Raw genomic sequence first — 53,503 nt, 5'->3', positions numbered from 1 at the left:
ACCGGAAGCCGACCGAACGGCACAGGGCCAGGCCTTCGAGACCTTCCGCCACAGCTACAATGAGGAACGTCCCCATGAGGCACTGGGCATGGACACGCCCGCCCAGCACTACCGGTCCTCACAGCGCGCCATGCCCAGGACACCACCCGAGCCCGTCTATCCGGCCGAGNGCTTGGCGCTGCGGCGGACGCATAGGGGGAGAGAAGTGTCACCTATGTATCCGGTTCAAAGTGTTACCCATCTATCGGCTGGACAAGGGTGAGGGGCAGCGCAACATCAAACATAAATACCCCAACGCCGGTGCCGCCCCTCATCCGGCTGCCGCCACCTTCTCCCCGTATAGTGACGGGGAGAAGGGAGACACTCTGGCAACACTCACCTTCTTCGGTTAGCTTCGCCAAAATTCCTTGGCGGAAGGATGAACCTTTTTGAACCGATCGGCGACAGAGCAGACAGGAGCCAGGCGGCTCGACCGGCCATGACGGCAGCGACCGAGACTGATCGCGCGCTTGTCGACCGGGTCGCGAAGGGCGACCGTGCCGCTGTTCGGCTGCTGTTCATGCGTCACCACGCGCGGGTCTACCGCTTCGTGGTGCGCCAGACGGGATCGGAAATGATGGCCGACGATATCGCAAACGAGGTCTTTCTTGAGCTGTGGCGCCAGGCGCCCGGTTTCGAAGGGCGCTCGGAAGTCTCGACATGGCTGCTCGGCATCGCCCGCTTCAAGGCGCTGTCGATGCTGCGCAAGAAAAAAGAAGACTGGATCGATGACGACGATGCGGCGCAGGTTCCCGATGGCGCCGACACGCCGGAAGTCGCCACCATGAAGGAAGACAAGGGCGCCGCCTTGCGGCGCTTCGTCGATGCCTTGCCGGAGGAACACCGCTCGGTGGTCGACCTTGCCTATTACCATGGACAGTCGGTGACGGAGATCGGCGAGGTGCTCGGCATCCCGGTCGCCACCGTCAAGACCCGAATGTTCTACGCCCGCAAGAAACTCGGCGAAGCCCTCAAGGCCGCCGGTTACGACAGGGGGTGGCCATGAGCAATCCTGAAGATATGAGCGCCGCTGGAAAAATGTCACGCCGTGACGAAATGGAAACGCTGCTGCCGTTCTACCTGAACGGCTCGCTGGAAGGCTCGGACCTCGAAGCCGTCGAGGAATGGCTGGCGAGCGATCCGGCGGCGATGGCGGCGCTTGGCGAGGCTGAGGCGGAATTCTCCGGCGCCACCGCCGCCAACGAGGCGATCCGGCCACCGGCCGATGCGCTCAGCCGCTTTGCCAGGGCGCTCGACGCCGAAGCCGGACCGGTCCGCGCTCCCGCGGGCCGTTCCTGGCTGGCGCAGGCACTCGGCCGGTTCACGGCGATGCCGGCCACGGTCGGCTGGGCGGCAGCGGCGGTGCTGCTGGCGTTGGTCGTGGTGCAGTCCTACGTGCAGACCGGCGGCAAGAGCCATGATTTCGAGGTTGCCGGCGCCGAGGATGAGCTGACGAAACTGCCGTTCGCGCTGGTCAAGTTCAAGCCGGATGCGAAGATGTCCGACATCGCCGCCTTCCTCGACCAGAACGCGCTGAAGATCGCCGGCGGGCCGACCGCCTCGGGCGTCTTCCGCATTGCTATCCCGGTCAAGACCGGAGCAGACTACACCAAGCTCGTCGGTCTTATTGCCGCCCAGCCGTTCGCGGAGACTGTGATCGAGGGAAGGAAACCGGTTGATGGCAGCTAGGGCGGTCATTCGATTTGCGGCGATCCTGGTGGCGGCGACGACAATCGTCGCCGTGCCGGCGTCGGCGCAGACCAATGATCCCAATGCCGGCCGGGCCGACTGCACCGACGCGGCCGGAGCGGCGGCTGCCGACTGCCCGAAAGACGGCAATGAGGCCAACGTCGGCGGCGAACCAGGCGCAGTTACCCTTCCGGCCCTGATCGTCGACCTGTTTCCCAACCCACCGGCTCCCGTAGCGCCCGTGCCGACGCCACGGCCGTCAGCGCCGCCTGCCGACACGCAGGCCGGGCCACCCGCCGGCGGGGCGATCGTTTCGCCGACCGATCTTGTCGCGACCGCGCCGCGCCGTGCCATCGCCGGCGAGTTCGTGCCCGACGAGGTGCTGGTGACCGTCGACGGCGATGCCGGCGCCGTCCAGCAGATCGCCGCCTCCTTCGGCCTTGAAGTGCGTTCGCAGCGCCAGTCGCGGCTGCTCGGCACCACACTGGTGCGCTTCGGCATTCCCGACGGCCGCACAGTCGGCGCCGTGCTGGCGCAGCTGGCCGCCGATGGCCGCACCCTGCGGCGCGAGCCAAACCATATCTATTCGCTGCAGCAGGCGGCCGGCATCGTCAACTATGCCTTCGAGCGCATTCAGCTCGACAACAAGCAAGCCAGTGGCGAAAACGTGCGCATCGCCGTCATCGACACCGGCATAGACGACACCAATCCGGCGCTTTCCGGCGTCATTGCTGATCAGTTCGACGCCATGCCCAACGTGCCGGTCGAAAAGCGTGACCACGGTACCTCGGTCGACGGGCTGATCGCCGGCGTCGGCCCGCTCGAAGGCATGGCGCCCGGCGCCAGGATCTATCACGCCCGCGCCTTCGAGGACGGCAAGTCGACCATGGATGTCATCCTGTCGGCGCTCGACTGGGCGGCGGACCAGAATGTCAGCATCATCAATATGAGTTTCGTCGGCCCCAAGAACGACCTGCTCGCCACCGCCTGCCGCAACGCCCGTGGGCTCGGCATCATCCTGGTCGCGGCGGCCGGCAACAACGGGCCGAAAGCGCCCTATGGTTACCCCGCCGCCTATGAGGGCGTGATCGCGGTCACCGCCACCGACGCCAAGGACGGGCTGATGCAGCAGGCCAATCGCGGCGCCTATGTCTTCATCTCGGCGCCCGGCGTCGAGATGGTGGCGCCGAGCGGCGCCGGCTCCGACGTCGTCACCGGCACCTCGTTTGCCGCCGCGATCGTGTCCGGCGCTATCGCCAATTTGATCCACGCTTCACCCGAGCGCTCCGCCGACGACATCGAAAAGGCGCTGGCCGCCACCGCCAGGGACCTTGGCCCGAAGGGGCGGGACAATGATTTCGGTTATGGGCTGCTGGATACGAAGGCGGCGGCGAACAAGTAAACCGGGCGAAATTCGCGCCACCAATTCAGAGCGCCGGGCCCAGCCGGACAGGGCTGCCATCATGGAAGCGCGACAGCCGGAAGCGGCTGAGGTCGTGCCCGGTCTGGTTTCCCTGGATCAGGTCGGCAACGACACGGCCTATGCCAGGCCCGATACCGAAGCCGTGACCGCTCATTCCCGTCGCGACGAAAAGACCACCGACGGCCGCCACATGATCCACGATGGGGACGACGTCCGGCATGGCGTCGATCATGCCGCCCCAGCCTGCCTTCAGGCGAACCCTCTCGAACTGCGGAAAGAGGTGCTTGAACTTGCGTTTTATCGAACGCAGACGGGCCGGTTCAGGGGCCGGGTCGAGCACCCGCATTCTCTCGAAAGGGCTGTGCGAATCCGGCGCCCAATCGCGCGGCGTCGACCAGGCATCGGGGTAACCTGACGGCGCGAACGGAAAGTAGCGTGTCCCCAGCGGATTGTCCCTCAGCGCAGGAAGATATTTGGTGGCGTGCCGGAAGGCGTCAGGTCCCAGGTAATGCAGATGGCTGCCGCCCGCGGCGAGCGTATACCCGCCATCCTGCCGGCGCCTGAAAGCGATGTGTTCGTCAGTCGCCGCACCTGCATAGATTTCAGCCAAGGGGTCCGTTGCGGCTGCGGTTACCCTGACGCTGAGCTGGGGGATGGAGACGCCGTGTCTTCTCAGGAACAAGGATGACCAGGCACCTCCCGCGACCAGCACGCTGGAGGCCTCGATATACCCCGTCTCGGTCCACACGCCCTTGACCTTGCCGCCTGAGATTTCGAGGGTTCGCGCTGCGCAATTCTCGACGATTTTGACGCCTTTTCGCACGGCGAGCCGGGCAAGTGCGGGCACCGCCAGCCAAGGCTCCGCGCGCATGTCGGAGGGCGTCGTCATCGCGCCCTTGAATTTGCGCGACATGCCTTTGATGAGTGTCGCGGTTTCGTCTGCATCCAGGAGACGGGTGTCGAGCGCATGGATCGCGGCGATCTTCATGAAGGCTTCGAAGCCGGCCATGTCCTTGTCGGTCTTCGCCAGGTAGGTCACACCTGTCTGGGTCAGGCCGATGTCCTCGCCGCATTCCTCAGCCAGTTGCCGCCACAGGCGAATAGCCTCGATGACGATGGGCAGTTCATCCGCGTCTCGTCCCTGCTTTCGGATCCAGCCCCAGTTTCGGGACGACTGTTCGGCCGCAATGCGTCCCTTTTCCAGCAGCGTCACCGGGATGTTCCGCTGTGCCAGGAAAAGCGCTGTCGTTACGCCGATGATGCCGCCACCGACAATGACCACCTCCGACGCTTTCGGCGGCGGGCCAGGATGCCGGATTGGATCCGTTTCGGAGAACGGGAATGTGGGCAAGTGGCGCACCCTGAGGACTGGTTGATGGCTCTGGCTTACTGGTTGCCACCCACTAGAAGCCAAATCAAGGACAGGTCCAGGCAGACCGTTGTCCCAACAAAGTCAATCTATCTGCGGGCAACATCCACAAGGGTGAACTTGCCCAGCGGAGCGATGGATTAATCCCTAGACCGGGGCGCCTGCGACCGAACCCCTGACCACAAGGTCGACTGGCCAGACCTCGCCTCGCGCCCCTTCTTCCAAGCCGGAAATGCGCGCTGCCAAGCGTTCGGCGATGCGGGCGCCGGCCAGGCGGATCGACGAGCGCGTCGTCGACAGCGGCACGGAAAAATTCTCCGGCTTCAGCCATGGGAAAACGTCGTCATGGGCAATCAGCGACAGGTCGCCGGGAATGGTCAGGCCAAGGTCGCGCACGGCGCGCACGACGCCGAGCGACATGATCAGGCTGGAGCAGGCGATCGCCGTCGGCGGTTCGCTTTGTTCGAGCAGGCGCCTGGCGGCGCGATAGCCGTTCTCCTCGGTCATCGTCACCGAGCAGACATGGCGCTCGCCGAGCGTCAGGCCGCTCGCGGCCAGCGCCCTGCGCATGCCGCGCTCGCGGTGGATGGCGAAGGTCTCGCGGTCGTCGCCATTGATCAGCGCCAGCCGCCGGTGGCCGAGCTGAACCAGCAGCCGGGCCGCATCGTGGAAGCCGCCCTCATTGTCAATGTCGGTGAAGGGGTAGTCGAAATCGGAACCCTCGCTGCGGCCATGGACGATGAAGGGAATGCCAAGCGTGTTGACCAGCGCCACCCGCCGGTCGGCCGGGCGCGGCGAGGAGATGTAGACGGCGTCGACCTGTCGGTTGGCGACGATGCGGCGATAGGTGGTTTCCTGGTCGTCGGCATCGGCCGGCGACAGCACCAGGTCGAGCTCGTGCGAGCGGGCATAGTCGCCGAGGCCGGAGAGGAATTCGACGAAATGCGGGTCGATGTCGACGGAGGCGCCCGTCGGCAGGACATAACCGATCATGCCCGTCTTGCCGGTCGCCAGCCGGCGCGCGCTCGGGTTGGGCCGGTAGCCGTGGCGCTTGGCGGCATCCACCACACGCCGGCGGGTTTCCTCGTTGACCTCGGGATAGCCGTTGAGCGCACGGCTTACCGTTGTCTGCGACAGGGCCAGCATATGAGAGAGCTGCTTCAGGTTCACTGGGAGGCCTCCAAGCCTCAAAGCGCTTTTAATTTTGAAGCCACGCGGCGCCACAACGGGCGCGGCCAAGCTGGTCGACCATACGCACTGGTCCGGCCAGTTTGAAGCTTAATACGCTGCTGCACCGCCGTAAAACTATGCTGCAGTGCACTTTACCAAGTCTTCCAGCTCGAAATTAAATCGATTAGCTCACCGCCCTCTTGACTTGCAGCCGATTCAATGGCGAGATCAAAAAGACCAAAGCGCTTTGGAAGACTCTTCGAAAGGTTGCGGTTCCTTTCTGAACGAGTCACAGTCCTGCAGCGTCGGCGGGCGGAATGGAGGTTCCGTCCGGGTGTATGTGTCCACACTGGGAGGAATACCGATGAAGAAGATGCTTCTGCTTGGCGCAGCGTTTGCCACGCTCGCCTTGTCCCTGCCGGCGCAAGCCGAACTGAAGTTCAAGCCCGGGGAAGATAAGCGCTTCAACTGGGCCAATTACGAAGAGCTGAAGAAGGTCGATCTCAAGGGCGAGACGCTGACCATCTTCGGGCCCTGGCGCGGCGAGGACGAAGGCCTCATCCGCACTGTTCTCGAATATTTTCAGGAAGCCACCGGCGCCGAGATCAAATACTCCTCGTCGGAAAATTACGAACAGCAGATCGTCATCGATACCCAGGCCGGCAGCCCGCCCAATATCGCCGTACTGCCGCAGCCGGGCCTGATCCAGGATCTGGCGTCCAAGGGCCTTTTGACGCCGCTGGGCGACGACACCGCCAAATGGATCAAGGACAATTACGGCGCCGGCCAGTCATGGGTCGATCTCGGCACCTTCAAGGACAAGGACGGCAAGCCGGGCTTCTTCGCCTTCCCCTACAAGGCCGACGTGAAATCGCTGGTCTGGTATTCGCCCGACAATTTCGAGGAAGCCGGCTACAAGGTTCCCAAGACCCAGGAAGAGCTCGCCGACCTCGAGAAGAAGATCATCGCCGACGGCGGCACGCCGTGGTGCATCGGCCTCGGCTCAGGCGGCGCTACCGGCTGGCCGGCGACCGACTGGGTCGAAGACATCATGCTGCGCACCCAGACGCCCGACGTGTATGACAAGTGGGTAAAGAACGAGATCCCGTTCAACGATCCGGCGGTGGTCAACGCCATCGACATTTTCGGCAAGATCGCGACCGACGACAAGATGGTCGACGGTGGGGCCAAGGCGGTTGCCGCGACCGACTTCCGCGACAGCCCGAAGGGCCTCTTCTCGGTGCCGCCGAAATGCTACCTGCACCATCAGGCATCGTTCATCCCGACCTTCTTCCCGGAAGGCACAAAGGTTGGACAGGACGCCGACTTCTTCTACTTCCCGCCCTATGCATCCAAGCCCGAGCTGGGCACGCCTGTGCTCGGCGCCGGCACGCTGGCCATGATCACCAAGGATTCGAAGGGTGCACGCGCGTTCATCGAATTCCTGAAAATGCCGCTGGCACATGAAATCTGGATGGCCCAGGGCGGCTTCGTCACGCCGCTCAAGTCGGTCAACAAGGATGCCTATGCCAGCGACGCGCTGAAGAAGCAGGGCGATATCCTCGCCAATGCCTCGACCTTCCGCTTCGACGGTTCGGACCTGATGCCGGGCAAGATCGGCGCCGGCGCCTTCTGGACCGGCATGATCGATCTGGTCGGCGGCAAGTCGGCGCAGGATGTCGCCACCGACATCCAGAAGAGCTGGGACGCTATCAAGTAGTCAGCTGGCAAGCAGTCAGCTGGCAAGTAACCACTGCCAAGTAATCAGCCGCTTTGGCGGCAAATTCAGGACTTCCTCCACAGACTGGGTCCGGGCCGCTATGGCCCGGATCCGACCGGCGCCTTACGCCGGACCGATTTGCGTTCGTTCGTTTCAGAATAACTTAAATCGGCGCAGAGCCACATCGCCAGGGCTGTTCAAGGCCCGGCCGATCATGCGCAGGGAAGAGGGACCCATGGCTGCTCAGATCTTATCGGCCATTTTTGTCATCATCATCGGCGTCGGCGGCTGCGTCGCCTATTTCTGGGGCGCCAACAAGCTGGTCGACCTGATATTCCCGTCGCGCGGCGTGGCCGGGGCTGCGGCCATCGACAATCTGCGCCGGCAAGGACTGGTCCGTCCGTGGCTGTTCGTCGGCCCGGCGATGATCATCCTCACCGTCTACCTGATCTATCCGGTGGTGGCGACGCTCTGGCTGTCCTTCCTCGACCGCGGCGGCCAGCATTTTGTCGGCTTCGCCAACTATGAATGGGCGTTCGGCGACCGCGAGTTCCGCAACTCGATCCTGAACAACATCATCTGGCTGGCGGTGGTGCCCGCCGCCTGCACCTTTCTAGGGTTGATAATCGCCGTGCTCACGGACAAGATCTGGTGGGGCACAATCGCCAAGAGCCTGATCTTCCTGCCGCTGGCGATCTCCTTCGTCGGCGCCAGCGTGATCTGGAAATTCATCTACGAATATCGCGGCGAGGGCCAGACGCAGATCGGCCTGCTCAACGCCATCATCCAGTATTTCGGCGGCCAGCCGCAGGTCTGGATATCGCTGCCGTTCTGGAACAATTTCTTCCTGATGATCATCCTGATCTGGATCCAGACCGGCTTTGCCATGGTCATCCTGTCTTCGGCGTTGCGCGGCATCCCCGAAGAGACGCTTGAAGCCGCGGTCATCGACGGCGCCAATCCGTTCCAGATCTTCTGGAAGATCATGGTGCCGCAGATCTGGGGCACCATCGCCGTGGTCTGGACGACGATCACCATCCTGGTGCTGAAAGTGTTCGACATCGTGCTGACCATGACCAACGGCCAATGGAACAGCCAAGTGCTGGCCAATCTGATGTTCGACTGGATGTTCCGCGGCGGCGGCGATTTCGGCCGCGGCGCCACCATCGCCATCATCATCATGATCGCGGTCATCCCGATCATGGTCTGGAACATCCGCCAGGCGAACAAAGAGACGGGAGGACATTGAGATGGCCGTCGCGACCGGAAAGTCCTTTGCCAGCCGCTTCGGCGTCCACATCGCCGTGCTTGTCTTCGTCGCCGTCTGGACCGTGCCGACGCTCGGCATCCTGGTCTCGTCGCTGCGCGACAAGGACCAGATCATCGCCTCGGGCTGGTGGAACTCGTTCTCCAGCTCCAGCCAGACTGAAGCCGGCCGCCTGCCGCCGGCCTCGGCGCAGGTCGAGAAGGACGGCAAGTTCCTGCTTGCCGGCAATATCTTCGGCGACGGTGCTGCGCGCAACATCAGCGCCTTCGGCGTCAAGTCGGCGGCACCGACGCAATATCCGGCCGGCACCACTGCCGATCTCGGCGACGGCGTGACCTTGCAGCTCAATGCCGACGGAACGTTCGTCATGAGTTCGCCCAAGGCTTTCGAAGGCGACCGTGGCCAGCGCGTCTATTACGCCTCGTCGGCGCCGCCGAAATTCACCACCGACAATTACAAGACCGTGCTGTTTTCGGAGGGCATCGGCCGCTCGTTCATAAACTCGCTGACCGTCACCATCCCGGCGACGGTCATCCCGATCCTGATCGCCGCCTTCGCCGCCTATGCATTGGCGTGGATGCGTTTTCCCGGCCGCGCCTTGCTGATCGCCACAATCATCGGCCTGCTGGTCGTGCCGCTGCAGATGTCCTTGATCCCGCTTTTGAAGATCTACAACGGCGTCGGCATCTTCTTCGGTGTGCCGTCGAAAACCTATCTCGGCATCTGGCTGGCGCATACCGGCTTCGGCCTGCCCTTCGCCATCTATCTCCTGCGCAGCTATATTGCCGGCCTGCCGCGCGAGATCATGGAATCGGCGCGCATAGATGGCGCCAGCGATTTCGAAATCTTCGTCAAGATCGTGCTGCCGCTGTCCTTCCCGGTGCTGGCGTCCTTTGCAATCTTCCAGTTCCTGTGGGTGTGGAACGATTTGTTGGTGGCAATGGTTTTCCTCGGTACCGAAGGGGACCAGATCGTGCTGACCGCGAAGCTCAACGCGCTGCTCGGCTCGCGCGGCGGCGACTGGGAAATCCTGACGACATCGGCCTTCGTCACCATTATCGTGCCGCTGATCGTGTTCTTCTCGCTGCAGCGCTATTTCGTCCGCGGGCTGCTGGCCGGCTCGGTCAAAGGAGGTTGAGACTTATGCAAGCCGCTTTGAAGGCGACCTCGAAGCCCGATCTCGCCGTCGATCGCGACTGGTGGCGGGGCGCGGTGATCTACCAGATCTATCCGCGCTCCTATCAGGACTCCAATGGCGACGGCATCGGCGACCTCAAGGGCATCATCCGCAGGCTGCCCTACATCGCCTCGCTCGGCGTCGACGCCATCTGGATTTCGCCCTTCTTCAAGTCGCCGATGAAGGATTTCGGCTACGACGTCTTGGACTATTGCGACGTCGACCCGATGTTCGGGACGCTCGCCGATTTCGACGCGCTGGTTGCGGAAGCCCATCACCTCGGCCTCAAGGTGATGATCGACGAGGTGCTGTCGCACACCGCCGACAACCATCCATGGTTCAAGGAGAGCCGCGCCAGCCGTAGCAATCCCAAGGCCGACTGGTATGTCTGGGCCGACGCCAGGCCGGACGGCACGCCGCCCAACAACTGGCTGTCGATCTTCGGCGGCTCGGCCTGGCAGTGGGACACCAGCCGCCAGCAATATTATCTGCATAATTTCCTGTCCGAGCAGCCGGACCTCAACTTCCACAATCTGGAAGTCCAGGACGCGCTGCTCGACGTCACCCGCTTCTGGCTGGAGCGCGGCGTCGACGGCTTCCGCCTCGACACCATCAATTTCTACTTCCACAGCCAGGGGCTGGAGAACAATCCGCCGCTGCCGCCCGAAGAGCGCAACGACCAGACAGCACCTGCGGTCAATCCCTACAACTACCAGGACCATATCTACGATAAGAGCCGGCCGGAAAACCTTGCCTTCCTCGAACGGTTCCGGGCGCTGCTCGACGAATATCCGGCGGCCGCCGCGGTCGGCGAAGTCGGCGATTCGCAGCGTGGGCTGGAAGTGGTCGCCGCCTACACCGCCGGCGGCAAACGCGTCCACATGTGCTATTCCTTCGATTTCCTGGCGCCGGAAAAGATCAGCGCCGCCAAGGTGCGCCAGGTGCTGGAAGCCTTCGGCAAGGTCGCCAGCGACGGCTGGTCGTGCTGGGCCTTTTCCAACCACGACGTGATGCGTCCGGCCTCGCGCTGGGCCGCCGACGAGGCCGACCCGGCCGCCTATCTGAAGGTTATCTCGGCGCTGCTGATGTCGCTGCGCGGTTCGGTCTGCCTCTATCAGGGAGAGGAGCTTGGGCTGGGCGAAGCCGAGTTGCAGTTCGAGGATCTGCAGGACCCCTACGGCATTCGCTTCTGGCCCGAATTCAAGGGCCGCGACGGCTGCCGCACGCCGATGGTGTGGGATGCAACCGCCAGCAATGCCGGCTTTTCGACGGCCAAGCCCTGGCTGCCGGTGCCGGGCAAGCACTTGTCGCAAGCGGTCAATGTTCAGCAGGGCGACGCGGCCTCGCTGCTCGAGCACTACCGGCGCTTTCTCGGTTTCCGCCGCCAGCATCCGGCCCTGGCCAAAGGCGACATCGAGTTCATCGAAAGCGAGGGCGACACCGTCGCCTTCACTCGCCGTGAGGGCAATGAGCAGATCGTCTGCGTCTTCAATCTGGCCAGCAAGCCGGCCGAGGTCGATCTCGGTGGTCAGGCGCTGCTGCCATTGGCCGGGCACGGTTTTTCGGGACAATCCGGCACAGGTTCCATCCGCCTCGGCGGCTACGGCGCCTGGTTCGGGCGCATCGACTGAGTTTTTGACGAAACTGGATTTTTTGAGGAAATCCAGGTTCTCTAGGGAAATCACTGGGAGGAAATTATGGCCGATGTCACGCTGAGACAGGTGAAGAAATCATACGGCAATCTGCACATTCTCCACGGCATCGACCTCGACATAAAGTCGGGCGAGTTCATCGTCTTCGTCGGCCCGTCGGGTTGCGGCAAGTCGACCTTGCTGCGGTCCATCGCCGGGCTTGAGGAGATCACCTCCGGCGAGCTGAAGATCGCCGGCGAGGTGGTGAACGACGTGCCGCCTTCCAAGCGCGGCATTGCCATGGTGTTCCAGTCCTATGCGCTCTATCCGCACATGACCGTCTACGACAACATGGCCTTCTCGATGAAGATCGGCAAGGAAAGCAAGGCCGAGATCGATAAGCGGGTGCGGCAGGCCGCCGAAATCCTGCAGCTGACCAAATATCTCGACCGCCTGCCCAAGGCGATGTCGGGCGGCCAGCGCCAGCGTGTCGCCATCGGTCGCGCCATCGTGCGCAATCCGAAAGTGTTCCTGTTCGACGAGCCGCTGTCGAATCTCGACGCGGCGCTGCGCGTCGCGACCCGCATCGAGATCGCCAAGCTCAAGGAATCGATGCCTGCCACGACCATGATCTACGTCACCCACGATCAGGTCGAAGCGATGACGCTCGCCGACCGCATCGTCGTGCTGAAGGATGGCCATATCGAGCAGGTCGGCACGCCGATGGACCTCTACAAGAAGCCCGGCAATCTGTTCGTTGCCCAGTTCATCGGCTCGCCGGCCATGAACATCCTGCCGGCGACAATCGACAGGACGGGCAACCCGACAATCGTCAGCCATGTCGGCGGCCGCAAGGCAACGGTGCCGATCGCAACGCCGGCGTCAGCAAAGGGTGCGGCAGTCAGCTTCGGCGTGCGGCCGGAGGATCTGTCGGCCGCCACCGGCGCGGAATATCTTTTCGAGGGCGTGGTGGACTATGTCGAGCAGCTCGGCGAGGTGCAGCTTGTCTATGTCGATATCGGCCGCGCTGACCTGCCGTTGGTGACCAAGCTGCCCGGCAATGTCGAGGTCAAGCGCGGGGCAAAGCTGCGACTGACCGCGGATGCCGGGGACCTGCACATCTTCGACGCCGATGGGCACTCCTTCTCGCTCAAGCCGGTGGAAGTGAAGGCGGCTTGAGATAGCTGCGTCGTACAGGCATGAAAAAAGAGCGGCGGGCCAGGCCCGCCGCTCTTTTTTTAAGCTTCGGCTGTTAGTTGTTGCCGAACCGATCCCTGTCGCTGCTCTGAGGAACGAACTTCTGTTGGTCGTTCGACGAGTTCAGCAGCTTGTAGACCGCCGAGTTGGTGCCGGTCGACGAAGTGCGGGTGGTGTCGACGGCAGCGGCCGGCTGGTTGGCGCCATTGGAGCCATAATTGTCGCTGCCGGCAAAGGCAGCGCTCGAAATAGCCAGAACGGCTGCGGTGGCAAGAACGATCTTCTTCATTTTAGTCTCCTGAATTTTTCTGATGCCGCCAGCTGCAGCGGATAAGCCCGCCACGTGCTGGAAACCGGCTTTTAGCGGCCGAAAAGGTTACGGTCGGCACCGTGGGCAGGCGCCTGCTCGGCTGGAGCCGACTTCTCAACCGAAGCCGTATGGCCACTATCGGTCGACGTAATCGCAGGCTGGTTGGCGCCGTTCGAACCGTAGTTGTCGCTGCCGGCGAAAGCGCTGCCGGAGATGGCCAAAACGGCGGCGGCAGCAAGGATGATCTTTTTCATTTCAATACTCCTGAATTTTTTGGGATCCCGAGAGCGACGGGTTAGCCGCCCTTCTTTGGTCGGGATCAGCGATTGCCGTAGAGGTCGCGGTCGGCGCCCTGAACGACAGGCTGCTTGTCAGCGTGCGCCGGCTTCTGAATGGAAGCCGTATACGAGCTGTCGACCGAGACGGCTGGCTGGTTCGCACCATTGGAACCGTAATTGTCGCTACCGGCGAAGGCGCTGCCGGTGATCGCCAAAACGGCTGCGGCAGTGAGGATGATCTTTTTCATTTTTAGTACTCCAGTTTGTCTGTCCGTCTAGCGGCGTGTCTTGGGAGGAATTCGCGTCGTTCGGACAGCCCCTATGTGGGAAAGCCATAGGCTGGTTGCCAATCACGAAGTTGTTCCGTGTGGACCACGGTCCTGCACCTTGAAATTGTGCCAGGAAGTTCCTCTATGGTCATTTATCGCATTGTTTTCAGTCGCTTATGTCGAACCGAGTGGTTCGCTCCGGTGTCGGTTTCCGGGCCGTCGTTCACACCGTCCTGCACGCATTGTCAACAGAAACGAACCGTTCGGTTCGATTAGAGATTGCTAATAGTAACTTTTCGATACCGTTGAGCCCTTTTTGCCCCCGATCGGAACTGGATCCGCAGCGATTCGAAACGGCGATGATAGCGCCGCAAGACAGGATCTCAGCCCTTCGGTGGTCGGCGGGGGGCGTATGCCGCGCGTGTCGCGCCGCATGGATATGATGTCGCTTTCATGCCGACGTCGCGATCGCTGCCGTGATTAGATGATCGCATCTCAGGTGCCGCTTCGTGACGACGCAGCGGAGAATTGGGAAGCCGGTCAGAATCCGGCGCTGCCCCCGCAACGGTGGTGGAGTTCAAGTCGCAACGGGAGACCACTGGGCAAGAGCCTGGGAAGGTGTCGCGATGGTCCGCAAGGACAACTCCAGAGCCCGGAAACCAGCCCGAGATGCCTAGACTCGACTGATCGCGGTGGGCGGTCAAGAGGTGGATAGTGCATGTCCGGAGCCGCGCCGGCCTGCGTCCGATCCTTCCTCCATCACCACCAAGTTCAGTCCTTAAACCACGAGGACAGAACTATGGATACGCGCAACGACATGCTGAGGCTCCTGAACGGCCGCAAGCAAGGCTTTTCGCTGGAACAGCCCTTCTACACCGACCCGGACTATTTCAAGCTCGACATGGAGCTTATCTGGTATCGCGACTGGCTGTTCATCGGCCATGATTGCGAACTGCCGAAGCCCGGCAGCTATATCACCGTGCAGATCGGCGATTATCCGGTGGTGCTGGTCCGCGACCAGAAGGGCAACATCAACGCCTTTCACAATTCCTGCCGCCATCGCGGCAGCCGTGTCTGCAACACTGAGAAGGGCATGGCGGCAAAGCTTGTCTGCCCCTATCACCAGTGGACCTACGAGCTTGACGGCCGGCTGCTGTTTGCCCGCCAGATGGCCGACGGTTTCGACAAGAGCCAGTTCGGCCTGAAGCCCGTCGCCTGCGAGAGCGTCGGCGGCTACATCTTCATCTGCCTGGCAAAAGAACCTGACGACTTTGCGCCGATGCGCGCCATGATAGAGCCCTACCTCAAGCCGCACCGGCTGAATGAAGCCAAGGTCGCCTTCGAGAGCACCATCATCGAGAAGGGCAACTGGAAGCTGGTCTGGGAAAACAACCGCGAATGCTATCACTGCGCCGGCAATCATCCAGAGCTGTGCAAGACATTCCCCGAAGCGCCGACGGTGACCGGCGTGCAGGGCGCCGACAGCGATCCGGAGATGCTGGCGCACTGGGCGAAATGCGAGGCGGCGGGCCTGCCGAGCAAGTTCCGCATCGATCCGGCCGGGCAATACCGCGCCACCCGCGCGCCGCTGCTGCGCGATGCCGTCAGCTACACGATGTCGGGAAAGCGCGCGGTGACGAAGAACCTGTCCGACACTGTTGCCGCCGACCGCATCGGCACCTTGATGCACTACCACTATCCGACGACCTGGAACCACATACTGATCGACCATGCGGTCACCTTCCGGGTGCTGCCGATCAGCGCCACGCAAACCGCGGTGACGACCAAGTGGCTGGTGCACAAGGATGCGGTCGAGGGGGTCGACTACAACCTTGAAGAGCTCACCCACGTCTGGACCGAGACCAACGACCAGGACCGCCGCATCGTCGAGGAAAACGCCTTCGGCATCCTGTCGCCGGCCTATGAGCCCGGCCCCTATTCGGAGCTGCACGAGGGCGGCGTGATCCAGTTCGTCGAATGGTACGCGGCCTTCATCGGCCCGCGCCTTGCCGAAGGCGGCCGGCCGGCGCTGCGCAGCGTCGCGTGAGCTGGAGCGGGCGAAGAGGGACCAGAGGATGAATGCGATGACGGATCTTGGGCTCTATCGCCATCTCGACCAGATGGCGCCGTGGAACGACAGGCTGCAGGTGCTGGAAGTGATCGGCGTCAGCGACGAGGCGCCCGACGTCAAGACCTTCACCTTCCGCTCCGACAATCAGACCTGGTTCCGCTACAAGCCGGGCCAGTTCCTGACGCTGGAACTGCCGACACCGGACGGGCCGCTGATGCGCACCTATACGCTGTCGTCGTCACCATCGCGGCCGTTTTCGATCGCGGTGACGGTCAAGGCGCAGGCCGGCAGCATCGGCACGCGCTGGATGTTCGACCATCTGGTGCCCGGCTCGCACGTCAAGGCCTACGGACCGGCGGGCGACTTCTCGTTGCACAGCCACCCGGCGGCCAAATACCTGTTCATTTCGGCTGGCTCCGGCGTGACACCGATGATGTCGATGCTGCGCTGGCTGAACGACTGCGCGCCATGGACCGATGTCGGTTTCGTCAACTGCGCGCGGCGTGCCGAAGAGATCATCTTCCGCAAGGAACTCGAACTGCTCGGCGGCCATATGCCCGGCCTGTCGCTCGGCTTCATGATCGAGGAACGTTCCAGCCGCGAGGGCTGGTACGGTCATATGGGGCGCATCGACGCGATCCGGCTGCCCCTGCTGGCTCCGGATTTCCGCGAGCGCGAAATCTTCTGCTGCGGCCCCGATCCGTTCATGCGCGCCGTGCGCGGCATGCTGGATGCCGCCGGCTTCGACATGACGAAATACCATCAGGAGAGCTTTGCCGCGCCTGTGGTGGAGGAAATTCCGGCGCCGTTTGCCTCCCCGGTCGAGGACGGCATCGCTGCACCTGTCGAAGCCGTGACGCCGATCCGCTTCTCGCTTTCGGAGGTCGATGCCGGCTGCGTCGCCGGCCAGACCGTGCTGCAGACCGCGCGCAGCTCGGGCGTGCGGATTCCCGCCGCCTGCGAGTTCGGCCTGTGCGGCACCTGCAAGGTGAAGAAGGTCTCCGGCGAAGTCGAGATGAGCCACAATGGCGGCATCCTCGACCACGAGATCGATGACGGTTTCATCCTTGCCTGCTGCTCGAAACCGTTGTCGGCGCTCGAAATCGAGGCTTGAGCCGGTCGACTTCGCCGCAACGGTCGCCGACGCAGGCGTTGTGTTCGCGGGTCTTTGTCTTGCCAAGCATAGGCCGAGTGATTTAGACGCACTTAGGAAGGGCTGGGCAGACCGTGAAACCGGCGCATCCCTTCATGGGCGCATGGAACGGGGGACAGAGCGATGCAACAGCGGGTCTACGCGGTCGCAAGCAAGGACATCGTTTTCGAATCATTCGATGGCGAAGCCGTCGTTCTCGATCTTTCGAACGGTAAGTATTTTGGCTTTTCCGATTCCGGCAGCCGGGTCTGGCAGGCTTTGTCGTCCGGCGTCGCCACTGAAGCGCTGGTCGGAGCTGCCGCGGGCGCCGCAAAAATAAGCCTGGCCGACCTCGAAAGCTTCGTTGCCCGACTGCTCGATTTCGGGTTGCTTGCGCCAGCCGAAACACCGGCACAACCGCTTTCGGGCGAGCTGTCGGCTGCGCTTGCTGCCAGCAATGAGCCGCTCAAGGTCGATGTCCATGACGACCTTGCCGATCTCATCATTGTCGACCCGATCCATGAGGTCGAGGAACCTCTCGGCTGGCCGGCGGTGAAACAGGCATAATCGTTTCCCTAAAGCGCGTCGCGTTTGAACGGACTCAGGCGACGCGCTTAGATCTTTGATTTTATGCATGTCGTCGTCTCAAAACCGGGGCCACCCCGAGCGACATGCATCAGGCGACCCGGCGCAATTCTGGACGCTGAACAACCAACACATGCCTTTGATCACGCTGCAAACCCTGCCGGATTATGCCCGCCATGTGCTGGCGGCCGCGGAAAGCGCCGCCGCATTCTATCCCGTTACCGCCAGCGTGCGGTTGCCGGGGCTGGACCTGAGTGTCCATCTCGACCATGGCACGCTGGCAGATACCATCGGCCATGCCTTCATACCGGCTCCGGGCAATCCGTCTGCATCTGACGGCTGCCGCATTTTCGTCGCCCACCGGGGCATCGATGGCGTCCCCGCCCCGGCCACCTGGGGCCGAGGCGATTACAACCATCATGCCTTTGCCAACCGGCTGGAAGAGGCCGGATTGCGCGGCAGCTACTATCATGACCTCGACTTCTGGCAGTTCCATGATCCGCAACGCCATGTCGGGGCGCAGCTGATGATGTCGGCCGACGCCTTTCCGCCATGGGAACAAGGGGCGCCGCTGCGCGCCTTCCTGCATTGGGAATATGCGGCGCGCGGCATGCGGCTCACCCATGCCGGCACGCTGGGCATCGATGGCAAGGGCGTCCTGCTGGCGGGCTCCGGCGGTGCCGGCAAATCGGGAACGGTCGTCGCCGGCCTGCTCGATGGGCTCGATAGCGTCGGCGACGACTATGTGCTGATCGACCGGACCGAGGGGGTGACGGCCTATCCGCTGTTTGCCACGCTCAAGCAGGATCCGGAGGGCTTCAGGCGGCTGAAGCTGGAGGGTCGGCTAAAGTCGTACCAACCGCTGAACTGGCAAGGCAAGCATGCCTTTCACATCGACGAGATCGCGCCTCGACCAACTCCTGCAAGTCTGGACATTATTGCTTTGATAGTGCCCCATATCAGGGGAGGTGCGAGAAGCTCGGTCATGCCCATATCGCGCAAGGATGCCATGATCGCCCTGGCGCCGTCAGGAATCGTGCAGATGCCGGGCGAGCGGGAAGCGGGCTTTCGCTTTTTCAGCGAGCTTACCCGCGATCTGCCATGCTACCGGCTGTCGCTGGGGACCGAGCCGCGCGAGATCGCCGGCACGATTGCGGATTTCGTCCTTCGGGGCGCTGCATGAAGTTGAGCATCATCGTGCCGGTCTACAATCGGGAGATCTATGTCGTTTCGACGTTGCGGTCCCTGCTCAGGCAACGCGACGATGCCGATCTCGATATCATCGTTGTCGACGACGGCTCGACGGACAGCTCCGTTGAAGCAGTCCGCGCCATCATGCGGGAAGCGTCGTGCATCCGCCTGTTCCAGCAGGCAAACCAGGGCGTGGCCAACGCGCGCAACACAGGGCTGAGGCAGTTGTTGCCGCAAACCGAACTGGTGTCGTTCCTGGATTCGGACGACGTCTCGCCGGCTGGACGATTCAAGGCTGACCTACCCCTGTTCGCGGCCGACCCTGCGCTCGAGCTGACCTACTCGCTGATGACGCGCGTCGATCTCATGGACGACGAAACCCTCCAGCCGGCACCGGGCGGCGCAGGTCCCACCGTGCGCGGCGTCAGCCTTAGCGCCGGGATATTCCGCAGGGCACTCATCGACCGTACCGGTGCTTTCGACGAGGAGTTCCGGCAGGGCGAAGACGCCGACTATCTGCTGCGCATTTTCGAAACCAGCCCGAAGCACTTTTTTCCCGACACCGTCGCGGTATACTACCGGCGCCACCCCGGCAATTTGACCAAGCAAAGGGATGTGGCGGTGCGCGAATATCTACGTGTAATTCAGAAATCCTTGCGGCGGCGCAAGGCCGATCCGTCGCGGCGCCCGGTCGAGGGGCTTTTCGAGATCAAGCGCCCGGCAGAGTGGTGAAAGAATGAACAGATCACAGCCTGGAATGCGTGCGTGAAGCTGAGCGTGATCATGCCGGTCTACAACCGCGAACGCCATGTCGGCTCGGCGCTGCGCTCGCTGCTGAGGCAGCGCGATGCCGCCGATCTCGACATCATCGTTATCGATGACGGTTCGACCGACAGTTCGGTGGCGGTCGTGCGCTCGCTGATCGCGGAGGCGCCGTGCATTCGCCTTTTCCAGCAGCAGAATGCCGGGGTGACGCGGGCACGCAACGCGGGCTTGCGGCAATTGCTGCCGCAGACCGGGCTGGTATCGTTTCTCGATTCCGACGACATTTCCCCGCCGGGCCGCTTCAAGGCGGATCTGGCCTGTTTCGACGCAGACCGCACCCTCGAGCTCACCTATTCGCGCATGACGCTGGTCGACGACATAGATGACGATACACTGGAGCCGACAGCCGACAGCCACTCGGTGACGGTTCGCGGCATTCACCTGTCTCCCGCCATCTTCGTCCGGCGGTTGGTCGAACGCATCGGCAGCTTCGACGAGGATTTCCACCAGGCCGAGGACACCGACTATCTGCTGCGCACTTTCGAAAGCGGGCCGAAATTCACGATGCCCGACACTGTTGCGCTCTATTACCGGCGCCATCCCGGCAACATGACCAGGCAGGCCGATGTTCCTTTTCGCGAATTCATGCGCGCCGTCTACAAGTCGATGAAACGGCGCGAGGCCGACCGCTCCTTGCACCCTGTCGACGGCATCTTCGATTTCAAGGAACTTGCGAATTGGCGTTTCCTGTGATGGCCAGCTACGGCGTCGTCATTCCGGCCTTCAACGCGACCGCCACCATCGCCGAGACGCTGCGATCGGTCGCGGCCCAGACGGTCCAGCCCGACGCCATAATCGTCGTCGATGACGGCTCGACCGACGATACGGTCGCGGTGGTCAATGCGCTGGGCATGCCGGTGCAGGTGTTGCGCCAGGACAATGCCGGACCAGGCAGCGCCACCACCAGGGGCATCGCCGCGCTGGCGACGCCCTTCGTCGCCACGCTCGATGCGGACGATCTGTGGCTGCCGACCAAGATCGAAAGGCAGCTGGAGCATTTCGAGCGGTTTCCCGCGACGGCAGGAGTCTTTGCCCACTGGCGGACGTTTCGCGATGACAAGCCCGATGTGCAACAGGACGTGGCCGTGGCGGGCTGGTCGCGCACGACGATGATGATCCGCCGGGAGGTAGCCGAGGCCGTCGGTCCGATCATCGACCCGCAAGGCGGTCGCGGCGACATGGTCGACTGGATCGCCCGTGTCCGCGAGGCGGGCTTTGCGCTTGCCATGCTCAACGATGTCCTAACCTTGCGCCGCATCCGGCCCGACAGCATGTCCTATGGACGCGACCCCGTGCGCGACCGCGGTTATGTCGAAGTCGTAAGGCTGGCCATGCAAAGGCGAGCAGCGAAAAAGGCGAGCGCCGACTGATGGCCAATGCCATGCGCCGTATCGGCCGTCGGTTTCCGGACTATGGTTGGTCATGGCCCACTGGCGGCCTCGACCAGTTGCTGAAGGCCGCATTGCTCCCCGATGAAGAGGCGGCCGGGGCCTATGCGGCGCGCTGGCTCGACGAGAACGATATCGACCATGCTGCTTTCCGCGAGCATCGGCTGCTGGCCGCGATCTCCGACAGGTTCGGCCGCAAGCTCGCTGGGCATCCGGCCTATCCACGTCTTGTCGGCCTGCAAAAGATGCTGTGGACCAAATCGCGACTGGCTGCGCGCGAGGCCGAGCCGGCGCTACAGGCCATGATCGACGCCGGCTGCGCGGTGATGCTTATCAAAGGCGCCAGCCGCATCGCCGTCAACGCGTCGGCGCAGCGCGGCCGGGTGGCGCATGACATCGACATACTGGTGCGCTCGCAGGCCATGATTGCCGCCTTCGATGTGCTTAGCGAACGCGACTGGCAGATCGCCACCGGCGTCAGTCCGCAATATCTGCGCACCAGGCTGGCGTCCTTGCGTTCGATGAATTTTTTCAAGGGCAGTTTCGGCGACATCGACCTGCACCAGCTCGCTTATGACGGGTCGCAGCAAAGCGCGGAAGATGATCTGGCGATCTGGCAGCGGGCGCTGTCAGCCGATTTCAATGGCGTCCGCGTGCTTGTGCCCTCTCCGGCCGACCGCATGGCGCTCGCCATCGCACATGGCGGCCTCGATGCCCACACCCACAGCGACTGGCTGGTCGACTGTGCGGTCGCCATCGAGAGTGGCGCAGTCGACTGGGGCGTGTTCGCCGACATCGTCGCCAAGCGGGGCCTCGCCGTCGCCGCGGCGGTGGCGCTCTCCTATCTCTGCCTGGAGATCGGCATTGCGGTGCCGGAGGCCGAACTTGCAAAGACGATTGAGTTGGCCGACCGCGCCGGCCTGTCGCGCTGGTCCTCGGTGCTGCAGGCCAAGCCGCGCACCGATTTCGGCGGCCTCGTTTGGCTGTCGCGCGGCTTTGCCAAGCAGTTGCGCCTCAAACGCAAAAAGGGCCGCCTGCAGCAGCCGAAGCCCGCCGTCTGGCGCGGCAGGCCGACATTGCGCAAGGCAAGAGCGACGTCGGCGCCGTTTGCACTTTCCCAGCCCCTGCCGCGTCCGGACAGGACTGGAGCGATGGTGCTGGACGTCACCGTCAGGATCGTCGTTCCACCAATCCGGCGCCGCATTGAGATGGAAATCAATGCCGGCGGCGGCCATGTCGCCCGCCTGCGTTCCATGGTGATCAGCCGCGCCGGCGGCGGACGTGTGCTGCGCTTTCGCGGCAAGGTAACGGTGGACGACACCGGCCGGCCTCTGGTGATCGAGGCACGGCCATCGCGCCAGTTCCGCAACTGGGACAATGAGGCCGAAGTCGCCGCCTATGGCGCGCTGCCGTTCCAATTGCTGTCGGCAAGGTTTTCACCCACCTGAGAGCGGGTGGCTGTTTCCATGAAACGGTGAACCACTGTGGCCCTCTCAGACGCCATAGCGCTCGGTGCGGATGATTTCCGCTGATATGCCGGCGTCGATCAGCGCCTGGGCAGCCGCCGAGACGAAGGCGTTCGACCCGCAGACGAAGGCGAGCGCCGGCGGCCGCGGCAGCCGCGTGAGCGCCTGCATGACCATTGCCGTGTCGATGCGCCTCGAATAGTCGGACGGGCGCCGTACGGCCTCGCGCGTCAGCGTCAGCACCAGCTCGAACCCGTCGCGGCGGTCACCGAGACCGATCAGCTCGTCGCGGAAGATCACCTCGTCCCAGACCCGCACCGAAAACATCAGCGCCACCGGCACCGCCGATTTGCGCAAGGTTCGATGCCGCACCATCGCCATCAGCGGCACCACGCCGGAGCCGCCGCCGACCAGAAGCAGCGGCCCGCCATCCCCATCGGACCAGACGAAATGGCCGCCGAGCGGCCCGCGCAGTTCGATCTCGTCACCGACCGCGGCGACGTCGTGGAAGAAGGGCGAGACTTCACCGTCGTCGAGCTTCTCGATCGCCAGCTCGATCGTGGCGCCGCTCTCCGGCGCCGAGGCGATGGAGTAGGAGCGGCGTGCCTGGTAGCCGTCAGGCGCGGTCAGCCTGACATCGACATGCTGTCCGGCGCGATAGGCGAATCGCCGTGACAGCGCGAAGAAGAAACTGGTAACGCGTGGCGTCCGCTTTTCGATCCGGGTGATTTTCGCCGTCTGCCAGGGAGATTGCGGCGCTTCGCTCATGGATCGCCGCTATAGCGCTGCTCGCGCCACGGGTCGCCATAGATGTGATAGCCGCGCAATTCCCAGAAGCCCGGCTCGTCGCGCTCGGTGAACTGCAGCCCGTTCAGCCATTTAGCCGATTTCCAGAAATAGAGATGCGGCACCAGGAGCCGCGCCGGGCCGCCATGGTCGGCAGTGATCGGCTTGCCTTCATAAAGGAGCGCCACCATCGCCTTCCCCGCGGTGAGATCCTTGGCCGGCACGTTGGTGGTGTAGCCGTCATAGCCATGCGCCAGCAGGAAGCCGGTCGGCGCTTCGATACCGGCATCGGCAAGGATGTCGTCGACCAGCACGCCTTGCCAGGCGGTATCGAACTTGGTCCAGGCGGTAACGCAATGGATGTCGCGCGTCATCTTGGTCAAGGGCAGCGCGTTGAACTCGGCCCAGTTCCATTTCTTGATCCGGCGCGGCCCGTGCTTGAGCGTGAACGACCAGTCCTCGGTGCGCACGCGCGGCGTCGGCCCCGCCGACAGCACCGGAAAGCCCTGTTCGAGATACTGACCGGGCGGAATGCGCGCATCGGTCTCCGTCGGAGGCTTTCGACCGGAGGAAAAACCGCGAGTGACCATCGGACTGTCCGTTTTTAGCAGGCCATTGCCGGCCTGCCGTAATGTTCTCGAAGATGTCGCGGCGGGCAACAGGAATTTTGGCGGGGCCGTGCGGCAGGCCTGCCGATCGTTCAGCGAGCCCGCCGCATCATGACTCAACCGGCGGCGAAGGGTACGGCGACGAAGATTTGCGCGTCGCCCCGGTCGACCAAAAGCAGCACCGACTTCCGGCCCGATCTGCCGGCCTCGGCGATCGCCTGGTTGGCTTGCCGCGCATCCCGCACGGGCGACCGGTCGACGGCGACGATGACGTCGCCCGGCTGCAGGCCGGCATTGGCAGCTGCCTTGTCCGGATTGACGCGCTCGACCACGGCGCCACGCTGGTTCCAATCCCAATGTCGTCAGAGGCCTCCGGTGCGCCTGAGATAGGCTGTGGCGATCTCGCGCATCCGGTTGCCGTCGAAGCTCGGCCCATGGCCGCCATGGCCGAGGCGAACAGGCAGGTCAAGGAGCCGCTGCATGGTACGGCGATAATCAGGCCGGGAGGAATCCGGCAGGTCGTCGATCAGCGTGGAATCGTAGATGGCGTCGCCGGCAAAGAACAGGCCGTCTGCCTCGTCGAACAAAGCGATCGAATCCGGCGAATGTCCGGGCAGATGCAGGACGCGGAACTGCCGGTCGCCGAGGTCGACGATGTCGCCCTCGTCCAGCGTGCGCGTCAGCGGCGCCGGCGGAATCTTGTAGTCGGCCGCCGTCCAGCCCGGCGCCGGCAATTTCGAAACGGCGCCGTCGAGATTACAAAACATGTAGGCGTAGGTCACCTGATCGTTCATGGTCTCGAAATGCTCGGCACTGTGCCGCGGCCCGGCGCGCAGCGGAAACTCGTGCAGCGAGCCGACATGGTCGAGATGGATGTGGGTGGCGACAACGATGAGCGGCTTGCCCTCGGGCGTGTCGATCTCAGGCGCCAGCGGGCAGATGCCCATGCCGGTGTCGACCAGCAGGTCGGCGTCGCGTCCCCTGAAATGCCAGATGTTGGCGCGCACGAAATCATGCACGAACGGCTCGGTCAGCATCGTCGTGCGGTCGTCGATGATCGTCTTGCCGAACCAGTCGCCGACAACGCGCTCGCCACCAAAACGGGTGCCGCCAAAACGGCCGCCCATCAGACGAAGGGCTTTCCCACCTTGTATTTTTCCGGCACCAGCCGCTTCAGGTAAGCCATGCCCGCTTCCGACAGCTGGTTGACATCGGGCTTCATGAAATCGTCGGGCATATGGCGCGTCTTGCCGGCGACGTTCTTCAGCGGCACCTTCTTCAGCAAGGTTTTCGTGCCGTCATATTGCAGCGCCACCGAGCCACCGCCTTCGCCGGCAACGGCAACCGCGAAGGCGCCGGCGTCGAAAGCCTCCTGCGCGTCGACGGCACTGATCGAGCCGACATAGCCGCGCGGCATGTAGCCAAGCGCATCGACGCGGGCGCGCTTGCCCGGCAGGCCTTCGGCGAGCGCACGTTCCAGAGCTGACGGCAGGTCGCTGCCCGACAGTTTGACGTTGCCATGCGCGTCGCGCTCGAGCTTGTCCGGCGGCACCAGGCTTTCGACCAGCGCCTTGCCGTCGGCGGTGCTGACACCTTCGGAGACGGCGACGATGCAGCGCTTGTGGCGGTCGAGCGTGGCGCGCACGTCGTCGATGAAACCGGCGGCGGAGAATGGCCGTTCCGGCACGTAGACCAGATGCGGGCCGCTGTCGGGATCGAGCTGCCAGGCTGCAGCCGCCGCGGTGAGGAAGCCGGCATGCCGGCCCATGACGATGCCGACATAGATGCCGGGCAATGCGCGGAAATCGAGATCGACGGACAGGAAGGCGCCGGCGACGAATTCGGCCGCCGAGATGAAGCCCGGCGTGTGGTCGTTTTCCTCGAGGTCGTTGTCGATGGTTTTTGGCGCATGGACGAAAGCGATGCTGCCGCCGGCGGCGTCGGTCAGGATCTGCTGCGTGCCCGACGTGTCGTTGCCACCGATGTAGATGAAAGCGTCGGCGCCGGCCTTCTTCAACCCGTTGAGGATGACTTCGCAATAGGCAGCGTCGGGCTTGTCGCGTGTCGAGCCGAGCGCGGCACTCGGCGTGCCGGCGATCAGCCGCAGCCGGTCCTCGGGGATGGCGGAGAGGTCGACATAGTTGCCGTCACGAATGCCGCGCACGCCGTGGAGCGAGCCCAGCACCTTGGCGCCGGGATGGCGCTTGCGGACTTCCAGCGTGGCCCCGACAACCGTCTGGTTGATGACGGCGGTCGGGCCGCCGCCCTGTGCGATGACAAACGTTCCAGCCATGCTCGATCTCTCCCGGCGCTGTGGTTTTCAAGGCACCTTGGCCTAGCTTGCCGCATCGCGCAACGGGAGTTTCCAGCGGCGCCAAACCGCCGCACAGGATCAGACGACCACGACCGGGTTCTTCTTGGAAACGCGGCTGTAGAGGTCGATGATATCCTGGTTGATCAGGCGCACGCAGCCCGACGACATCGCCTGGCCGATGCTCGCCCATTCCGGCGAACCGTGTATGCGGTAGCCGGTGTCCTTGCCGTCCTGGTAGATGTAAAGAGCGCGTGCGCCGAGCGGGTTGGTGAGGCCACCGGGCTGGCCGTTTTGCCACTTCACCAGTTCCGGCTTGCGCTGGATCATCTCCGGCGGCGGCGTCCAGGTCGGCCATTCCTTGCCGTACTGGATGTTGGCGCGGCCGGACCAGCGGAAGCCGTCCTTGCCGATGCCGACGCCGTAGCGGATGGCGTCGCCGCCCTCCTGCACCAGATAGAGCTTTCGCTCCTGCAGATGGACGACAATGGTGCCGGGCGCCTCGCCGGTCTCGTTGACGACGATCTGGCGGCGGAACTCCGGCTTGACCTTCTGATAGGGCACCGCCGGCACTTCGAAGCCGCCATCGTTGAGCGAAGCGTACATGACATCGGGGCCGGTGACGTTCTTGTCGACGCTGATCGCCGGACGGATCGGCCGCACCGAGCCGGTGACCGTGTCATCCAGCTGGAATTGCGGCAGCTCGAGCGTCGAAGTGCTGCAGCCGGCCATGCCGAGCAGCGTCATGGCGCCGGCCCCTGACAGGACGAAGCGGCGGGAATAGAGATGTTCGGTCTCGTTTGCGTCGCCATTTGCTGGCGGCGTCACATTCTGCGGCAACTCACGCATGCACCCAAACCCTACGCTGTCGGCGGGAAACACGGTCCGGCCGGATAGCAGGCAGTTTCGCCAAACATGGTTGAAAAAGGGTGAAGGCCCAACGACCGGTCTTAAGCCTGTGCCGCCAATAGCCGCAGCGATCTGGCGAAATGGTCCGCCGTGCATTTTTGGGAGAGGGCTCTTTACATTCCTCCGCACACGAGGATTTATCCTTTTCTTTGCGCTCAAGGAGACAAAGATGTCGTTCGAAAACTGGGCCGCCTTCACCGCCGCCTCCACCGTTCTGCTCATCATTCCCGGCCCGACCATTCTTCTGGTCGTGTCCTATGCGCTGGGCCAGGGCTGGCGCACTGCCTTGCCGATGGCCGTCGGCGTGGCGCTGGGCGACTTCACCGCCATGACCCTGTCGATGCTGGGCATCGGCGCGCTGCTGGCCGCGTCGGCGACCGTGTTCACCATTCTGAAGCTGATCGGCGCCTGCTATCTGATCTATCTCGGGGTAAAACTGTTTCGCGCCGGCGGCGCGCTCAAAGCCGAACCACGCACAGATGCCGTCTCGGCCGCCAAGATGATGGCGCACGCCTGGCTGGTCACCGCACTCAACCCGAAGAGCATCACGTTCTTTGTCGCCTTCCTGCCGCAGTTCCTCAATCGGGAAGCCGATTTCTGGACACAGATGCTGATCTTCGAAACGACCTTCCTGGCGCTCGCCTTCGCCAATGCCTTCGGCTACGCGCTGATTGCGGCGCGCGCCCGCAACGTCGTACGCAACCCCAAGGCGATCCGCATCTTCAACCGCACCGGCGGCACGCTGCTGGTCGGCGCCGGGATCGCCACGGTGGCGATGCGCTCGGGCCATTAGGAACTGCGGAGCATCAGGGCCGATATGGCAGTAAGAGATCCATTCGGCCTAATGTTTTCGGGCGCGACCGAGGCCGGGTTTTCACCCTACAGCCAGGCCGTTCATGAATTGCAATGCTTCGTCGGCGACCCGGTCGGCTCCGTTGACCGCGCCATATCGGCGGATCCCGGTTTCGTCATGGCGCATGTCTTCAAGGGGTATCTGTTCGGCCTCGCCACCGAACGCGAGGCAACGGCGGTCGCCCAGGCATGCCATGCTGCGGCACTGCCGCTTGCCGCGACGCCGCGCGAACAGGCGCATGTGGCGGCCCTTGGCCACCTTGCCGAGGGACGCTGGCATGACGCCGCGCGCCTGCTCGAAGATATCGCCATCGACAACCCGCTCGACGCGGTGGCGTTGCAGGTCGGCCACCAGATCGACTTCTTCACCGGCAATGCCCGCATGCTGCGCGACCGTATCGGCCGCGCGCTACCGTCATGGCAGAGCGGCATGCCAGGTTATCACGCCATTCTCGGTATGCAGGCCTTCGGTCTCGAGGAGATGGGCGACTATGTCAGAGCCGAAAGTTTCGGCCGACAGGCGATCGAGATCGAGCCGCGAGACGGCTGGGCGCAGCACGCGGTCGCCCATGTCATGGAGATGCAGAGCCGGCAACGGGACGGCATCGCCTGGATGCGCGCCAATCCCGAGGCGTGGACCAAAGAGAGCTTCCTGCAGGTGCATAATTGGTGGCATCTGGCGCTGTTCCACTACGATCTCGGCGAGACCGACGAGGTGCTCAAACTCTATGACGGGCCGATCTATGGCGAGCGTTCGACGCTGGCGCTGAACATGGTCGATGCATCCGCGATCCTGTGGCGGCTTTATCTCGGCGGTGTCGATGTCGGCGACCGCTGGGCAGCGCTCGCCGCCAACTGGGCGCCAAAGGCTGGAGCCGGCAATTACGCCTTCAACGATGCGCATGCGATGATGGCATTCGTCGGCGCCGGGCTCGAAGCGTCGGCCAAGATCTTGCTCGAAGCCCAGCACGAGGCGATGCGCGGCAGCGACGACAATGCCGCCTTTACCCGGGATGTCGGCCAGCCACTGACGGAAGGCATCAAGGCATTCGGCGAGGGCAATTACAGCGAAGCGGTGCGCCTGATCCGACCGATCCGCGCCATTGCCCATCGCTTTGGCGGCAGCCACGCCCAGCGCGATGTGATTGATCTCACGCTGATCGAGGCGGCGTTGCGCGCCGGCGACACGGCGCTTGCCTGGGCGTTGACCGCCGAGCGCGCACTGGTCCGGCCGGACAGTCCGCTGTCGGCGCTGTTTTCGCAACGCGCCGCCAATTTGTCAGAGAATTGACCCGCGGCGGATCTTGTTTTAAAAACTGGCAAGCCAGATTTTTTCGAGACCCGAAAAAATTAATGGCAATGGGAGGAATGCATGTATCTCGGCCTCGATCTCGGCACGTCGGGCGTCAAGGCGCTGTTGATCGGTGCCGGGCAGAAGATCATCGGCTCCGGCCATGCTTCGCTTGACGTATCGCGGCCGCATCCCGGCTGGTCCGAACAAAACCCCGCCGACTGGATCCGCGCCTGCGAGACGGCCATCGCCGAGCTGAAAACCTCGCACCCGAAAGAGCTTGCCGCGGTCAAGGGCATCGGCCTTTCCGGCCATATGCACGGCGCCACCTTGCTCGATGCCGGCGACCAGGTGCTGCGCCCCTGCATCCTGTGGAACGATACGCGCAGCCACGCTGAGGCCGCGGCGCTCGATGCAGACCCGCGCTTTCGCCGACTCACCGGCAACATCGTCTTCCCCGGCTTCACGGGGCCGAAACTCGCCTGGGTGAAGAACAATGAGCCTGCCGTCTTCGCCAAAGTGGCGAAGGTGCTTTTGCCGAAGGATTACCTGCGGCTCTGGCTGACCGGCGAGCATATCTCAGAAATGTCCGACTCGGCCGGCACCTCCTGGCTCGATGTCGGCAAACGGCGCTGGTCCCCCGAGTTGCTTGCGGCGACATCGCTCGACGAAAGGCAGATGCCGTCGCTGGTCGAAGGCACGGAGAAGGCTGGAGCCTTGCGCGCCGAACTGGCCGCCAGCTGGGGCATAGCATCGGGCACCCCGGTTGCCGGCGGCGCCGGCGACAATGCTGCTTCGGCCTGCGGCATGGGCACGGTCGGCGCCGGCCACGCCTTCGTGTCGCTGGGCACATCCGGCGTGCTGTTTGCCGCCAACGCTTCCTACCTGCCCAATCCGGCAAGTGCGGTCCACACCTTCTGCCATGCGCTGCCCAACACCTGGCACCAGATGGGGGTCATCCTGTCTGCGACCGACTCGCTGAACTGGCTGTCGGAGATTTCAGGCAAGAAGGCCGGCGAATTGACCGCCGAACTTGGCGATGTGCTGAAAGCGCCGAGCGGGGTGTCGTTCCTGCCCTATCTCTCGGGCGAGCGCACGCCGCACAATGATTCCGCCATTCGTGGGTCCTTCACCGGACTGGCGCATGAGTCGAGCCGCGCGGTGCTGACGCAAGCCGTGCTCGAGGGCGTTGCCTTCGCATTCCGCGACAGTCTCGAAGCCCTGAAGACCGCCGGCACGATCTTGACGCGGGTAACTGCGATCGGCGGCGGCTCGCGCTCGCGCTACTGGCTGAAGGCGATCGCTACGGCGCTGCAGGTGCCCGTGGACATTCCGGCCGACGGCGATTTCGGTGCTGCCTTTGGCGCGGCGAGGCTTGGTCTGATCGCGGCGACAGGGGCTGATCCGCTGGCGGTGTGCACGGCGCCAAGGACGGATGCGACGATCGAACCGGATGTCCCGCTTGGCGGGGCGTATGCCGATGCCTATCAGCGCTACCGGGCGCTGTATCCGGCGATCAAGGGCGCCATGGCGTGAGTGAGCGGGAGGCACCCCCCTCTGCCCTGCCGGGCATCTTCCCCGCAAGGGGGGAGATCGGCAGCGTCGGCGGGTATGCCAGTCTTGTAAGGTGGGTGATTAGCGAAGGCGTGGATGCCAGCCAATCTCCCCCCTTGCGGGGGAGATGCCCGGCAGGGCAGAGGGGGGTGTCTCGCGCCACCCTTAATCGATCACTGCGCCGGCACCTTGTCCAGAAACCCGGTGACGCTCTTCAGGCGCCCATTTTCGATAACACCGATATCGGTGCCTTCGATAACCGACGGCACGCCTTCCGGCCCAAGATTCCACGAGAAGCGGATGCGGTCGCCAAACCCGTCCGGCTGGCCCCTCAGCGAGAACCGGAAGCCGGCGAAGCGCTGCTGTACGCCGTCGATCAGCTTGGCAACGCCGGCATGGCCGTCGCCTTGCATGAGCGGATCGCGGTAGCTGACGTCTTCGGTGAAAGTGGCCTTGAGCAGTTCGGCACGGCGATCCGCATCGGCCTCGTTCCAGGCGGTGATGTAGTTCTCGGCGATCGTGTTGAGGTCGGTCATGGTCTGTCTCCTTCGTTGAGTGGCTTTGACACGAGCCTTTTCACCCCAAGCGAGAGCGAAACCAATTACGCCTGAGGTAATCAGGGCGAACTATTCGAGAGAGGACAGAAATCATGAGCAGCGGATTTTTCGGCGACATCAAAGCGATCAAGTATGAGGGGCCGGATTCGACCAATCCGCTGGCCTACCGCTTCTACAATCCCGACGAGGTGGTGGCCGGCAAACGGCTGGAAGACCATCTGCGCTTCGCCGTCGCCTACTGGCATTCTTTCGCTTGGCCGGGCGGCGATCCCTTTGGCGGCCAGACCTTCGACCGGCCCTGGTTTCCCAAGGCTGGCGGCATCGACACGATGGAGCTGGCCAAGCTGAAAGCTGACGTCGCCTTCGAGATGTTCTCGCTGCTCGGCGCCCCCTATTTCTGCTTCCACGACGCCGACGTGCGGCCGGAAGGCAAGGATTTCTCCGAAAGTGCCGCGCGGCTCGACGAGATCGCCGACTATTTTGCCGCCAAGATGAAGAAGACCGGCGTCAAACTGCTCTGGGGCACGGCCAACCTGTTCTCCAACCGCCGCTTCATGTCGGGCGCCGCCACCAATCCCGATCCGGATGTCTTCGCCTATGCGGCGGCGACGGTGAAAAGCTGCATCGACGTCACCAAGCGGCTGAAGGGCGAGAATTATGTACTGTGGGGCGGGCGCGAGGGCTATGAAACGCTGCTCAACACCGATCTTGCCCGCGAGCAGGAGCAGGCCGGGCGCTTCCTCAATCTCGTCGTCGATTACAAGCACAAGATTGGCTTCAAAGGCACGATCCTGATCGAGCCGAAGCCGCAGGAGCCGACCAAGCATCAGTACGACTACGACGTTGCCACGGTCTACGGCTTCCTCAAGCGCTTCGGGCTGGAGAAGGAAGTGAAGCTGAACATCGAGCAGGGCCACGCGATTCTTGCCGGCCATTCCTTCGAGCACGAGCTGGCGCTGGCCAATGCGCTCGGCGTCTTCGGCTCGATCGACATGAACCGCAACGACTACCAGTCGGGCTGGGACACCGACCAGTTCCCCAACAATGTGCCCGAGATGGCGCTGGCCTATTACCAGGTGTTGCAGGCCGGCGGCTTCAAGACCGGCGGCACCAATTTCGACGCCAAGCTGCGCCGCCAGTCGCTCGACCCGCAGGACCTGCTGATCGGCCATATCGGCGGCATGGATTCCTGCGCACGAGGCCTCAAGGCAGCCGCCAAGATGGTCGAGGACAAGGCGCTGTCGGGTCCGCTGGCCGAGCGCTATGCCGGTTGGAACACGGCCGAGGGCAAGGCGATGCTGTCGGGCGAGCGCTCGCTGGAAGACATCGCCGAGCGCGTGGTGAAGAAGAAGATCGAGCCGCAGCCACGCTCCGGCCGCCAGGAGTTGCTGGAAAACATCGTCAACCGCTACGTCTGAGGGCGGAAAGCCGATTCGTTGTGCTCAAGGGTGGCTGGATAACATTCCGGCCGCCCCGGAATGGGGTTTGCGCAAGACCCTATCCGACGACAAGGGTTTGCCCTTTGGCGCCCCTCAATGACCTCGCTCTTGCCTTCAAACTGCCGTCACGTATCTCGTATAAGGATGCGGTTGTGGCGGGTGAAAAGGAAGGAGGCGAACCGATATGCAGCATGAACGCGAAATCGACGCCCTGCTCTCATCCGGCGAGACCGGATCGATCATCGACCGGCTGATGGCGCTGCCGCGGCCGACCGACAGCGTGAAAAACGAATGGGATCGTGCTGTCAGCAGCCGATTTGAAGTCCGTCTGGCGAGGCAGATGCGCTCGCAGATGGACGCCGGCAGCGATCGACAGAACGCAGCCTGATCTCCCTTTGTCTGTGCATGTCGTAATCCTAAAACCGCGACACACTTTTGGGCGACATGCATCAACCTCGGCGCAGCCTGACCGGGGCTTCGCCGAACGCTCTTGAAAACGCTCTGGAAAATGCCGCGGCGGACGAGAACCCCGTCCGCCCGGCAATATCCGCCATGGCGATCCGCGTGTCGACCACCAGCCGCCGCGCCGCGCCCAGCCGCAGCCTGAGATAATATGCGCCCGGCGTCTCGCCGATCGACTTGCGAAAAATGCTCTCCAATGTCCGCGCCGTCACCCCGGCGCGTTTTGCCACCGCGTCGATGGTCAGCGGCTGGTCGACATGCGATTCCATCAGCCGGATAGCCTGCGCCAGACGCGGGTCGTAGCCGTCGAGCCGGCCGAGCGAGACCAGCGGCTGCGCGTCGGTCGCGGCACGCGCCTGGTCGTAGATGAAGACGCTGGCGACATCGAGCGCGACGGCCATGCCAAGCCGGGTGCGGATCAGATGCAGCATCAGGTCGAAGGTCGGCGACGCCCCGCCCGAGGTGAACACCGGTCCGTCGATGACGTAGCGGTCCGGACGCACGTCGACGCCGGGAAAGGCGGAGGAAAAATCCTCCATGTCTTCCCAATGGGTGGTGGCGCTGCGGCCTTCGAGGAGGCCGGCGCGCGCCACCAGCCATGTGCCGGCCTCGATGCCGCCGCAGGCGCGAGCCGCGCGGGCCGCTCGCCGTAATCCGGAAAGCAGAGCCGATGTCGCGTAATTCTGGGTGCCGAAGCCGGCGACGACGACAAGCACGTCGGTCGGCTCGGCCGCATCGAAGCGGCCCCTGACCGCCACCGGCAGGCCGCATGTGGTGACCGGCGCCTCGCCGGTGACCGAGACCAGTTTGAAATCGAACAGCGTCTCGCCGGAAATGCGATTGGCGGCGCGCAGCGGGTCGACGGCCGACGCCACGCACATGATGGACGAGCCTGAAAACACCAGCAGCATCACCTTGAGCGGCGATCGCTCGGCGCGAAAGATGGTCGGTTTTTCGCTTTTGATCATGAGAGCTTCGTAAATCGCAAAACAGTTTCCGGCAAGTCGGGCATTGTTGGGTCTGTTTCTATGGGAGGAGATGTCCATGCCGCTCGCGATGAACCGTGAGGTTTTCATTACCTGTGCCGTGACCGGGTCCGGCGGCTCGCAGGACCGCTCCCCGCATGTGCCACGCTCGCCCAAGCAGATCGCCGATTCTGCCATCGACGCGGCCAAGGCCGGTGCCGCCATCGTCCACTGCCATGTCCGCGACCCCGAGACCGGCAAGCCGCGCCGCGATGTCCATCTCTACCGCGAAGTGACGGACCGCATCCGCGCGGCAGAAGTCGATGTGATCCTGAACCTGACCGCCGGGATGGGCGGCGACATGGTGTTCGGCTCACCGGAAGCGCCGCTGCCGCTCAATGAAAAAGGCACCGACATGGGCGGCGCCACCAACCGCATGGAACATGTGCGCCAGTGCCTGCCGGAAATCTGCACGCTGGATTGCGGCACCATGAACTTCGCCGAGGCCGATTATGTCATGACCAACACGCCCGGCATGCTGCGCGCAATGGGCGGCATGATGACGGCGCTCGGCGTCAAGCCGGAGATCGAAGCTTTTGATACCGGCCACCTCTGGTTCGCCAAGCAGCTGGTCGAAGAAAAGGTCTTGAATCCCGACGCGCTGGTGCAGCTCTGCATGGGTGTGCCGTGGGGGGCGCCGGACGACCTCAACACCTTCATGGCCATGGTCAACAACGTGCCGTCGAACTGGAACTGGTCGGCCTTCGCCATCGGCCGCAACCAGATGGCCTATGCAGCCGCTGCAGTGCTCGCCGGCGGCAATGTCCGCGTCGGTCTCGAAGACAATCTCTGGCTCGACAAGGGCGTGCTCGCCACCAATGCGCAACTCGTCGAGCGCGCCGCCAACATCGTCACCAATCTCGGCGCCAGGATCCTTGGGCCGGAAGAAGTGCGCAGGAAGCTCAACCTCACCAAGCGGGCGCCGATCGCAGCGGCTGCTTAAAACGGGAGCGGATCATGGCTACCGTCAAATTCACTGCGATGAAGGATGGCGACAGGCAAGACTATGAGTTCCTGACCGCCCATGAGATCGACTATGCCGCCAGGACCGGCGAGCGGCTGCTCGACGCATTGGTGCAGCTCGACGAGGGCCTGTCTGGCTACAAGATCACCCGGCTCGGCCATTCGCTGCAGGCGGCGACACGTGCGTGGCGCGACGGCGCCGACACCGACTGGATCGCCTGCGCGCTGCTGCACGACATCGGCGACATCTACGCACCGTACAATCACGACGAATACGCCGCTTCGATCCTGAAGCCTTTCGTGCGCGAGCAATGCACCTGGGTGGTGGAAAAGCACGGCGACTTCCAGCGGCTCTATTACGCGCATCATCTCGGCGGCAACCGCCATGCTCGCGACCGCTTCGCCGGCCATGCCTATTTCGACGATTGCGACCAGTTTTGCGAACGCTGGGACCAGTCGAGCTTCGACCCGGACTACGACACGCTGCCGATCGAATTCTTCCGGCCCTTCGTGCTCGAAGTCTTCGCCCGCAAGGCCTACGACCCCTCCGTGATCCGCGTTGGCGAGCGCGTGCCTCTCATCGACCCTCAAACCGCCAAGACAAAAACCGGAGCCTGACCATGAGCATCATCAACAAGGCAGCCGCCATTGGCGGCGGTGTCATCGGCGCCGGTTGGGTGGCGCGGTTGCTGCTCAACGGCATCGATGTGTCGATCTTCGATCCGGACCTGGAAGCGTCGCGCAAGGTCTCGGAAGTGATGAAGGGCGCGCGCCGCGCCTACAGGCAGATGGTTCCCGGCGGCCTGCCCAGGGAAGGCAGACTGACCTTTGCCAAGACCATCGCCGAGGCGGTGGCCGATGCCGATTTCATCCAGGAGAGCGTGCCGGAGCGGCTCGACCTCAAACACCGCGTACTGGCCGAGATCGATCTCTACGCGCCGGCCAACGCCATTGTCGGCTCGTCCACCTCGGGCATCAAGCCGACCGACATGCAGGTGGCGATGAAGAAGCATCCGGAGCGTCTGGTTGTCGGACATCCCTTCAACCCGGTCTACCTGCTGCCGCTGGTCGAGATCGTCGGCGGCGAGCAGACGTTCCCCGAAGCGATCGAGGTTGCCAAGGAAATCTATGCCTCGATCGGCATGAAGCCGGTGGTGATCCGCAAGGAGATCGAGGCCTTTGTCGGCGACCGCCTGCTGGAGGCGGCCTGGCGCGAGGCGCTGTGGCTGATCAAGGACGGCATCTGCACGGTCGAGGAACTCGACGACATCATGCGCTATGGCTTCGGCCTGCGCTGGGCGCAGATGGGCATGTTCCAGGTCTACCGCGTCGCCGGCGGCGAGGCAGGCATGCGCCACTTTATGGCGCAGTTCGGGCCGTGCCTGAAATGGCCGTGGACCAAGCTGATGGACGTGCCGGAGTTCAACGACGAGCTGGTCGATCTGATCGCCACCCAGTCGGACGACCAGGCGCATGGCCTGTCGATCCGTGAGCTGGAAAAGATCCGCGACGACAATCTGGTCGCGATCATGGATGCTCTGTCGAAACAGAACAAAGGCAAGGGCTGGGGCGCCGGCGCCTTGCACAAGGACTATACCAGGCAGTTGGCCAAGCTGGCGGCGAAGAAGCCGGCCGCATCCAGGGCCGCAGAAAAGGCCAAGGCATCGAAGCCGGTGAAGAAGGCGGAAAAGCCGAAGAAAAAGAAGAAGGGCTGAGGACCATGGATTTCGGTCTTTCGGAGGAACAGAAGCTCATCGTCGAGACGACGCGCGCGTTCGTCGAGAATGAGCTTTACCCGCATGAACGCGAGGTCGAGCGCACCGGCGTGCTGCGCCGCGAGTTGATCGAGGAGATCAAGGTCAAGGCAATCGAAGCGGGGCTCTATGCGGCCAACATGCCGGCCGATGTCGGTGGCGCCGGCCTCGATACGGTGACCTGGCTGCTCTACGAGAAGGAACTCGGCCGCGCCAACTACGCGCTGCACTGGACCTGCGTCGCGCGCCCCTCCAACATCCTGCTCGCCGGCACGCCCGAGCAGCGCGAAAAGTACCTGTTCCCGTGCATCCGCGGCGAGAAGTGGGACTGCCTGGCGATGACCGAGCCCGGCGCCGGCTCCGACCTGCGAGGCATGAAGGCGACCGCGGTGCAGGACGGCGACGACTGGGTCCTTAACGGTACCAAGCATTTCATCTCCCATGCCGATCTTGCCGATTTCGCGATTTGTTTCATGGCTTCGGGCGAGGAAGAAACGCCGCGCGGCAAGCGCAAGAAGATCACCGCCTTCTTCGTCGACAAGGGCACCAAGGGGTTCACCGTGCGCGACGGCTACCGTAACGTCTCGCACCGCGGCTACACCAACGCCATCCTCGAATTCGACGATTGCCGCCTGCCGGCAAGCCAGGTGCTGGGTGAGGTCCACAAGGGCTTCGACGTCGCCAATTCCTGGCTCGGCGCCACGCGCCTGCAGGTCGGCGCCACCTGTCTCGGCCGCGCCGAGCGGGCACTCGGCCACGCCATCGAATACTCGGCGCAACGCCAGCAGTTCGGCCAGCAGATCGGCAAGTTCCAGGGCGTGTCGTTCAAGCTCGCCGACATGGCGACGGAATTGAAGGCGGCGGACCTGATGGTGTTCGAAGCCGGCTGGAAGTACGATCAGGGCACCGTCACCGACCAGGACATGGCCATGGCGAAGCTGAAGGCTACCGAAATGCTCGCCTTTGTTGCCGACGAAGCAATCCAGATCCATGGCGGCATGGGGCTGATGGATGACCTGCCGCTGGAGCGCATCTGGCGCGACGCCCGCGTCGAGCGCATCTGGGAAGGCACGTCGGAAATCCAGCGCCACATCATTTCGCGGGCGCTGCTGCGCCCGTTCGGGGCATAAACCATGCATAAGCTTGAACGTCTCCTGCGTCCAAAATCCATCGCCGTGTTCGGCGGGGCGCAGGCCGCTGCCGTCGTCGCGCAATCGATCAAGATGGGCTTTGCCGGCGAAATCTGGCCGGTGCATCCGAACAAGGACGAGGTCGCCGGCCGCAAGGCCTATCGCTCGGTCGCCGACCTTCCCGACGCGCCGGACGCTGCCTTTGTCGGCGTCAACCGGCATCTCACCATCGAGGTAATCAAGGCGCTGGCTGAGCGCGGCGCCGGCGGCGCCGTCTGTTTTGCCGCGGGCTTTCTTGAGACCGAGGCCTATGACGATGACGGCGAGCGGCTGCAGGCCGAACTGGTGGCTGCCGCGGGCCAGATGCCGATCATCGGGCCGAACTGCTACGGCCTGATCAACTATGCCGATGGCGCGCTGCTATGGCCCGACCAGCATGGCGGCATCAGGCTGCCCGAAGGCGCCAAGGGCGTCGCCATCATCACCCAGTCCTCCAACATCGCCATCAACATGACGATGCAGAAGCGCGGCCTGCCGATCGCCTTCCTGATGACCGCCGGCAACCAGGCGCAGACCGGCCTCTCCGAAATGGCGCTCGGCCTGATCGAGGACGAGCGCGTCACCTCGCTCGGCCTGCACATCGAAGCCTTCGATTCGGTAGCCGGCTTCGAGAAGCTGGCGGCGCGGGCGCGCGAACTGAAGAAGCCGATCATCGCCATGAAGGTCGGTCGCTCCGAACAGGCGCGGCAGGCGACGGTCTCGCACACGGCATCGCTGGCTGGCTCGGACGCTGCCTCGGGCGCATTCCTGCGGCGGCTCGGCATTGCCCGCGTCGATTCCATCCCCGCCTTCATCGAGGCGCTGAAGCTGCTGCATGTCACCGGGCCGCTGCCCGGCTATCGTCTGTCGTCGATGAGCTGCTCCGGCGGCGAAGCCTCTGTCATGGCCGACAGCGCCGAAGGCCGCTGGGTCAATTTCCCGGAGCTCACCAGCAAGCACCGCGCCCATGTCAAATCGACGCTCGGGCCGCTGGTCGCGGTCGCCAACCCGTTGGACTATCACACCTTCATCTGGAACAACGAGCCGGCGATGACCGCAACCTTCACCGCCATGGTGTCGGGTGGCTTCGACCTCAACATGCTGGTGCTCGATTTCCCGCGCCCCGACCGCTGCTCGGTCACCGACTGGTGGGCGACGCTGCGCGCCTTCGAATCGGCGCTGAAGACCAACAAGGCGCATGGTGCGATCGTCTCCTCGCTGCCGGAGAACCTGCCGGAGGAATACACCGCCGAACTGATGGCGCGCGGCATGGTGCCGTTGTTCGGCATCTCCGAGGCCATGGATGCCGCAGGTGCGGCAGCCTTCATCGGCTGGGCCTGGGCCGAGCCGCAGGCGCAGTCTATCGACACGTCGGCTGCAGGTGCGGCCGGAGGTGACCATGTCACCCCTGACGAGGCCGAAGCCAAGGCGCGGTTGATCAAGGCCGGCTTGCCTGTGCCGAAGGCAGAACGTGCCGCCAATGCTGTCGAGGCCGTCATCTCATCGATGGCGCTCGGCTTCCCGGTGGCGCTGAAGGCGCTCGGAGTCACCCACAAATCGGAAGTCGGCGCGGTCAGGCTGAACCTCAAGGACGCCGAATCCGTGAGCACGGCGGCGCATGATCTGCTGCCGCTCGGCACCGGCCTCTATCTCGAGCGCATGGTGCGCGACGGCGTTGCCGAGTTGATCGTCGGCTTCACCCGCGATCCGATGTTCGGCGCGGTCATGACGCTGGGCACCGGAGGCGTGCTGGTCGAGCTGTTGCGCGACAGCGTCACGCTGATGCTGCCGGCGACGCGCGACGACATCGAGGCCGCCCTGCGTGGCCTCAAACTGTTTCCGCTGCTCGACGGCTATCGTGGCCGGCCCAAGGCCGATGTCGGCGCTGCCATCGACGCCATCGCGGGCATTGCCGGCTTCGTGCAGACGAATGCCGGAGAGATCGAGGAACTCGACATCAATCCGCTGATCGTCTGCGCCGAGGGCAAGGGCGCCTGGATCGCCGACGCGCTGCTGGTGCTGGGAGAGAAGAAGAATGTCTGACGTCATTTCCACCCGCCGCGAGGGCACCATCCTCGAGGTCACGCTCGACCGGCCCAAGGCCAACGCCATCGACCTCAAGACCTCGCGGCTGATGGGCGAGACCTTCAAGGCGTTCCGCGACGATCCCGGATTGCGCGTCGCCATCGTCAAGACCGCCGGCGACAAGTTCTTCTGCGCCGGCTGGGATTTGAAGGCAGCCGCCGGTGGCGACGCGGTCGACGGCGACTATGGCGTCGGCGGTTTTGCCGGCCTGCAGGAGCTGCGCGACATGAACAAGCCGATCATTGCCTGCGTCAACGGCATGGCGGTGGGCGGCGGCTTCGAGCTGGCGCTGTCCTGCGACCTCATTTTCGCCTCCGACCATTCCTCCTTCGCCCTGCCCGAAATCCGCGCCGGCACGCTGGCTGATGCCGCGACGATCAAGCTGCCCAAGCGCATTCCCTACCATGTCGCCATGGACCTTCTGCTCACCGGCCGCTGGATGGATGTGGCGGAAGCGCATCGCTGGGGCCTGGTCAACGAAGTGCTGCCCAAGGACAAGCTCGAGGAGCGCGTCTGGGAGATCGCAAGGCTGCTCGCCAGCGGCCCGCCGCTGGTGTTCGCCGCGATCAAGGAGACGGCGCGGGTGGCGGAGGCGCTGACCTTCCAGGACGCGATGAACCGCGTGACGCGCCGGCAATTGGCGACGGTCGATGCGCTTTATGGCTCGGAGGACAATATGGAAGGGTTCCGGGCTTTTGCGGAAAAGCGCGACCCGGTGTGGAAGGGGAAGTAGCCTCTTTACCCTCCCCTCGATGGGGAGGGTCGGACCGAAGGTCCGGGGTGGGGTGATGCGCCACCACCCCCCCCCCCCCCCCCNCCCGCCGCTTCGCGGCGACCTCCCCCATCAAGGGGGAGGTAAAGGAGCTGCATGACCGACTACAAAACCCTCATCGACGCCGAGACCTGGGCCTTCATCGAGAAGACCAACTCCTACTATCCTCCCGACACGATCGACTACACCATCGCCCAGCAGCGTGCGATCTATGACAGGATGTGCCGCGAGTTTTTTGCCGGCTATCCCGATGGCGTGACGGCGGAAACGACAATCATTGCCGCCCACGACATCCCGATCCGCATTTATCGCAGCACGACACCGGGCCATGCCGCGATGGTGCTTTACATCCATGGCGGCGGCTTCATCCTCGGTGGGCTGGACAGCCATGACGATGTCTGCGCCGAGCTGTGCGCCCGGACCGGCTTCGAAGTGGTCTCCATCGACTACCGGCTGGCGCCGGAGCATCTGCACCCGGCCGCCTTCGACGATGCGCTGCATGCCTTCGAATGGACGGCCTCAAACTACGACTGCCCTATTTTGCTCTGCGGCGACAGCGCCGGCGGCAATCTCTGCGCGGCTCTCGCCCACGCGACGCGCAGCCATGCCAAAAAGTCGATCGGCCAGGTGCTGATCTATCCCGGCCTCGGCGGCGACCGTTCGCAAGGCTCCTATTTGACGCATGCGGAAGCGCCGATGCTGACGGTGCGCGATCTCGACTTCTACAGGGATGTCCGCACCGGCGGCCTCGATGGGACCGGCGACATCACTTTGTATCCACTGGCCGACGCAGATTTCATCGGCCTGCCACCGACAGTGCTGATCACCGCGCAATGCGACCCGCTGTCGTCGGACGGCGAGGCCTATCGCGATCGCGTCCTCGCTGCCGGCGGCCATGCCGCCTGGTTCGAGGAGCCGGGACTGGTGCACGGCTATCTCCGGGCCAGGCACACGGTCGGCCGGGCCCGCGCCAGCTTCAACCGTATCGTCGAAGCGGTGTCGGTGCTGGGCAAGGGCGACTGGATCTGGTGATCCGGCTCAACCGCGGACAAAGGCGATCAGTTCCTCAGCCATGCGATCGTTGAATTCCCGACGAAAGCGGTTTTTCTTCAGCCATTCAGGGTTTGAGCCGACGGTCTTGTTGGCATCCACGACAACGCCTTTGCCATCGACAATGAAATAGTCGATGGCACCGAAGTCCAGGTTGAGCCGCTGCCGCACCGCCAGCACTTCCGGTGGCACGGCGCCGCCCACCTCATTGCTCAGGATTTTTGAGCCGGCGCACAACACATCGTCGTAGACCTGCCGCATGTTGACCTCGGCACCGAGCAGGAACATGTAGCGGTGCTTGACGATGGGCAGGTCGAGCGTATCGAAAGCGAACTTTTCCACCATCAGGCGATTGTTGCGCCATACATCCCGCGGAACCTCGCCGATCGTCTGGTAGACCTTATAGGGCGGGCACAGGCGGTCCTTGTAGCCGGGTTCGAAGAGCTTGCGGATAACATGCGCGCTCCTGGTCAGGCCGTTGCGATGCTGCCACCAGCGCTGCTCTGGTCGGCCCCTGGAGTTGAGGACCGTCTTGACGACAACCGGCCCCTCGTGGCTGTCGCCTGCCTCCAGCTTCAGTGTCGAATAAAGGTGCCGGTGGATGGACAGCGCGCGGCCATTGATGGTGCGGTCGTAGAGGTGGCCGAGATCGCGGTACGTTGGCAGCACGACTGTCAGGTCGACATGCAGAAAGGCCACCGGCGCCCGATCTCGGCCGGCCGGCCGGTCGAGCAGGCGCACTTTCAATCCAGCCTGTTCCAGGTAAGGCAGTAACTGCGCGATGCAATAGCTCCGCACCAGTCGGAAATTGCGCAGGCTCTCTACATAGACATCGAGATCGGCGGCAGACACCGAACGCTATTCCTTGATATCGACGCCCGAGAAATCGTGGTGATCAAAGGGGTCCATGACATAGCCCGTCACCTGTTCGCGCATCGGGATCGAGACCACGGAGTGGGCGATAGCGACCCACGGCATCTGCTCCCTGAAGATCGTTTGCGCCTGCGAATAGAGTTTTGCGCGGGCAGCGGGATCGACGATCCCGGCTGCCTGCTTGAGCAGATCGTCGAAGGCCGGAAAACACCAGTTGGCACGATTGGTGGTGCCGACGCCGGCACAGCCAAGCGGCACCGACAGGAAGTTATCGGGGTCGCCATTGTCGCCGGTGAAGCCGAACAGCATGGCGCCGTCGCGGTCGCGTGACTTCGAGCGGGCAAGGTATTCAGTCCACTCATACGTCACGACTTCCACGGTGACACCGATCTTTGCCAGGTCGGACTGGATCATTTCGGCCATACGCTGCGCATTCGGGTTATACGGACGCTGCACCGGCATCGCCCAGATCTTCATGTGCAGGTCTTTTACGCCGGCATCGGCGAGCCCCTGCCTGGCGGCAGCGGGGTCGAAGACATGATCGGGGCTCGTCTTGTCATAGGCCCAGGAGGTTGGCGGCAGCGGATTGCGTGCGACTTCGCCGGTGCCGCGGAACACGACGTCGACCAGCGCCTGCGTGTCGATGGCAATGGCGATCGCCTTCCTCACCCTTGGATCGTCGAAGGGCTTCTGCAAGGTGTTGAAGGCGAGGTATCCTGTGTTGAGGCCCTCCTGCCGCATGACCTTGATACCGGGTGTCGCCTTGATCGCGTCCAGGTCGGCCGGATTTGGATAGGGCATGAGATCGCATTCGCCGGCGCGCAGCTTTTCCATGCGAATGCTGGCATCGGTGGCAATGGCGAAGACGAGATCGTCGATCTTCGGCTTGCCGCGCCAGTAGTCCGGATTGGCCTTGTAGCGGATGACTGCATCCTGCTGGTAGTCGACAAGCTGGAACGGACCCGTCCCGACCGGCTTCAGCGCCAGGTCGAGAAGCCGCTTCTCTGCGACGAGCTTGTCGGCATATTCCTTGGAAACGACCGAAGCGAAATCCATCGCCAGGTCGGCAAGCATCGGCGAATGCGGCGCCTTCAGCGTCATCACCACAGTATGGTCGTCAAGCTTGCGCCAACCGGCGACAAGATCCGGCATGCCGATGCCGTCGAAGTAAATGTACTGGCGTTTGGCGTAATTGTTGAACGGGTTCTGCGCGTTGGCCTGCCGGTCGAAGGTGAACAGCACGTCATCGGCATTGAAGTCGCGACTAGGCGTAAAGCCCTCGACGCTGTGGAATTTCACGCCCTGCCGCAGGTGGAATGTGTAGGTGAGGCCATCGTCGGAAATCTCCCAGCTTTCGGCAAGGCCGGGGCGCACCTTGGTGGTGCCGGGCTCGAACTCGACCATGCGGTTGTAGAGAGCGGTGGCCGAGGCGTCGCGGGATCCGGAGGCGAGTGCGGGATCGAACGTATCGGGGCTAACCTCGGTGCAGTAGACCAAGGTCTTGGCTACGGATTGATGGACCTGCAACGCACATGGAAAAAGCGCCGCCAGCAAGAGAACGAAGTGCCTGCGTGTCATGATCCCCCCAGGGTTGGGAAGATGCTAGCAGAAGCCGGCACTGACGGTAAGTAAGCCGGCCGGTCTTTCGCGCGCCAAGACTGTTTTCCACCTTGAGTTGACACAAGGAATTAGCCGCGCCTCTGTGAAATGGCGGACAGACCCGGCCGCCGTTTTGCATGAACCTTTCCGCTTCAGCCTGCGACTGACGACCAGGCGCCGCATGGTGCGGGCCGGAAAGGATGCCCCCATGACCAGGACCCCAGAGGCTCCACGGTCTCCGGGACCAACGCAAGCTCAGCGCGACCACCGCCTTCGGGATGGAGTCGATGCGCTGGGCTTTCGGCTGATTCCGTTGACCCTGCGCAGGAGCAGGCGTATCGTGAAGATGAGGAAAGCAGACAATTCGATCAGGGACGAACGTGCCGGAACGCCGCGCCTTGCCCTGTTTCGCGCGGCCGGACCGGATGTTCCTCCCGAAAACTTCGGGGGGAGTTTTATGTCCTGCGATCGCGGCGCGTCCATGTCGTCTCCAAGCGGCGGTTTGCGCCGTTCGCTCCATCTGGCCGGCGGTTTGCTTGCCCTGGCGCTGAGCGCCACGCTCTGGTTGGACACAGCCGCCCAAGCGCAGGAAACCCAGATCATCTATCCGGGCTCGATGGCGGTCACCGGATTTTCCGGCACCGTCATTCCCAATTTCGACTCTGCCGATTCCGAAAGGGGGGGGCTGCCGCCCGGCGTCGACCCGGTCGACGAAACCTTCATCGACACGACGCGCGCCACCTTGCGCGTCTTCGACGTTTCGGCGCTCGGCGGACCGGCTTCCGGCCAGCTCGTCTACACACCGCCGCCCTTCGAGGTGACGGCCGAACAGATCGGCCAGGTGTTCGCCATCACCTATGATGACGGTGTGCGCGACGGCGTTCCCTCGGGCGTCCCCAACCTCTATGCCGGCGCTACCTCCCTGCACGGCATCCGTATCGTCACCCCGGACGAAGATGCCGACGGTCGGCCCGAGCGACAGCGCCGCGGAACCGCAGGCGCCGTCTTCATGGACGGCCAGTTCGGCACCGAAAGCGGTGGCGGTCCGGGCACGATCTGGAAGATCGACGGCATCACCGGCGCGGTCTCCAAATTCGCCGACATTGACACCAACAGCGGTTCCGGCATGGGCGACATCAGCTTCGACAGCAATCACCGCGAGTTCTTCGCCAGCGATCTCGACACCGGCCTCATCCACCGCCTCGATGCCAACGGCACGCTGATCGACACATTCGATCACGGCGTTGCCGGGCGGCCGGCGCATGGGCTGGCTCCCGTCGCTGATGACGGTGCGGTGATGGACATACAGGGTGCTGCCTTCGACTCGGAAGACCCCGACACATGGGGCTACACGCAGGACGAACGCCGCGTCTGGTCCGTCGCCTATCATGGCGGCCGGCTCTATTATTCGGTTGGCGAAAAGGCCGAGATCTGGTCGGTTGGCATTGCCCGCGATGGCAGCTTTGCCGGTGATCCGCGCTGGGAGCTGACGGTCAAGGCCGACAAGGGCTACGCCGTCACCGACATCGCCTTCGACAACCAGGGCTTCATGTATCTGGCGCAGCGCGGCCCGGTCGAGAATCGCTACGATTACAGCCAGTTCGCCGATTCCGGCAAGGGCGAGGTCATCCGCTACTGGCGCGAAAACCCGGACGATCCGGCGACGGAATCGGTCTGGGTGGAAGAGCCGCAGGAATATGCAGTCGGCTTCCCGCAAGGCAACCGGCAGTCGGCCGGTGGGCTCGACCTGCAATATGGCTATGACGCCGACGGCAATCTCGACACCGGCGTGTGCACCGACACGCTGGTCAACACCGGCGACAAGCTGCGCGACAACCCGACACTTGCCGACCAGCTCGCCGCCGGCGGGCCGCTTGCCGTGCACGGCGTGCAGATCACGCCGACGCCGTTGGTCAAGCCGGCCAACGTGCCGCCTTTCGGCTCGTGGTTCGTCGACTTCGACGGCTATTTCGAAGACCCAGAAGTGGAAGGCCATGTCGGCGACGTCGAGGTCTGGCACCCCTGCGACGGCCGTGCCGGCTATTATGAAGAGATCCCAGGCGGTTATCTGCCGCCGTTCTATCCGCCGGGCTTCCCACCGCCCGGCGATCTGCCTCCGTGCATCGATGTCGAGGATGTTCAGTTCTACTGCACGCCTCGCGGCCTCCAGGCCGACCTCTATCTCCATGACCATGCCGGCTTTGGCGGCGATTCGATCAAGGTCCAGCCTTCCAGTGAGACAAAGTCCAGGACACCAGGCGTCGGGGTGACCTCACCTCAGTCGCACGCGCCCGGCAAGCCTTACACGGTCGACATCACCGGCCATTCTCCGGGCGACAGAGTCGATGTTGGACTTTGCTTCTACAGGCAGTCCGACAAGGACAAGGGTGGCTACTACCCTTGCTGCAAGATGACTTTGCCGCTCAGAACCCCAGCCGTCAGCTGCGAACGTTGAGGAGGGGAAGATGAAAAATCTCGCACTTTCCCCGACCGCGAACAGCAGTCAATCCAACGTCATGGAGACCATCATGAAACCCCTGTCATATGCCAGGCGCGGCGCGCGCTGGCTGATGGCGGCCGGTATCGCGGTCGCCATGTTCACCCCTGTGGCAAGCCACGCCGAAGATGCAGTCCCGATCACTCCGGAACTGCGGCTCGACCTCGACAATTCAAAAATCGTCAATCCGAGGCCGGAACGGATCGTGCCGTTCTTCACCAAAACAGGCACACAGAGGAGCTGCGACTACGTCGTCTACTCCCTGAGCTTTGGCCTGCGCGGCGACTCGCAAGGCTTTGCCGACCCAAGCTTTTCGGCCAGGCTGAAGAAACTCCAACTCGACTTCAAGGATCAGCTTCCGCACGGTCTTGCGATCGTCAACGTCAACGTGTCCGGCGACGGCACGGATGCGTCTGGCGGACCGCTGCCGGGTGCGACAATCAGCACCTCGGCTAATCCGAACGATACGGCAACGGTTTCCGATTTCCGGATTTCCACCACCGATCTCGACGGCGCTGGGGCTGGCAATGAACGCGTCATCAATTTCAAGATCACCGCCAAGATCGACCATGCGGCGTTTCCTTCGCCGACCATCGTCGACAACCAGGGCATGATCAAGGTGACGCCGGGCGTCGGCACGGGGGCCATCATCCCGTCGCAGGATCCGGGCAAGCCCGACGACGGCGACTACAAGACCGGGGCCAAGACCTCGATCAAGATCGACCTCACCAACTGTGACAAGCGGCCTCCGCCTCCCGACCGGGAATGTTTCAAGGTGGAGCGCGGCACGGTCGATTGTGTGCAAGGCGGCGGCGCGTTCATCTACCACATGCCTGTCGGCCCGGAGATGGGCGGCAAATGGGTGCAGGTATCGACGACGACCCCAGGCATCACCATCATCCCCGACACGCAATTGGTGCCGGCGGGCGGCGGTGTGCTGAACTGGAAGATCGTCGGTGCATCGCCCGGCGACGTCATCCACCTCATCGTCACCGGCATCGAGACCTATGCCGGCCCGAAGGAGGGTTGGGGACTATGCTGCACGCAGACCATCGACATCGTCATCCCGCGTGACTTGAGATGTCCCCCCAAGGACAAGGAACCGGACCTCAAGGTCGAGAAACGCGCCGACGTGACGCGTTGCACGATGGGCGGCGGCTGCGACTTCACCATCAAGGTCACCAATGTCGGCGACGGGCCGTATCACGGCAAGATCGTGCTCGACGAGGTGACGCTGCCGGCCGGCTCGACTCTGGATTCAGGGCCCAACCCGCCCTGGGTATGCATGCCCGGCGTGACCCCGATGACGTGCACCTATCCGGTGACCACGCTCAATCCGGGGGCCTCCATCAACCTCAAGCTCGGCTTCAAGCCGGCGGGTGGTTGGCAAGGCAGCGCGTTGCGCAACTGCGCCACCTATAATTACGGCGCCAGCGGCAAGCCGCTGTTCGGCAGCCAGCAGAACGATCGCGGCTGTGCCTCGATCCCGATCTGCCGGCGTGGCGACCGCGACCGCGATTGCCGGCCCCCGGTCGACAAGAAGGTCGACTTGATCCTGAAGAAGCGTGCCCGCATCCCGGTCTGCACGCCCGACGGCATCTGCTACTTCGTGATCGACATCATCAACAATGGCAGCGTCCCCTATAATGGGCCGTTGACGGTTGTCGACAATTACCCGGGCGGCGCGCCGGCCTCTTCGACCTTCGGCCCGTCTCCGCCCTGGACATGCGGACCGAACGGTCCCGGCCAGTTCCGCTGCGACAATGCAAGCATCGTGCTGATGCCGGGCGCCTCGACGCCGATCGTCGTCAAGGCGGTCATGCCGGCCGGCTACCAGTCGGATTCGGTCGAGAACTGCGCGGCGCTGAAGCCCGTCCCCGGTGAGGTCGACCTCACCAACAACAAGGCCTGCGCCAAGGAACGCTTCCGTCATCCCAATGGCGGCAAGCCGACCCTACGCATCACCAAGGCCTGCAATGGCTCGCTCGCCGGTGCGGCGGTGGTTTCCTGCCGCATCACCGTCATCAGCCTTGGCACCGCTGCCCCCACCGGTCCGGTGCGGGTCAACGATGCTGCCACGCTGATATCGGGTGGCGCGCCGGTCCAGATCCAGACCGTCACACCCGACGGTGCGGAATGGGCCTGCGGAGCGGTTCCGGCCAATGCGCTGTCATGCCAGATACCCGGCGCCGCGATGACGCCCGGAACCTCCAGGCACTTCGACGTGACGGTCTTGGCCAATGGCGCGTTCGAGAACTGCGCACGCGGCTCATACGGCCCGGCCCCTGGAGACGACGTCGTCTACCCGATCGGCCAGGCCTGCGCCAAGGGCGGCGGCACGTCCACCATCAGCGTCAAGAAGACCGGCGATGCCGAGTGCCAGCCGGGGCAACCCTGCTCGTTCGAGATCACCATCACCAATGATGGCCAGACCGCCTTCTCCGGTCCGGTCCGCATCGGCGATGCGATCGGGGTGGACGGGCTGGGGCGGCTGCAAGGCGTCGCGATCACCGCAATCGAACCGCCCTTCGGCTGCTCGCCCGAACCGACGACCTTGCCGTTGACCTGCATTGCCAACCTGACGCTCGGCGCCGGGGAAAGCCATGTGCACAAGGTCACCGTGGTCCTTCCCGACGCTCCCCTGGTCAATCTGCGGGGCAACGTCAGCGGCCGGAACTGCGTCGGCGTCTTGTCTCCCGACACCAGGGTGCAAGGCGGCGGCGACGTACTGCCCGGCGACCTGACCAACGTCCAGGGCGATCGCGGCAAGGCCTATGCCTGCCATCCGTTCACCATCAAGCGCGAGGTGAAGAAGGAATGCTCGCCAGGCTTCGTCATGAACGATGCCGGCCGGTGCGTGTGTCCGGAAGGCACGACGTTCCGCAACGGCCAGTGCTCGCCCGACGGCGGCGTCATCATCCAGCCGAAGGATCCGAGGCCCTGCGTGCTGCTCAAGGGCCAGATCCGCACCGAGGATGGACGCTGTGTCTGCCCGCGCGGAACCGAGCTTGAGAACGGCGCTTGCGTCAAGACCGACAAGCCTGGCTGCACCATCCCCGGTTCGGTCCCGACGTCGGACGGCAATGGCTGCTACTGCCCGGAAGGTACGCATCTCGACCGACAGGCAAATGCCTGCGTGCGCGACAAGCAGAAGCCCGAGCAGTGCGGCATACGCGGCCAGGTTCATGACGCCGATGGCGATTGTGTCTGCCCGCGTGGGACAGAGGTGCGCAATGGAGCCTGCCGGCCGATCCGGCCAAAGCCTGAACAATGCTCGATCCGTGGTCAGATCCAAAACGCCAATGGCGATTGCGTCTGCCCGGACGGCACAGAAGTCAGGGGCAAGGTCTGCCGGCCGATCCGGCCGAAGCCCGAGCAGTGCTCGATCCGCGGCCAGGTCCACGACGCCAACGGCAATTGTGTCTGCCCGCGGGGTACCGAGGTGCAAGGCAATGCCTGCCGGCAGAAGAAGCCTGTGCTGGAACAGTGCGACATACGCGGCCAGGTGCACAACAAGCGCGGCGAGTGTGTTTGCCCGCGCGGCACCCAGGTGATCGACGGCGCATGCCGCAAGCCGAGGCCGCAGGTGGGAGACTGCGCCCCGGGCTCGCAGATGGTCGGCGGCCAGTGCGTGCCGATCATCAGGCGGCGCTGCCCCGAAGGCACGGTTGGTCGGTTCCCGAACTGCAGGGCGATCCGGCAGCAGCCGTCGCTCGATCCGACCCTGTTGCTCAATCCAGGTGTCCTTCAGCAGTTCATACCGAAGCGCACGCCGCAGACGCAGGTACAGCCGCAAAGGGATCCGGCGGCCAACTTCAAGCCATAGGATCTGATACGAGTCAAAATTCAGAACCCCGCCGGAGCGATTCGGCGGGTTTTTTTCGTCAGCGCGATCGGGGTCCGCCGCATCTCGTCGTTGAAATGCCGGTGCAATCTTCCTCGGACACCAGCAAGCCGCTGTCGCCCGACGGTCCCTCGATAAAGCCGTCCAGCGACGTCAGCATGGAAGAGACGGTCTTTCCCGTCTGAGCTCTCCTTTCTGTTTTCGCCAATTGGGCCATAACCGGAAGCGAGGCCGAGCAGGTAAGGCATCAGCCGGGCCGCTCCTAGCACAACAAATACCGACTTTCCCTTTTCGGGATCATGGTCTAGGCAGACGTTTGGATCGCGCCCGCAAACAGGGCGCCCAAAGGGGCCGCATCATGAGCAGGAAGACCCTGATCGCGCCATCGGTGCTGGCGTCGAATTTCTCGAAGCTCGGCGACGAGGTCGAGGCGGTGACGGCGGCCGGCGCCGACTGGATCCATCTCGACGTGATGGACGGGCATTTCGTGCCCAACATCACCTTCGGCCCGCCGGTGATCAAGGCCATCCGCAACCGCACCAAGGCCTTTTTCGACTGCCATTTGATGATTGCGCCGGCCGATCCTTATCTGGCCGCCTTTGCCGATGCCGGCTGCGACGGCATGACCGTGCATGCCGAGGCCGGACCGCATCTCGACCGCTCGCTTCAGACCATCAAGGGTCTCGGCAAGAAGGCCGGCGTATCGCTCAATCCGGCGACGCCGGAAAGTGCGATCGAATATGTGCTCGACCGGCTCGACCTGATCCTGATCATGACCGTCAATCCGGGCTTTGGCGGCCAGGCCTTCATCCCGGCCATGGTCGACAAGGTCAAGCGGGTGAAAGCGCTGATCGGCAACCGGCCGATTCGCATTGAGATCGACGGCGGCGTGTCGCCGGAAACCGCCCCCCTGGTCACATCAGCCGGCGCCGATGTGCTGGTGGCAGGCGCCGCCATCTTCAAGGGCGGCAGCGTCGAAGCCTACCGGGCCAATATAGAAGCCATCCGAACCGCGGCCGACCGGGCTGCCGGCTGACTTTCCAGGGCAAGTTCCCGGCTGGTCGGTTCTCCTCGGCCTGATCTCCCTGCCTGATCCTTCGATCTCCCAAAAAGCCGTCAACGGGTGGCAGCCGCAAGGGCATCGCGGCAAGCGACAGGATCGCGGCATCCGGCACTAGTTTTGGCCCATAAATCTAGTGGATAACTGCCGAAGGGATCTGCATGCGGGGAGAGGTCAATCCGGCGGCATGACGCGCGTTAAGAAAAAATTATCCGTATTCGGGATCTCGAAGCTGTTTCTCGAGGGCACCTGCCATGCTGGCAGACAAACTTTCTTCAGAAGAAAAAGTTTTTCACGATTTTAGTTACTTCCGGCGGATAAGATGCGGTCAACCTTCCTCTTTAAGTCGAATATCGTGATCTTTCGCTTGAGGGGCGGATGCCTTAGGAGTTACAGTAAATTTACAGGGGAAATCGTTTGCTTCGCGAACGGGCTAGCGGAGCATGGGAGAGCTACAGGAGTCATATTGACCTACGGATCTGCCGATGTGAGCGAAGGCGCGGGACCCAAGAGCACACTCGCTAGTACGGTCTATCAACAGCTTCGCGACGATCTCCTGCGCGGCGTGTTTGAAAGTGAAAGCAAGCTTCGTGTCGAATGGGTGGTTTCCCGTTACGGCGCCGGCGCCTCACCGGTTCGCGAGGCCCTCAACCGACTTGCTTCGGAAGGCCTGCTCGGCCGCCACGACCAGCGCGGTTTCTTCATCATGCCGGTCAGTGCCCCGGAACTCGAGGAATTGACGCGCACCCGCTGCTGGCTGGAAGAGCGGGCGCTGCGTGAATCCATTGCCAACCGCACCGGCGAATGGGAAGAGCAGCTCGTGCTGGCCTTGCATCGCCTGGCGCGTGCCCCGCGCCGCTTGCCGGAGGATCCGTCCTCGAACAATCCGGAATGGGAAAAGCTGCACCGCGCCTTCCATCGGGCACTGATCGCAGGCTGCCGCTCGCATTGGCTGACCGGCTTTTGCGACCAGCTTTCGGATCAGGCCTCCCGTTACCGGCTGATCTCCCAGGACGGCAGCGAGCGCGACGAAATCAGTGAACATCGGCTGATTGCGGAGCGCACGGTGGATGGCGATGCCGATGGCGCCGTTGAAGCCCTCCTCAGCCACTACCGTCTGACGGCAGCCATGTGCATGGAGCGCTTCAACGACAGCGGCGATCCACGCGTGAGCGCCACCAAGGCGCTGCGCAGCCGCAGATAGAAGCGCTTCCGGTCCGCTATCCAAAATCCGCCCGCTATCCAAAATCGCCCGTTATCCAAGTCCGCTTGCCTTCATCTGATCGGCGGCAAACCCGATTTCACGTTTTTGCCGGACGGAGGCGAAATCGTTTCCTTTGTTCCAAGGCCATCCGGCTTCTAAATCAAAGGGATAGAGCATGACGTCCTCCGAAAACCGCTTCACACTTTTCGGCATCATCTCTAGGGAATGCGCATGACCAATCACCTGTTCGACGCGTTCCGCAGCCGGATTTCAGCCTCCGAGCGCATCCTGATGGCGACCGATGACGGACGCGCGATCGCCTATGGCGACATGCTGGCGCAATCGGCACAGCTGGCACATGCGCTGAGGCATTTTGGCGTCGAGCCGGGCGACCGCGTTGCCGTACAGGTCGAAAAAAGCCCCGAATGCATTTTCCTCTACCTCGCCTGCCTGCGCGCCGGCGCGGTCTTCCTGCCGCTCAACACCGCCTACACGCTGGCCGAACTCGGCTATTTCTTTGGTGATGCCGAGCCGCGGCTGGTCGTCTGCGACCCGGCCCGCGCCGGCGCTATCGCGCCGTTGGCGCAGGCGTCGGGTGCTGCCACCGTCACGCTTGGCAGCAATGGTGAGGGCTCGCTGACC

At 63.6% G+C, this 53,503-nt stretch carries 48 protein-coding genes, 2 pseudogenes and 1 riboswitch (1 of these 51 only partly in view); of the genes and pseudogenes, 34 read left to right on the top strand and 16 right to left on the bottom strand.

Annotation, left to right across the window (positions count from 1 at the left end):
• The 4 genes and pseudogenes from X727_RS1000000167970 to X727_RS149080 form a co-directional block, all read left to right on the top strand.
• A pseudogene (locus X727_RS1000000167970) lies at positions 1 to 127 on the top strand (integrase core domain-containing protein); the annotation flags it as partial.
• Between the two features lie 351 nt (positions 128 to 478).
• Positions 479 to 1,045, top strand: coding sequence for a sigma-70 family RNA polymerase sigma factor (locus X727_RS149070; protein ID WP_023725917.1), 567 nt, complete (start codon positions 479 to 481; stop codon positions 1,043 to 1,045).
• A 14-nt stretch (positions 1,046 to 1,059) separates the two neighbouring features.
• On the top strand, positions 1,060 to 1,728 hold the full coding sequence (locus X727_RS149075) for a hypothetical protein (protein ID WP_023745152.1): 669 nt from the start codon (positions 1,060 to 1,062) through the stop codon (positions 1,726 to 1,728).
• Positions 1,718 to 3,130 (top strand): S8 family serine peptidase, encoded by a 1,413-nt coding sequence (locus X727_RS149080; protein WP_023745153.1) that lies wholly within the window; start codon positions 1,718 to 1,720, stop codon positions 3,128 to 3,130. The genes X727_RS149075 and X727_RS149080 overlap by 11 nt, the downstream gene beginning before the upstream one ends.
• 25 nt (positions 3,131 to 3,155) lie before the next feature.
• Here X727_RS149080 and X727_RS149085 read toward each other — a convergent pair whose 3' ends face one another.
• Both X727_RS149085 and X727_RS149090 read right to left on the bottom strand, forming a co-directional pair.
• Positions 3,156 to 4,502, bottom strand: a complete 1,347-nt coding sequence (locus X727_RS149085; protein ID WP_023745154.1) for an FAD-binding oxidoreductase — start codon at positions 4,500 to 4,502, stop codon at positions 3,156 to 3,158.
• Between the two features lie 165 nt (positions 4,503 to 4,667).
• On the bottom strand, positions 4,668 to 5,690 hold the full coding sequence (locus X727_RS149090) for a substrate-binding domain-containing protein (protein ID WP_023745155.1): 1,023 nt from the start codon (positions 5,688 to 5,690) through the stop codon (positions 4,668 to 4,670).
• Between the two features lie 364 nt (positions 5,691 to 6,054).
• Between X727_RS149090 and X727_RS149095 the strand changes: the two genes are divergently transcribed.
• The 5 genes from X727_RS149095 (at position 6,055) to ugpC (ending at position 12,664) form a co-directional block, all read left to right on the top strand.
• Entirely contained in the window at positions 6,055 to 7,410 is a 1,356-nt protein-coding gene (locus X727_RS149095; RefSeq protein ID WP_023690253.1) for an ABC transporter substrate-binding protein, read from the top strand.
• A gap of 235 nt (positions 7,411 to 7,645) precedes the next feature.
• Positions 7,646 to 8,659: a sugar ABC transporter permease gene (locus X727_RS149100; RefSeq protein WP_023668891.1), complete on the top strand. Its 1,014-nt coding sequence runs from the start codon at positions 7,646 to 7,648 to the stop codon at positions 8,657 to 8,659.
• Between the two features lies 1 nt (position 8,660).
• The gene (locus X727_RS149105; RefSeq protein ID WP_023834417.1) at positions 8,661 to 9,815 is read left to right on the top strand and encodes a carbohydrate ABC transporter permease; all 1,155 of its coding nucleotides are present in this window, start codon (positions 8,661 to 8,663) and stop codon (positions 9,813 to 9,815) included.
• A 5-nt stretch (positions 9,816 to 9,820) separates the two neighbouring features.
• Positions 9,821 to 11,485 (top strand): alpha-glucosidase family protein, encoded by a 1,665-nt coding sequence (locus X727_RS149110; protein ID WP_031204303.1) that lies wholly within the window; start codon positions 9,821 to 9,823, stop codon positions 11,483 to 11,485.
• 66 nt (positions 11,486 to 11,551) lie between these two features.
• On the top strand, positions 11,552 to 12,664 hold the full coding sequence (gene ugpC / locus X727_RS149115; RefSeq protein ID WP_023668888.1) for a sn-glycerol-3-phosphate ABC transporter ATP-binding protein UgpC: 1,113 nt from the start codon (positions 11,552 to 11,554) through the stop codon (positions 12,662 to 12,664).
• A gap of 73 nt (positions 12,665 to 12,737) precedes the next feature.
• Here ugpC and X727_RS149120 read toward each other — a convergent pair whose 3' ends face one another.
• The 3 genes from X727_RS149120 to X727_RS149130 all read right to left on the bottom strand — a co-directional run bounded on the left by X727_RS149120 (position 12,738) and on the right by X727_RS149130 (position 13,518).
• On the bottom strand, positions 12,738 to 12,971 hold the full coding sequence (locus X727_RS149120; RefSeq protein ID WP_023668887.1) for a DUF680 domain-containing protein: 234 nt from the start codon (positions 12,969 to 12,971) through the stop codon (positions 12,738 to 12,740).
• A 71-nt stretch (positions 12,972 to 13,042) separates the two neighbouring features.
• Positions 13,043 to 13,246 carry a DUF680 domain-containing protein gene (locus tag X727_RS149125; protein ID WP_023668886.1) on the bottom strand — a complete coding sequence of 68 codons (204 nt, stop codon included), beginning with the start codon at positions 13,244 to 13,246 and terminating at the stop codon, positions 13,043 to 13,045.
• Positions 13,247 to 13,311: 65 nt separating this feature from the next.
• Positions 13,312 to 13,518 carry a DUF680 domain-containing protein gene (locus X727_RS149130; protein WP_023668885.1) on the bottom strand — a complete coding sequence of 69 codons (207 nt, stop codon included), beginning with the start codon at positions 13,516 to 13,518 and terminating at the stop codon, positions 13,312 to 13,314.
• 501 nt (positions 13,519 to 14,019) lie between these two features.
• Positions 14,020 to 14,222: riboswitch (cobalamin riboswitch) on the top strand.
• A 116-nt stretch (positions 14,223 to 14,338) separates the two neighbouring features.
• Between X727_RS149130 and X727_RS149135 the strand changes: the two genes are divergently transcribed.
• The 8 genes from X727_RS149135 (at position 14,339) to X727_RS149170 (ending at position 22,179) form a co-directional block, all read left to right on the top strand.
• Positions 14,339 to 15,586 (top strand): aromatic ring-hydroxylating dioxygenase subunit alpha, encoded by a 1,248-nt coding sequence (locus X727_RS149135; protein ID WP_023834415.1) that lies wholly within the window; start codon positions 14,339 to 14,341, stop codon positions 15,584 to 15,586.
• Positions 15,587 to 15,623: 37 nt separating this feature from the next.
• Positions 15,624 to 16,724 carry a hybrid-cluster NAD(P)-dependent oxidoreductase gene (locus tag X727_RS149140; protein ID WP_023696904.1) on the top strand — a complete coding sequence of 367 codons (1,101 nt, stop codon included), beginning with the start codon at positions 15,624 to 15,626 and terminating at the stop codon, positions 16,722 to 16,724.
• Between the two features lie 162 nt (positions 16,725 to 16,886).
• Positions 16,887 to 17,309: a PqqD family protein gene (locus X727_RS149145; RefSeq protein WP_023668882.1), complete on the top strand. Its 423-nt coding sequence runs from the start codon at positions 16,887 to 16,889 to the stop codon at positions 17,307 to 17,309.
• Positions 17,310 to 17,460: 151 nt separating this feature from the next.
• Positions 17,461 to 18,510 (top strand): hypothetical protein, encoded by a 1,050-nt coding sequence (locus tag X727_RS149150; protein WP_023834414.1) that lies wholly within the window; start codon positions 17,461 to 17,463, stop codon positions 18,508 to 18,510.
• Positions 18,507 to 19,250, top strand: a complete 744-nt coding sequence (locus tag X727_RS149155; RefSeq protein ID WP_023834413.1) for a glycosyltransferase family A protein — start codon at positions 18,507 to 18,509, stop codon at positions 19,248 to 19,250. The genes X727_RS149150 and X727_RS149155 overlap by 4 nt, the downstream gene beginning before the upstream one ends.
• Positions 19,251 to 19,283: 33 nt before the next feature.
• Positions 19,284 to 20,036, top strand: coding sequence for a glycosyltransferase (locus tag X727_RS149160; protein ID WP_023725907.1), 753 nt, complete (start codon positions 19,284 to 19,286; stop codon positions 20,034 to 20,036).
• On the top strand, positions 20,021 to 20,713 hold the full coding sequence (locus tag X727_RS149165) for a glycosyltransferase family A protein (protein WP_245274171.1): 693 nt from the start codon (positions 20,021 to 20,023) through the stop codon (positions 20,711 to 20,713). The genes X727_RS149160 and X727_RS149165 overlap by 16 nt, the downstream gene beginning before the upstream one ends.
• On the top strand, positions 20,713 to 22,179 hold the full coding sequence (locus X727_RS149170; protein ID WP_023834411.1) for a nucleotidyltransferase family protein: 1,467 nt from the start codon (positions 20,713 to 20,715) through the stop codon (positions 22,177 to 22,179). The genes X727_RS149165 and X727_RS149170 overlap by 1 nt, the downstream gene beginning before the upstream one ends.
• A 45-nt stretch (positions 22,180 to 22,224) precedes the next feature.
• Here X727_RS149170 and X727_RS149175 read toward each other — a convergent pair whose 3' ends face one another.
• The 6 genes and pseudogenes from X727_RS149175 to X727_RS149200 all read right to left on the bottom strand — a co-directional run bounded on the left by X727_RS149175 (position 22,225) and on the right by X727_RS149200 (position 26,751).
• Positions 22,225 to 22,965, bottom strand: a complete 741-nt coding sequence (locus X727_RS149175) for an FAD-binding oxidoreductase (RefSeq protein ID WP_023703620.1) — start codon at positions 22,963 to 22,965, stop codon at positions 22,225 to 22,227.
• Positions 22,962 to 23,573 (bottom strand): sulfite oxidase-like oxidoreductase, encoded by a 612-nt coding sequence (locus X727_RS149180; RefSeq protein WP_023696910.1) that lies wholly within the window; start codon positions 23,571 to 23,573, stop codon positions 22,962 to 22,964. Before X727_RS149180 ends, X727_RS149175 begins: the two co-directional genes overlap by 4 nt.
• Before the next feature lie 134 nt (positions 23,574 to 23,707).
• Positions 23,708 to 23,938 (bottom strand): annotated as a pseudogene (locus X727_RS149185) (PDZ domain-containing protein); the annotation flags it as partial.
• A gap of 15 nt (positions 23,939 to 23,953) precedes the next feature.
• On the bottom strand, positions 23,954 to 24,718 hold the full coding sequence (locus tag X727_RS149190; protein WP_031196287.1) for an MBL fold metallo-hydrolase: 765 nt from the start codon (positions 24,716 to 24,718) through the stop codon (positions 23,954 to 23,956).
• Entirely contained in the window at positions 24,718 to 25,884 is a 1,167-nt protein-coding gene (locus X727_RS149195) for a diphosphate--fructose-6-phosphate 1-phosphotransferase (protein ID WP_023707783.1), read from the bottom strand. The genes X727_RS149190 and X727_RS149195 overlap by 1 nt, the downstream gene beginning before the upstream one ends.
• 99 nt (positions 25,885 to 25,983) lie before the next feature.
• Positions 25,984 to 26,751, bottom strand: a complete 768-nt coding sequence (locus tag X727_RS149200; protein ID WP_023668871.1) for a L,D-transpeptidase — start codon at positions 26,749 to 26,751, stop codon at positions 25,984 to 25,986.
• 229 nt (positions 26,752 to 26,980) lie between these two features.
• Between X727_RS149200 and X727_RS149205 the strand changes: the two genes are divergently transcribed.
• The 3 genes from X727_RS149205 (at position 26,981) to xylB (ending at position 30,490) form a co-directional block, all read left to right on the top strand.
• A complete protein-coding gene (locus tag X727_RS149205; RefSeq protein WP_023834410.1) occupies positions 26,981 to 27,604 on the top strand; it encodes a LysE family translocator in 624 nt (207 codons plus the stop codon).
• A 24-nt stretch (positions 27,605 to 27,628) separates the two neighbouring features.
• Complete coding sequence (locus X727_RS149210) at positions 27,629 to 28,954, top strand: tetratricopeptide repeat protein (RefSeq protein ID WP_023834409.1); 1,326 nt, start codon at positions 27,629 to 27,631, stop codon at positions 28,952 to 28,954.
• Positions 28,955 to 29,035: 81 nt separating this feature from the next.
• On the top strand, positions 29,036 to 30,490 hold the full coding sequence (gene xylB / locus X727_RS149215; protein WP_023834408.1) for a xylulokinase: 1,455 nt from the start codon (positions 29,036 to 29,038) through the stop codon (positions 30,488 to 30,490).
• Positions 30,491 to 30,681: 191 nt separating this feature from the next.
• Here the strand turns inward: xylB and X727_RS149220 are convergent, their stop codons facing one another.
• Positions 30,682 to 31,044, bottom strand: coding sequence for a nuclear transport factor 2 family protein (locus X727_RS149220; protein WP_023834407.1), 363 nt, complete (start codon positions 31,042 to 31,044; stop codon positions 30,682 to 30,684).
• A 113-nt stretch (positions 31,045 to 31,157) separates the two neighbouring features.
• Here X727_RS149220 and xylA point away from each other — a divergent pair, with 113 nt between their 5' ends.
• Both xylA and X727_RS149230 read left to right on the top strand, forming a co-directional pair.
• Entirely contained in the window at positions 31,158 to 32,483 is a 1,326-nt protein-coding gene (xylA, locus tag X727_RS149225; RefSeq protein ID WP_023834406.1) for a xylose isomerase, read from the top strand.
• A gap of 205 nt (positions 32,484 to 32,688) precedes the next feature.
• The gene (locus tag X727_RS149230) at positions 32,689 to 32,892 is read left to right on the top strand and encodes a hypothetical protein (RefSeq protein WP_023668865.1); all 204 of its coding nucleotides are present in this window, start codon (positions 32,689 to 32,691) and stop codon (positions 32,890 to 32,892) included.
• Positions 32,893 to 32,953: 61 nt separating this feature from the next.
• Here X727_RS149230 and X727_RS149235 read toward each other — a convergent pair whose 3' ends face one another.
• Entirely contained in the window at positions 32,954 to 33,934 is a 981-nt protein-coding gene (locus X727_RS149235; protein WP_023834405.1) for a GlxA family transcriptional regulator, read from the bottom strand.
• 76 nt (positions 33,935 to 34,010) lie between these two features.
• On the opposite strand from X727_RS149235, the gene X727_RS149240 reads away from it, so the two are divergent.
• The 7 genes from X727_RS149240 to X727_RS149270 all read left to right on the top strand — a co-directional run bounded on the left by X727_RS149240 (position 34,011) and on the right by X727_RS149270 (position 41,766).
• Positions 34,011 to 34,934: a 3-keto-5-aminohexanoate cleavage protein gene (locus tag X727_RS149240; RefSeq protein ID WP_023834404.1), complete on the top strand. Its 924-nt coding sequence runs from the start codon at positions 34,011 to 34,013 to the stop codon at positions 34,932 to 34,934.
• A gap of 14 nt (positions 34,935 to 34,948) precedes the next feature.
• Positions 34,949 to 35,572: an HD domain-containing protein gene (locus tag X727_RS149245; RefSeq protein ID WP_023702512.1), complete on the top strand. Its 624-nt coding sequence runs from the start codon at positions 34,949 to 34,951 to the stop codon at positions 35,570 to 35,572.
• Between the two features lie 2 nt (positions 35,573 to 35,574).
• A complete protein-coding gene (locus X727_RS149250) occupies positions 35,575 to 36,669 on the top strand; it encodes a 3-hydroxyacyl-CoA dehydrogenase NAD-binding domain-containing protein (protein WP_023834403.1) in 1,095 nt (364 codons plus the stop codon).
• A gap of 5 nt (positions 36,670 to 36,674) precedes the next feature.
• The gene (locus X727_RS149255; protein WP_023684275.1) at positions 36,675 to 37,838 is read left to right on the top strand and encodes an acyl-CoA dehydrogenase; all 1,164 of its coding nucleotides are present in this window, start codon (positions 36,675 to 36,677) and stop codon (positions 37,836 to 37,838) included.
• Positions 37,839 to 37,841: 3 nt separating this feature from the next.
• Positions 37,842 to 39,920, top strand: coding sequence for an acetate--CoA ligase family protein (locus X727_RS149260; protein ID WP_023834402.1), 2,079 nt, complete (start codon positions 37,842 to 37,844; stop codon positions 39,918 to 39,920).
• Positions 39,913 to 40,695: a carnitinyl-CoA dehydratase gene (locus X727_RS149265; protein ID WP_023711294.1), complete on the top strand. Its 783-nt coding sequence runs from the start codon at positions 39,913 to 39,915 to the stop codon at positions 40,693 to 40,695. Before X727_RS149260 ends, X727_RS149265 begins: the two co-directional genes overlap by 8 nt.
• Positions 40,696 to 40,830: 135 nt before the next feature.
• The gene (locus X727_RS149270) at positions 40,831 to 41,766 is read left to right on the top strand and encodes an alpha/beta hydrolase (protein WP_023742553.1); all 936 of its coding nucleotides are present in this window, start codon (positions 40,831 to 40,833) and stop codon (positions 41,764 to 41,766) included.
• A gap of 6 nt (positions 41,767 to 41,772) precedes the next feature.
• Here the strand turns inward: X727_RS149270 and X727_RS149275 are convergent, their stop codons facing one another.
• Positions 41,773 to 42,636: a hypothetical protein gene (locus X727_RS149275; protein WP_023834401.1), complete on the bottom strand. Its 864-nt coding sequence runs from the start codon at positions 42,634 to 42,636 to the stop codon at positions 41,773 to 41,775.
• A 6-nt stretch (positions 42,637 to 42,642) separates the two neighbouring features.
• The gene (locus X727_RS149280; protein WP_023834400.1) at positions 42,643 to 44,235 is read right to left on the bottom strand and encodes an ABC transporter substrate-binding protein; all 1,593 of its coding nucleotides are present in this window, start codon (positions 44,233 to 44,235) and stop codon (positions 42,643 to 42,645) included.
• A gap of 202 nt (positions 44,236 to 44,437) precedes the next feature.
• Between X727_RS149280 and X727_RS149285 the strand changes: the two genes are divergently transcribed.
• From X727_RS149285 to X727_RS149300, 4 genes are all read left to right on the top strand, one after another.
• Positions 44,438 to 46,711: a hypothetical protein gene (locus X727_RS149285; RefSeq protein WP_031204300.1), complete on the top strand. Its 2,274-nt coding sequence runs from the start codon at positions 44,438 to 44,440 to the stop codon at positions 46,709 to 46,711.
• A gap of 10 nt (positions 46,712 to 46,721) precedes the next feature.
• The gene (locus tag X727_RS149290) at positions 46,722 to 50,579 is read left to right on the top strand and encodes a hypothetical protein (protein ID WP_023834398.1); all 3,858 of its coding nucleotides are present in this window, start codon (positions 46,722 to 46,724) and stop codon (positions 50,577 to 50,579) included.
• 376 nt (positions 50,580 to 50,955) lie between these two features.
• Positions 50,956 to 51,633, top strand: a complete 678-nt coding sequence (gene rpe, locus X727_RS149295; RefSeq protein ID WP_023729671.1) for a ribulose-phosphate 3-epimerase — start codon at positions 50,956 to 50,958, stop codon at positions 51,631 to 51,633.
• Positions 51,634 to 52,123: 490 nt separating this feature from the next.
• The gene (locus X727_RS149300; protein ID WP_023668851.1) at positions 52,124 to 52,861 is read left to right on the top strand and encodes a GntR family transcriptional regulator; all 738 of its coding nucleotides are present in this window, start codon (positions 52,124 to 52,126) and stop codon (positions 52,859 to 52,861) included.
• Between the two features lie 51 nt (positions 52,862 to 52,912).
• Here the strand turns inward: X727_RS149300 and X727_RS1000000169620 are convergent, their stop codons facing one another.
• The gene (locus X727_RS1000000169620) at positions 52,913 to 53,038 is read right to left on the bottom strand and encodes a hypothetical protein (protein WP_280806377.1); all 126 of its coding nucleotides are present in this window, start codon (positions 53,036 to 53,038) and stop codon (positions 52,913 to 52,915) included.
• Positions 53,039 to 53,092: 54 nt separating this feature from the next.
• On the opposite strand from X727_RS1000000169620, the gene X727_RS0134035 reads away from it, so the two are divergent.
• Positions 53,093 to 53,503, top strand: partial view of a malonyl-CoA synthase gene (locus X727_RS0134035; protein WP_031204298.1) — the 5' portion only. Its footprint extends 1,101 nt past the window's final position; the window shows 411 of its 1,512 coding nt (coding positions 1-411); its start codon is at positions 53,093 to 53,095; its stop codon lies off the right edge, out of view.

The sequence above is a fragment of the Mesorhizobium sp. L103C105A0 genome (assembly GCF_000502215.1).
GTDB lineage: Bacteria > Pseudomonadota > Alphaproteobacteria > Rhizobiales > Rhizobiaceae > Mesorhizobium.
This window is presented reverse-complemented; position numbering and strand designations above follow the sequence as displayed.

What these genes read in the sequence shown, in the direction of transcription:
- X727_RS149255 (WP_023684275.1), top strand. Translation starts at nt 36,675, where the DNA reads ATGGATTTCGGTCTTTCGGAGGAACAGAAGCTCATCGTCGAGACGACG.
- X727_RS149145 (WP_023668882.1), top strand. Translation starts at nt 16,887, where the DNA reads ATGCAACAGCGGGTCTACGCGGTCGCAAGCAAGGACATCGTTTTCGAA.
- X727_RS149170 (WP_023834411.1), top strand. Translation starts at nt 20,713, where the DNA reads ATGGCCAATGCCATGCGCCGTATCGGCCGTCGGTTTCCGGACTATGGT.
- X727_RS149125 (WP_023668886.1), bottom strand. Translation starts at nt 13,246, where the DNA reads ATGAAAAAGATCATCCTTGCTGCCGCCGCCGTTTTGGCCATCTCCGGC.
- X727_RS149210 (WP_023834409.1), top strand. Translation starts at nt 27,629, where the DNA reads ATGGCAGTAAGAGATCCATTCGGCCTAATGTTTTCGGGCGCGACCGAG.
- X727_RS149120 (WP_023668887.1), bottom strand. Translation starts at nt 12,971, where the DNA reads ATGAAGAAGATCGTTCTTGCCACCGCAGCCGTTCTGGCTATTTCGAGC.
- xylB (WP_023834408.1), top strand. Translation starts at nt 29,036, where the DNA reads ATGTATCTCGGCCTCGATCTCGGCACGTCGGGCGTCAAGGCGCTGTTG.
- X727_RS149140 (WP_023696904.1), top strand. Translation starts at nt 15,624, where the DNA reads ATGACGGATCTTGGGCTCTATCGCCATCTCGACCAGATGGCGCCGTGG.
- ugpC (WP_023668888.1), top strand. Translation starts at nt 11,552, where the DNA reads ATGGCCGATGTCACGCTGAGACAGGTGAAGAAATCATACGGCAATCTG.
- X727_RS149220 (WP_023834407.1), bottom strand. Translation starts at nt 31,044, where the DNA reads ATGACCGACCTCAACACGATCGCCGAGAACTACATCACCGCCTGGAAC.
- X727_RS149130 (WP_023668885.1), bottom strand. Translation starts at nt 13,518, where the DNA reads ATGAAAAAGATCATCCTCACTGCCGCAGCCGTTTTGGCGATCACCGGC.
- X727_RS149290 (WP_023834398.1), top strand. Translation starts at nt 46,722, where the DNA reads ATGAAAAATCTCGCACTTTCCCCGACCGCGAACAGCAGTCAATCCAAC.
- X727_RS149180 (WP_023696910.1), bottom strand. Translation starts at nt 23,573, where the DNA reads ATGGTCACTCGCGGTTTTTCCTCCGGTCGAAAGCCTCCGACGGAGACC.
- X727_RS149230 (WP_023668865.1), top strand. Translation starts at nt 32,689, where the DNA reads ATGCAGCATGAACGCGAAATCGACGCCCTGCTCTCATCCGGCGAGACC.
- X727_RS149070 (WP_023725917.1), top strand. Translation starts at nt 479, where the DNA reads ATGACGGCAGCGACCGAGACTGATCGCGCGCTTGTCGACCGGGTCGCG.
- X727_RS149205 (WP_023834410.1), top strand. Translation starts at nt 26,981, where the DNA reads ATGTCGTTCGAAAACTGGGCCGCCTTCACCGCCGCCTCCACCGTTCTG.
- X727_RS149175 (WP_023703620.1), bottom strand. Translation starts at nt 22,965, where the DNA reads ATGAGCGAAGCGCCGCAATCTCCCTGGCAGACGGCGAAAATCACCCGG.
- X727_RS149105 (WP_023834417.1), top strand. Translation starts at nt 8,661, where the DNA reads ATGGCCGTCGCGACCGGAAAGTCCTTTGCCAGCCGCTTCGGCGTCCAC.
- X727_RS149270 (WP_023742553.1), top strand. Translation starts at nt 40,831, where the DNA reads ATGACCGACTACAAAACCCTCATCGACGCCGAGACCTGGGCCTTCATC.
- X727_RS149245 (WP_023702512.1), top strand. Translation starts at nt 34,949, where the DNA reads ATGGCTACCGTCAAATTCACTGCGATGAAGGATGGCGACAGGCAAGAC.
- xylA (WP_023834406.1), top strand. Translation starts at nt 31,158, where the DNA reads ATGAGCAGCGGATTTTTCGGCGACATCAAAGCGATCAAGTATGAGGGG.
- X727_RS149150 (WP_023834414.1), top strand. Translation starts at nt 17,461, where the DNA reads ATGCCTTTGATCACGCTGCAAACCCTGCCGGATTATGCCCGCCATGTG.
- X727_RS149110 (WP_031204303.1), top strand. Translation starts at nt 9,821, where the DNA reads ATGCAAGCCGCTTTGAAGGCGACCTCGAAGCCCGATCTCGCCGTCGAT.
- X727_RS149200 (WP_023668871.1), bottom strand. Translation starts at nt 26,751, where the DNA reads ATGCGTGAGTTGCCGCAGAATGTGACGCCGCCAGCAAATGGCGACGCA.
- X727_RS149235 (WP_023834405.1), bottom strand. Translation starts at nt 33,934, where the DNA reads ATGATCAAAAGCGAAAAACCGACCATCTTTCGCGCCGAGCGATCGCCG.
- rpe (WP_023729671.1), top strand. Translation starts at nt 50,956, where the DNA reads ATGAGCAGGAAGACCCTGATCGCGCCATCGGTGCTGGCGTCGAATTTC.
- X727_RS149280 (WP_023834400.1), bottom strand. Translation starts at nt 44,235, where the DNA reads ATGACACGCAGGCACTTCGTTCTCTTGCTGGCGGCGCTTTTTCCATGT.
- X727_RS149195 (WP_023707783.1), bottom strand. Translation starts at nt 25,884, where the DNA reads ATGGCTGGAACGTTTGTCATCGCACAGGGCGGCGGCCCGACCGCCGTC.
- X727_RS149240 (WP_023834404.1), top strand. Translation starts at nt 34,011, where the DNA reads ATGCCGCTCGCGATGAACCGTGAGGTTTTCATTACCTGTGCCGTGACC.
- X727_RS149265 (WP_023711294.1), top strand. Translation starts at nt 39,913, where the DNA reads ATGTCTGACGTCATTTCCACCCGCCGCGAGGGCACCATCCTCGAGGTC.
- X727_RS149080 (WP_023745153.1), top strand. Translation starts at nt 1,718, where the DNA reads ATGGCAGCTAGGGCGGTCATTCGATTTGCGGCGATCCTGGTGGCGGCG.
- X727_RS149155 (WP_023834413.1), top strand. Translation starts at nt 18,507, where the DNA reads ATGAAGTTGAGCATCATCGTGCCGGTCTACAATCGGGAGATCTATGTC.
- X727_RS149250 (WP_023834403.1), top strand. Translation starts at nt 35,575, where the DNA reads ATGAGCATCATCAACAAGGCAGCCGCCATTGGCGGCGGTGTCATCGGC.
- X727_RS149285 (WP_031204300.1), top strand. Translation starts at nt 44,438, where the DNA reads ATGGTGCGGGCCGGAAAGGATGCCCCCATGACCAGGACCCCAGAGGCT.
- X727_RS149260 (WP_023834402.1), top strand. Translation starts at nt 37,842, where the DNA reads ATGCATAAGCTTGAACGTCTCCTGCGTCCAAAATCCATCGCCGTGTTC.
- X727_RS149075 (WP_023745152.1), top strand. Translation starts at nt 1,060, where the DNA reads ATGAGCGCCGCTGGAAAAATGTCACGCCGTGACGAAATGGAAACGCTG.
- X727_RS1000000169620 (WP_280806377.1), bottom strand. Translation starts at nt 53,038, where the DNA reads ATGCTCTATCCCTTTGATTTAGAAGCCGGATGGCCTTGGAACAAAGGA.
- X727_RS149100 (WP_023668891.1), top strand. Translation starts at nt 7,646, where the DNA reads ATGGCTGCTCAGATCTTATCGGCCATTTTTGTCATCATCATCGGCGTC.
- X727_RS149095 (WP_023690253.1), top strand. Translation starts at nt 6,055, where the DNA reads ATGAAGAAGATGCTTCTGCTTGGCGCAGCGTTTGCCACGCTCGCCTTG.
- X727_RS149135 (WP_023834415.1), top strand. Translation starts at nt 14,339, where the DNA reads ATGGATACGCGCAACGACATGCTGAGGCTCCTGAACGGCCGCAAGCAA.
- X727_RS149190 (WP_031196287.1), bottom strand. Translation starts at nt 24,718, where the DNA reads ATGGGCGGCCGTTTTGGCGGCACCCGTTTTGGTGGCGAGCGCGTTGTC.